General features: G+C 67.6%; 38 protein-coding genes. 26 read left to right on the plus strand and 12 right to left on the minus strand.

The window, feature by feature from the left end:
- The coding region (locus ACWF82_RS10445) for a GMC family oxidoreductase (RefSeq protein WP_452499973.1) at nt 1-1,657 on the minus strand (1,657 nt) is incomplete at its 3' end.
- A gap of 153 nt (nt 1,658-1,810) precedes the next feature.
- On the minus strand, nt 1,811-3,301 hold the full coding sequence (locus ACWF82_RS10450; protein ID WP_452499975.1) for an FAD-dependent oxidoreductase: 1,491 nt from the start codon (nt 3,299-3,301) through the stop codon (nt 1,811-1,813).
- A gap of 161 nt (nt 3,302-3,462) precedes the next feature.
- On the opposite strand from ACWF82_RS10450, the gene ACWF82_RS10455 reads away from it, so the two are divergent.
- A complete protein-coding gene (locus tag ACWF82_RS10455) occupies nt 3,463-3,957 on the plus strand; it encodes a glutathione peroxidase (RefSeq protein ID WP_452499977.1) in 495 nt (164 codons plus the stop codon).
- A gap of 1 nt (nt 3,958) precedes the next feature.
- Here the strand turns inward: ACWF82_RS10455 and ACWF82_RS10460 are convergent, their stop codons facing one another.
- From ACWF82_RS10460 to ACWF82_RS10470, 3 genes are all read right to left on the minus strand, one after another.
- On the minus strand, nt 3,959-5,149 hold the full coding sequence (locus ACWF82_RS10460; protein ID WP_452499979.1) for a DUF7373 family lipoprotein: 1,191 nt from the start codon (nt 5,147-5,149) through the stop codon (nt 3,959-3,961).
- A gap of 569 nt (nt 5,150-5,718) precedes the next feature.
- Nucleotides 5,719-6,036 (minus strand): hypothetical protein, encoded by a 318-nt coding sequence (locus ACWF82_RS10465; protein ID WP_452499980.1) that lies wholly within the window; start codon nt 6,034-6,036, stop codon nt 5,719-5,721.
- Nucleotides 6,037-6,094: 58 nt separating this feature from the next.
- Complete coding sequence (locus ACWF82_RS10470; protein ID WP_452499982.1) at nt 6,095-7,513, minus strand: MFS transporter; 1,419 nt, start codon at nt 7,511-7,513, stop codon at nt 6,095-6,097.
- A gap of 137 nt (nt 7,514-7,650) precedes the next feature.
- Here ACWF82_RS10470 and ACWF82_RS10475 point away from each other — a divergent pair, with 137 nt between their 5' ends.
- Both ACWF82_RS10475 and ACWF82_RS10480 read left to right on the plus strand, forming a co-directional pair.
- The gene (locus ACWF82_RS10475; protein WP_452499983.1) at nt 7,651-8,391 is read left to right on the plus strand and encodes an SDR family oxidoreductase; all 741 of its coding nucleotides are present in this window, start codon (nt 7,651-7,653) and stop codon (nt 8,389-8,391) included.
- Between the two features lie 84 nt (nt 8,392-8,475).
- On the plus strand, nt 8,476-9,306 hold the full coding sequence (locus ACWF82_RS10480; RefSeq protein ID WP_452499985.1) for an SAM-dependent methyltransferase: 831 nt from the start codon (nt 8,476-8,478) through the stop codon (nt 9,304-9,306).
- A gap of 20 nt (nt 9,307-9,326) precedes the next feature.
- Here ACWF82_RS10480 and ACWF82_RS10485 read toward each other — a convergent pair whose 3' ends face one another.
- Nucleotides 9,327-10,061, minus strand: coding sequence for a Crp/Fnr family transcriptional regulator (locus ACWF82_RS10485; RefSeq protein WP_452499987.1), 735 nt, complete (start codon nt 10,059-10,061; stop codon nt 9,327-9,329).
- An 883-nt stretch (nt 10,062-10,944) separates the two neighbouring features.
- On the opposite strand from ACWF82_RS10485, the gene ACWF82_RS10490 reads away from it, so the two are divergent.
- Entirely contained in the window at nt 10,945-11,592 is a 648-nt protein-coding gene (locus ACWF82_RS10490; RefSeq protein ID WP_452499989.1) for a TetR/AcrR family transcriptional regulator, read from the plus strand.
- A 3-nt stretch (nt 11,593-11,595) separates the two neighbouring features.
- On the opposite strand, the gene ACWF82_RS10495 is transcribed toward ACWF82_RS10490, so the two are convergent.
- Nucleotides 11,596-13,449 carry a PHA/PHB synthase family protein gene (locus tag ACWF82_RS10495; protein WP_452499990.1) on the minus strand — a complete coding sequence of 618 codons (1,854 nt, stop codon included), beginning with the start codon at nt 13,447-13,449 and terminating at the stop codon, nt 11,596-11,598.
- Nucleotides 13,450-13,610: 161 nt separating this feature from the next.
- On the opposite strand from ACWF82_RS10495, the gene ACWF82_RS10500 reads away from it, so the two are divergent.
- Together ACWF82_RS10500 and phaZ are read left to right on the plus strand one after the other, a co-directional pair.
- Complete coding sequence (locus ACWF82_RS10500) at nt 13,611-14,822, plus strand: PucR family transcriptional regulator (protein ID WP_452499992.1); 1,212 nt, start codon at nt 13,611-13,613, stop codon at nt 14,820-14,822.
- A gap of 29 nt (nt 14,823-14,851) precedes the next feature.
- A complete protein-coding gene (gene phaZ, locus ACWF82_RS10505; RefSeq protein WP_452499994.1) occupies nt 14,852-15,679 on the plus strand; it encodes a poly(3-hydroxyalkanoate) depolymerase in 828 nt (275 codons plus the stop codon).
- A 74-nt stretch (nt 15,680-15,753) separates the two neighbouring features.
- Here the strand turns inward: phaZ and ACWF82_RS10510 are convergent, their stop codons facing one another.
- Nucleotides 15,754-16,914: a zinc-binding dehydrogenase gene (locus ACWF82_RS10510; RefSeq protein ID WP_452499996.1), complete on the minus strand. Its 1,161-nt coding sequence runs from the start codon at nt 16,912-16,914 to the stop codon at nt 15,754-15,756.
- A 268-nt stretch (nt 16,915-17,182) separates the two neighbouring features.
- Between ACWF82_RS10510 and ACWF82_RS10515 the strand changes: the two genes are divergently transcribed.
- From ACWF82_RS10515 to ACWF82_RS10530, 4 genes are all read left to right on the plus strand, one after another.
- Nucleotides 17,183-20,497 (plus strand): protein kinase domain-containing protein, encoded by a 3,315-nt coding sequence (locus tag ACWF82_RS10515; RefSeq protein ID WP_452499998.1) that lies wholly within the window; start codon nt 17,183-17,185, stop codon nt 20,495-20,497.
- Between the two features lie 442 nt (nt 20,498-20,939).
- Complete coding sequence (locus ACWF82_RS10520) at nt 20,940-22,475, plus strand: class I adenylate-forming enzyme family protein (RefSeq protein WP_452500000.1); 1,536 nt, start codon at nt 20,940-20,942, stop codon at nt 22,473-22,475.
- A 62-nt stretch (nt 22,476-22,537) separates the two neighbouring features.
- The gene (locus ACWF82_RS10525; RefSeq protein ID WP_452500002.1) at nt 22,538-23,314 is read left to right on the plus strand and encodes an SDR family oxidoreductase; all 777 of its coding nucleotides are present in this window, start codon (nt 22,538-22,540) and stop codon (nt 23,312-23,314) included.
- A 417-nt stretch (nt 23,315-23,731) separates the two neighbouring features.
- The gene (locus ACWF82_RS10530) at nt 23,732-24,196 is read left to right on the plus strand and encodes a MaoC family dehydratase (RefSeq protein WP_452500004.1); all 465 of its coding nucleotides are present in this window, start codon (nt 23,732-23,734) and stop codon (nt 24,194-24,196) included.
- 154 nt (nt 24,197-24,350) lie between these two features.
- On the opposite strand, the gene ACWF82_RS10535 is transcribed toward ACWF82_RS10530, so the two are convergent.
- Nucleotides 24,351-25,325 carry an alpha/beta hydrolase gene (locus tag ACWF82_RS10535; RefSeq protein ID WP_452500006.1) on the minus strand — a complete coding sequence of 325 codons (975 nt, stop codon included), beginning with the start codon at nt 25,323-25,325 and terminating at the stop codon, nt 24,351-24,353.
- Nucleotides 25,326-25,480: 155 nt separating this feature from the next.
- On the opposite strand from ACWF82_RS10535, the gene ACWF82_RS10540 reads away from it, so the two are divergent.
- Genes ACWF82_RS10540 through ACWF82_RS10550 form a run of 3 tightly spaced genes read left to right on the plus strand, consistent with a single transcriptional unit; the run spans nt 25,481 to nt 28,252 of the window.
- Nucleotides 25,481-26,143 carry a hypothetical protein gene (locus ACWF82_RS10540; RefSeq protein ID WP_452500008.1) on the plus strand — a complete coding sequence of 221 codons (663 nt, stop codon included), beginning with the start codon at nt 25,481-25,483 and terminating at the stop codon, nt 26,141-26,143.
- On the plus strand, nt 26,136-27,491 hold the full coding sequence (locus ACWF82_RS10545) for a glutamine synthetase family protein (protein WP_452500010.1): 1,356 nt from the start codon (nt 26,136-26,138) through the stop codon (nt 27,489-27,491). The genes ACWF82_RS10540 and ACWF82_RS10545 overlap by 8 nt, the downstream gene beginning before the upstream one ends.
- Nucleotides 27,488-28,252 (plus strand): gamma-glutamyl-gamma-aminobutyrate hydrolase family protein, encoded by a 765-nt coding sequence (locus ACWF82_RS10550; RefSeq protein ID WP_452500012.1) that lies wholly within the window; start codon nt 27,488-27,490, stop codon nt 28,250-28,252. Before ACWF82_RS10545 ends, ACWF82_RS10550 begins: the two co-directional genes overlap by 4 nt.
- Before the next feature lie 67 nt (nt 28,253-28,319).
- Here the strand turns inward: ACWF82_RS10550 and ACWF82_RS10555 are convergent, their stop codons facing one another.
- On the minus strand, nt 28,320-28,997 hold the full coding sequence (locus ACWF82_RS10555; RefSeq protein WP_452500014.1) for a TetR/AcrR family transcriptional regulator: 678 nt from the start codon (nt 28,995-28,997) through the stop codon (nt 28,320-28,322).
- A 320-nt stretch (nt 28,998-29,317) separates the two neighbouring features.
- Here ACWF82_RS10555 and ACWF82_RS10560 point away from each other — a divergent pair, with 320 nt between their 5' ends.
- The 9 genes from ACWF82_RS10560 (at nt 29,318) to ACWF82_RS10600 (ending at nt 40,036) form a co-directional block, all read left to right on the plus strand.
- On the plus strand, nt 29,318-30,925 hold the full coding sequence (locus ACWF82_RS10560) for a class I adenylate-forming enzyme family protein (protein WP_452500016.1): 1,608 nt from the start codon (nt 29,318-29,320) through the stop codon (nt 30,923-30,925).
- A 10-nt stretch (nt 30,926-30,935) separates the two neighbouring features.
- Nucleotides 30,936-31,715 carry an enoyl-CoA hydratase/isomerase family protein gene (locus tag ACWF82_RS10565; RefSeq protein ID WP_452500018.1) on the plus strand — a complete coding sequence of 260 codons (780 nt, stop codon included), beginning with the start codon at nt 30,936-30,938 and terminating at the stop codon, nt 31,713-31,715.
- A 14-nt stretch (nt 31,716-31,729) separates the two neighbouring features.
- Nucleotides 31,730-32,824 (plus strand): Zn-dependent alcohol dehydrogenase, encoded by a 1,095-nt coding sequence (locus ACWF82_RS10570; protein WP_452500020.1) that lies wholly within the window; start codon nt 31,730-31,732, stop codon nt 32,822-32,824.
- 34 nt (nt 32,825-32,858) lie between these two features.
- A complete protein-coding gene (locus ACWF82_RS10575; protein ID WP_452500021.1) occupies nt 32,859-34,316 on the plus strand; it encodes an aldehyde dehydrogenase family protein in 1,458 nt (485 codons plus the stop codon).
- 69 nt (nt 34,317-34,385) lie between these two features.
- Nucleotides 34,386-36,044, plus strand: a complete 1,659-nt coding sequence (locus ACWF82_RS10580; RefSeq protein ID WP_452500023.1) for a flavin-containing monooxygenase — start codon at nt 34,386-34,388, stop codon at nt 36,042-36,044.
- On the plus strand, nt 36,041-36,415 hold the full coding sequence (locus ACWF82_RS10585) for a hotdog domain-containing protein (protein WP_452500025.1): 375 nt from the start codon (nt 36,041-36,043) through the stop codon (nt 36,413-36,415). The genes ACWF82_RS10580 and ACWF82_RS10585 overlap by 4 nt, the downstream gene beginning before the upstream one ends.
- 5 nt (nt 36,416-36,420) lie before the next feature.
- Nucleotides 36,421-37,719, plus strand: a complete 1,299-nt coding sequence (locus ACWF82_RS10590) for an NAD(P)/FAD-dependent oxidoreductase (RefSeq protein WP_452500026.1) — start codon at nt 36,421-36,423, stop codon at nt 37,717-37,719.
- A 219-nt stretch (nt 37,720-37,938) separates the two neighbouring features.
- On the plus strand, nt 37,939-38,634 hold the full coding sequence (locus ACWF82_RS10595; protein WP_452500028.1) for a transporter: 696 nt from the start codon (nt 37,939-37,941) through the stop codon (nt 38,632-38,634).
- A gap of 43 nt (nt 38,635-38,677) precedes the next feature.
- Nucleotides 38,678-40,036 (plus strand): flavin monoamine oxidase family protein, encoded by a 1,359-nt coding sequence (locus ACWF82_RS10600; protein ID WP_452500030.1) that lies wholly within the window; start codon nt 38,678-38,680, stop codon nt 40,034-40,036.
- Between the two features lie 27 nt (nt 40,037-40,063).
- On the opposite strand, the gene ACWF82_RS10605 is transcribed toward ACWF82_RS10600, so the two are convergent.
- Nucleotides 40,064-40,840, minus strand: coding sequence for a GTP-binding protein (locus tag ACWF82_RS10605; RefSeq protein WP_452500032.1), 777 nt, complete (start codon nt 40,838-40,840; stop codon nt 40,064-40,066).
- A gap of 154 nt (nt 40,841-40,994) precedes the next feature.
- Between ACWF82_RS10605 and ACWF82_RS10610 the strand changes: the two genes are divergently transcribed.
- From ACWF82_RS10610 to ACWF82_RS10625, 4 genes are all read left to right on the plus strand, one after another.
- Nucleotides 40,995-41,426, plus strand: coding sequence for a Zn-ribbon domain-containing OB-fold protein (locus tag ACWF82_RS10610; RefSeq protein ID WP_379311189.1), 432 nt, complete (start codon nt 40,995-40,997; stop codon nt 41,424-41,426).
- Nucleotides 41,410-42,612, plus strand: coding sequence for a lipid-transfer protein (locus ACWF82_RS10615; RefSeq protein WP_452500033.1), 1,203 nt, complete (start codon nt 41,410-41,412; stop codon nt 42,610-42,612). Before ACWF82_RS10610 ends, ACWF82_RS10615 begins: the two co-directional genes overlap by 17 nt.
- Nucleotides 42,613-42,797: 185 nt before the next feature.
- On the plus strand, nt 42,798-44,069 hold the full coding sequence (locus ACWF82_RS10620; RefSeq protein ID WP_452500035.1) for an MFS transporter: 1,272 nt from the start codon (nt 42,798-42,800) through the stop codon (nt 44,067-44,069).
- Between the two features lie 197 nt (nt 44,070-44,266).
- A complete protein-coding gene (locus ACWF82_RS10625; RefSeq protein WP_452500037.1) occupies nt 44,267-45,208 on the plus strand; it encodes an acyl-ACP desaturase in 942 nt (313 codons plus the stop codon).
- A gap of 75 nt (nt 45,209-45,283) precedes the next feature.
- Here ACWF82_RS10625 and ACWF82_RS10630 read toward each other — a convergent pair whose 3' ends face one another.
- Nucleotides 45,284-46,189, minus strand: a complete 906-nt coding sequence (locus ACWF82_RS10630; protein WP_452500039.1) for a hypothetical protein — start codon at nt 46,187-46,189, stop codon at nt 45,284-45,286.
- Nucleotides 46,190-46,856: the final 667 nt, after the last annotated feature.

Below are 46,856 nucleotides of genomic sequence, written 5' to 3' on the forward strand. Positions count from 1 at the left end.
GGTTCATGCCCTGGCGGGCGAGCTCGACGATGCGACGGTCGCGCTCCGCGGTCGGGTCCTCGCCGAGCGACGCGTCGTCCGCCTCGATCGCCGCGGCCTGCTCGCCGATGAAGATCGCCGGGGCATTGGTGTGCCCGCGGATGATCAACGGCATCACCGAGGCGTCGGCGACGCGCAGGCCCTCGACACCGCGCACCTTCAGATCCGGGGTGACGACGCTGGCGGCGTCGGTGCCCATCCGGCAGGTGCCGACCGGGTGGTACAGGGTGTGCGAGAACTTCTCGATGGTCAGCGCCATGGTCTCCTCGAGATCCGCGGGCGCCGCCGGCGGGTAGATCAGCTCACCCAGCGCGCTCTTGAGCGCGGGCTGCCCGACCAGCCCGGCGCACACCCGCAGGCCCGCCATCAGCGCGGCGCGGTCGGCGCCGTCGGCATCGGACAGGTACTGCGGATCGATGACCGGCTTGGCCGTCGGATCGGCCGAAGCCAGGCCGATCCGGCCACGGCTGCGCGGGCGAAGCAGGATGGCGCCGACGACGACGCCGTGTTCGGTCGCCTCGACCAGCCCCTCGTGATAGAACGGCGCCGGCGCGTAGATCAGCTCCAGATCGGGGTGCTCGAGGTCGGGCTCGCTGCGCACGAACCCGTACGCCTCACCGACATTGGAGGTGAGCATGCCGCGATGCCGGATGAAGTAGTTGAGCAGCTCGAGCGGCTTCTCCGCCGTGAACAGCGAATCCGACTCGACGCTGTAGCCGAGCGCGGCGATCAGGTGGTCCTGCAGATTCGCGCCGACCTCAGGGGAGTGGGCGACGACCTCGATGCCGTGCCCCTTCAGCTCCTCCTCGTCACCGATGCCCGAAAGCTGCAGCAGCTGCGGGCTGTTCACCGCGCCACCACACAGGATGACCTCGCGGTTCGCGGTCACGGTGTGGGTCTGCCCATCGTGCAGGTACTCCACGCCGGTGGCCAAGGTGTCGTCGAACAGCACCCGGGTGGCCAGCGATTCGGCCCGCACGGTCAGGTTCGCGCGCTTCATCGCGGGCCGAAGGTAGGCATCGGCGGTGCTCCAGCGCCTGCCGTCGCGCTGGGTGACCATCGTCTGCGCGAAGCCCTTGGGCGCGGGCCGGTTCGGCGACTCGAGCTCGAGGCCAGCCTGGCGCACCGCCTCGAGGAAGGCGTGCGTCGACGCGCGCGGGCTGCGCTGGCGCTGCACGTGCAGCGGACCTTTCGAGCCCTCGTCGGGGAACTGCGCGTCCTGCACGTTCTCGATCTTGCGGAACTGCTCGACGGCGGCCGCGAAGTTCCACTGCTCACCCGCGAGGAGCCCCCACTCCTCGTAGTCGGCGCGGAAGCCGCGCACCCACATCATCGCGTTCATCGACGACGAGCCGCCGAAGGTCTTGCCGCGCGGCCAGTAGATCTGGCGGTCGCCGAGGCCGGGCTGGGGTTCGGTCAGATAATCCCAGTCACGTTCGGTGCGGAACAGCTTCGAGAACGCCGCCGGAATATGGGCGTACTTGTCGTCGTCGGCCGGACCGGCCTCCAACAGGACAACCGTGGTGCCCGGGTCGGCGCTGAGCCGATTCGCGAGCACCGCCCCCGCTGACCCGGAGCCGACGATCACGTAATCCGCGGACGTCCCACCTGCTTGCACTGTCCAACTCCGATCCTGCGCTGCATCTGTCGTAGCCAACTGGTCGCGCCCGCACGCGGACTGAAAAGCCCGCGAGCGCAGCCGGACTCATCGTCCGGCCGCCGCGCTGCATGCAGCGTACTGACAGTGAGGCTTCGGTGGGTGCCGCGCGCGTCAGTCGGTGCGGGCCGCCGCGGCCGCCTTGCCCGCCCGGCGGCCGTAGAAGCTGCCGTCGCCGAGCGAGGCGCCGCTGACGTACCCGTACGCGCACAGCCCTGACGTGCAACGACCCGCCGCGTACAGGCCCTCGATCGGCTCACCGCTGACGTGCAGCACCCGCGAGTCCAGGTCGGTGCGCAGCCCGCCGAGGGTGAATCCGGCGGTGAGGCCGCGCAGGTCGAAGCCCGCCAGCGGCGGCGTGACCGGGCGAACCCACTCCGGCTTCTTGCCCAGCAGCGGGTCGCTGCCGTTCTCGGCGTGCCGGTTGTAGGTGGCGATGGTGGTCTGCAGTGTCTGTTCGGGCAGTCCCATCTCGGACTCGAGCTCGGCCACGGTTTCGGCGACCCATTTCGGCGGGATACGGAAGAACGGGGTGGAGCTCTCGGTCGCGAGGGCTTCCTCCAGCGAGGCCTCGTCGATGACGAGGAAGGCCTGGTTGTCGTTCTGCAGCAGCGTCGCCTGACCGATCCGGCCCGGGTAGGTGTCCTCGGTGACATACCGCTGACCACGTCCGTTGACGAGGATGCCGCGCGCCATCAGCTGGGGATCGCCGAAGATGGCGACCTCGCTGGCGTCCATGTGCGCCAGCTCGGCGCCGAGCGCGTGCGCCACCCGGATGCCGATGCCGTCGTGTTCCTCGATGGCCGCGCCGGGCCTGCCGCTCAGGCGCGGGGTGTAGCGGTCGATCATCTCGGTGTCGTAGGCGAAGCTGCCGGTCGCCAGGACGACACCGCGCGCGGCCCGTACGGCGACGGGCTTGCCGTAGTTGGTCGCCAAGACGCCGACCACGCGGTCCTCGTCGTCGACGATGAGCCTGCGGATACGGGTGTCGTACTCGACGGCGACGCCGAGTTCGGCGACGGTGTCGGCCAGGGGCTTCATCAGCATGTAGCCGCCGCCACGTTCACCGGTCTTCTTGTCCGCCATCTGCGGGACGTGTCCGCGGGGCGCTGGCTTCGCGATATCGAGGAACGGCGCGGCGTTCTCGCCGCCGGAGTACATCAGACCCTCGTCGTGCGGCGGCTCCCAGCCGGGCTCACCCCAGAACGACTCCTTGAACGGCACGCCGCACTCGACGAGCCAGTTGTAGTGCTCGACGCTGCCCTCGCAGTAGTCCTCGATCTTGGCCTCGTCGACGCCGGGCCCGAGCGCGGCGGTGAGGAACGCGGCCATGTTGTCCGGGGTGTCGTCGAACCCGAGCGCCTGCTGCAGCGGGGTGCCGCCACCGAGGTAGACGAACCCGCCCGCCAGCGCGGCGGCGCCGCCCCAGCCGCCGGTCCGTTCCAGGATGAGCACCTTCGCGCCCGCCCTGGCGGCCTCGATCGCGGCGCACACGCCGGCGATGCCGTAACCGGCCACCACCACGTCGGCCTCGAAATCCCAGTGCGTCACGGCGTTCGCGCGCAACGGTCGGACGGTGTCGATCCGGTGGGGCTGTTCGGTCACGTGTTCCTCCGCTGCTCGGGTACGTACCCGAAATGGTGCCGCTTACCGCGCGACAAAACAAGAACGTGTTATAGAAGTTCCCGCCCAGCGGGACACTTGCGCCCCGGTCGGGCTCCGGTACGGTGGCCATCGAACCGACATAGACGAGATCTGGTGGTGTTGTGGTGAGCGCGAACATTCGAGACATTGCGGTGCAGACCCTGAGCGGGGCCGACACCACGCTGGGCGAGCTGGCGGGTGACCGGGCGGTGCTGCTGGTCAACGTGGCCTCCAAGTGCGGGCTGACCCCGCAGTACACCGGCCTGGTCGAGCTGCAGAAGACCTACGGCGAGCGTGGCTTCACGGTGGTCGGTGTCCCCTGCAACCAGTTCATGGGACAGGAGCCCGGCACCGCCGAGGAGATCCAGGAATTCTGCGCGGTCACCTACGGCGTCGACTTCCCGCTGCTGGCAAAAGTCGACGTCAACGGCGACGACCGCCACCCGCTCTACACCAGCCTGGTCGAGACCCCCGCCGCCGACGGCAGCGCGGGCGATGTGCAGTGGAACTTCGAGAAGTTCCTGATCGGCCGCGACGGCACGGTCGCGGGCCGCTTCCGCCCGACCGTCACCCCGGACGCGAGCGAGATCGTCACCGCGATCGAAGCCCAGCTCTGAACTACTGCGCGTTCGCCAGCAGCGCGTACTGCGCGGCGGCCTGCTGCCGCACATCTCCGGGTGCGGGCCCACTGACGAACGCGCCGTACCCGCGGTAGCTGACGTAGCAGCGCACCACCGCGGGTGCGCTGCCCGCTCGGCGTTCCGCGCAGCGTGCGCCGGGGACCCGGTCGGGCCCGGCGACCGGATGCGCGGCCGCGCTGAGCGTGTCCTGCCAGGTGGCGCCGAACGCCGCAGCGGCGCTGTCGTCGCGGAACCGGAACAGCGTGGTGGTGGAGGAATTCGCCACGCTGTCGACACCGCCGCGATCCCAGGCCGCGGCGAGTTCGGCGGGCTCGGTGGGCCGGTAGTGCAGGCTCGCGCGTCCGGTCCACGCGGCGAATTCGCGCGAGGAGATGGCGATCTGCTGATCGGCCGGGATCAAGGTGCGGCGCAGCAGTCCGTCGGGATCGCGCGGTAGCTCGGCGATCCGATCGGGTGCGGTCGGAACGAAGGTGTCCAGCAACGGTTTCTGCGCGTCCAGGACCGCGGCGACGCGCCGGGCGAGCGCGTCGACATCGGGTGTCGGATGCTGCAGGAACAGGCTCACCACGAGTTCGCCGTCGGCGAAGGTCGCGCCGATCGTCTTGACGCCCGGCCGCCAATGCGCGTGCGCGGCAGGGTATCCGGGGATCGCCACCGGTTGATTGTCCGGGCTGACGCCGAAATCGGTGGCTTCGAGATCGCGGGCCGCCGTCGCGGCGGTCTCGGCGCCGGGGAAGCGCAGCAGCACGATCCGGGTGACCCGCGCGTCGGTGTCGATCGCGGGGGTCGCTGTGTCGAAGACCCGGCTGCCCTCGGCGACATCGAACGCGACGATCATCCGATGCCGTTCCAGGACAGGAATATTCACAGTGGAGATGGCCGACGTGTCCGCGGCCCGGCGGGGTGTGTCGAGCACATCGGTACCCCAGTTGTGGGTGAGCGCCGCATCGACCTCGTGCGGCAGGACCACCGCGCCCGCCATCCGCAGCCCCTCCAGGACCGGGCCGTCCGTCGGCTTGCGGGTGGCCTCCAGATCGGCGGGCACGGTCGTGTAGCTGCCCACCTCGAGGGTGCGCACATCGATCTCTCCCGCGGTGGCGGCGCCGTCGACGGAGGCGCAGCCGGCGAGGACGACGGCCAGCGCGCCCAGCCCGAGGCGCGTGGTCACAGGGGAGCGGTGGTGAGCCATGCGTCGATCATCTCCTGATGGGTGTGGCCCTTCCAGTACACCTGGAGCAGCACGGTCGAATACGGTGCGGCATCGAACTGCACCAGCAGCCACGGGCCTCCGAGCCGAGGAAACTGCGCACTGTCAACGGTCGGCCATACCGTGATCGCGGGTGTTGCGTGGTGCCGACCGGCAAGGTCGCGACGAACCGGCCGACCGTGTCCGCGTCGGCATGGCTGAGCGCCTGGAGGTGCAAGCCCTCCCGATCGGTGCAGTCGAAGCCGGTGTGCCACACCGCATCCGGGTTCTTCGTCGCGAAGCTGCACCGGGAGCCCCGATAGCCCTCGCTGTCCGGGCTCGTCGGCAGCAGATCGAGGAACAGCGCGATCGTCGGCCGAGCCGCCGCCCACGCGCCGACGGTGGTGGTCGGTGCGGCGGCGGCGCTGTACGGCAGAACGCCAGGTACGGCCGCGCCGTCAGTGTCCTGGCGTGCCGCAGAGGCGACGCCGGTGTGCGGCTGCGCCGGTCCGGCACCGGGGGTCGCCGCCGTGGTGGCTGCGGCGACCATCTCACCGCAGCTCGCGAACCGGTGCGCGGGATCCTTGGCCATCGCCCGCGTGCGCGTGGTCGAGCGCGTCGGCCGTGGACCGGGCGATGTGCAGCCCCCGCTGGGGCGGCAGCGGCCCGCCGCGCAGAGCCGGCTCGACATCGGTGCCCGCCACGTACTGCATCGCGATCCACAGCCGCCCGTCCTCGCTGCCGCGGTCGTGGATGGCGACGATATTCGGATGATCGAGCCGTCCCGCGAGCTCGGCCTCCCGCCCGACCCGAGCACCCGCTAGATGCGGATAGCCGGCGAAGATCACTCCGGCCTGGAGCTCGTGCATGCCAGTCACGCCGGCGCAGGACCGCTGACCTCGCGATCAGCGGCCGGAACCCGGTGAATCAGGGTCGCGTGCGGTGCACGGCGATGGCGGCCAGCGCTGCCGCCGCCAGGGAGGTGCCCGCACCCATCAGATGGACGACCACCAACGCGCCGCTCGCCGACGTTGCGGCGAGAGCGAAGAACACCGAGCCGAATGTCGCGATCCCCACGACGGTACCCATCTGCACACTCGTCACGAGGATGCCGCTGGCGTCGGCGGCGAGCGCCATCGGAACCGTCGACAGCGCCCTGGTCATCAACGGGCTGAACGCCAGCCCGCTGCCGAGACCGAGCACAGCGAAGGCGAACAGCGCCGCCGGACCGAGGCCCGCGCCGTCACGCAACAGCACGGCCAGCCAGCCGAGCGCCGCCGCACCGAGCACCAGGCCGAGCGGAATCATCGTGGCGTGCCACTGTTTCGGGATGCGCTCCCAGTACAGCCCGGCCGCGGCGAACATGATGCCCATCGGCAGGAACTGCACCCCGGCGTGCAGCGCGCTGTAGCCCAGCTCGCCCTGCAGATGGATCGCCATCGCGAACAACCAGCCGGCGAAACTCGCCATGATCATCAGCAGGGTCGCCGCGGTCACCAGGAGGCCGGGTACGGCGAGTACCCGAGGCGAGAACAGCGGCTCGCCACCGCCCGCCGCGACCCGGTGCTCGATGCAGGCGAACACCACCAATCCGAGGACCCCGGCACCGAGGCACACCCAAGACCACGCGGGAAAGCCCAGTTCTCGGCCGAGGACCAGCGGAACGACCAGCAACAACACGGTGACCGTCAGCGTCGCCAGACCGGGAACATCCAGCCCACGGTCGGTCCGCGCTGCGGTAACCGGAAGAACCCCCGGCGCGGCAACCAGCAGGGCAAGGCCGAGTGGCACATTCACCAGGAACACCCCACGCCAGCTGCTGCCCGCCAGGTCGGCATCGACGATCAGCCCGCCCAGGATCTGACCGGCCACCACGCCGCCGGAGATGATCGCCGCGTAGATGCTCAACGCCCTGGCTCGCGCCGGACCGGTGAAGGTGCGCTGGATCAGCGTCATCACCTGCGGCACCATCGCCGCCGCTCCCGCACCCTGGGCGAACCGGAACACGATGAGCGACAACTCGTCCCAGGCCAGCCCGCACGCCAGCGACGCGACGGTGAACACCGCGAGCCCCGCGACGAAGGTACGTCGCTGAGTGAAGCGATCGCCCAGGCGGGCGCCGCTGATCAGCAAGACCGCGTACGCGATGACATACCCCGCCACGATCAGTTGCAGCGCCGCACCACCGGTACCGAGGCTCGCGCGGATCGACGGGATGGCGACATTGACGATGGACGCGTCGAGCACCGCCATGAACTGCCCGGTGAGGAGAACGACGAGCACGGCCGCCGATCGCCTGCCGGCCGGTACTGGGTGCGCCGGTGTGGGCGCGATGGTCTGTGACATGCCACCGATCGTGTGCCGCCACGCCGGTGGTGACCAGGAGTCCGCTGACACGGGTACCGTCACTACCTGCCTGATGTCACACTCCGCCCGCGTTTTTCGTCGTTCCGTCGAACAGCACACCGTCGAAGGAGATATGAATGCGGATCGCAGTGATCGGGGCGAGCGGACGGATCGGCCGCGAGGTGGTCGACGTCCTGAAGAACAACGGCGACGACATTGTCGAGATCACCCGCACGGCAGGCATCGACGTGCTGACCGGCCACGGTCTGGCCGCCGCGCTCACCGACGTCGAGCTGGTGGTGGACGCGGTGAACGCCGAAACCACCGACACCGCGGCGGTGACCGAGTTCTTCCGCACGATCGCCCGCAACGTCGGGCAGGCCGCGGCGGCGGCAGGCGTGCGGCGCATCGCGGTGGTCTCGATCATCGGCATCGACGCTTTCACCGCGGGCCACTACGCGGGCAAACTCGCCCACGAGCGCGCCTACCAGGAGGGACCGGTTCCCGTGCGCATTCTGCGTGCGGCCCAGTTCCACGAATTCACCGAGATGATGCTCGACTGGACCACAGTCGGTGACCGGGCCGAAATACCCGCGTACCGAGCGCAATTGGTGGCCGCTCGCACGGTCGCCGAGCACCTGGCCGACCTCGTCCGCACCGACGGGCCCGCCGTGGTCGAGATCGCGGGCCCGCAGCAGTGGCGGCTCGTCGACGCGGTGGCACGGGTCGCCGCCCGGCGCGGCGCCCCGGCCCAGGTTGTCGAAGTGCTCGATCCAACCGACCCGGATCACCACCTGCAGGCCGAGGGCGCGTTGCTGCCAGGACCCGGCGCCGTCATCGCGGGCCCGACCTTCGAGGAGTGGCTCGAACGACGGTAGGCGGAGCCGGGTTAGCCTCTGTGCCAACGGAATAGATGCTCTACGCTGAATTCGTACAGTCGGTCCGAAGCCCGGAGGCGCCCGATGTCGCAATCCTCTGCCGCCTACCCCAGCGCCGTTCCGGTCGGGGTGGACACCACGCGCGCGAGCATCGCGCGCGTCTACGATGCCGCGCTCAACGGCAAAGACAACTACGAGGTGGATCGCGAGGTGCTGGCCCAGGTCCGCACCGTCGCGCCGCAGGTCAACGACCTGGCCTGGGCCAACCGCGATTTCCTCATCCGCGCGTGCCGGTTCCTGGCGAAGTCGGGGATCGACCAGTTCCTCGATCTCGGCTCCGGCCTGCCCACCGCGGAGAACACCCACCAGGTGGTCCAGCGGGTGAACCCGCGGTCGCGGGTGGTCTACGTCGACAACGATCCGTCGGTGCTCGTGCACGCGCGGGCCCTGCTGGCAGGCAACAGCCGCACCCGGATCGCCGAGGCCGACATCTTCCGCCCGCTCGACGTGCTCGGCAACGAGACGGTCCGCACCGAACTCGACTTCACCCGCCCGCTGGCGCTGTTCCACGTCGGCACCCTGCACCACTACCTGGGTGCGGACGGCCCAGCGTTGATGCAGACCTACATCGACGCACTGCCGTCGGGTTCGTTCGTGGCGATCGCCCACTTCCACGACCCGCAGACGCCCGAATACAGCGAACTGGCCCGCAAGATGGAAGAGAAGTTCATCCACAGCCCGATGGGCAGCGGCCGCTTCCGGACCAGAGACGAGATCCAGGCCATGTTCGGCGATCTGGAGATGGTCGAACCCGGCCTGGTCCGCTGCGACGACTGGTGGCCCGACGGCCCGCACCTCACCCCGCTCTCCGACGTCCGCCACTGCATCGTCGGCGGGGTAGGCCGCAAGCGCTAGCGCCGAAACGGTGTCGGCATTCAGTGTGCCGACTCGAGCCGGCGCAGTCGTTCGGCATCGATGATGCTGATGGCCTCGTCGTCGATGCTGATCAGGTCGCGGCGTTCGAACTCTTTGAGGGCCTTGGTCAACGACGGGCGGTGCACGCCGAGCATGGCGGCGAGGGTGCGCTGGGCGAGCTGGACCGAACCGTCGACGGCTTCGTCGAGCAGCAGTTGGGCGACCTGGGTGGGCAGCGGGCGGCCGAGCATGTTGATCAATCGTCCCTGACCGGCCGAAACCCGCTGGGTGACACTGGAAAACCAGCGACGGGCCGTCGCGGGATCGTTGGCGAGCAGCGCCTCGAAGGCGGAAGCGGGCAGGAACAGGCAGTTCGCGTCGGTGCGTGTGCGCGCGGTGTAGGCCAGTGGCATTCCCAGCAGCAGTGCGATGTCACCGTCGACGTCGCCGGGGCCGAGCACATCGACGACCGCACGTTCCCGCCCGGAACCCACCGACAATTCGACCTGGCCTTGCTTCACCATCCACACCCCGTCGGCGGGTGCGCCCGCGGAGAACACCAGCGACCCGGCCGCGAGTGGTCCGACCTCGACCCGGCCGACGAGCTCGGTGAACTCGCCGGGACTCAGTGGTGCGGTCGGCCCGCGGCCGACGCACCGGGCGATCCATGCCGCATGACGCAACTGGTCGTCGCCGAACGACTCCTCACCCATCGCGTGGACCAGGTGGGAGAACGCCCGGTGGCTGTGAATCATCGCTGACTCCTGGTCGTGGACGAACCTGTCATCCCCTGACAATTATCCGCGCGAAGACGGCGCAATGCGATGCCTCAGAGGTCCTCGGCCAGGTCGTCCTCGTCCACCCCTGATGCCCACCTCCTCGGGGTACCAGAACGCGACCTCGGCCCGGTCGAGACGGTCGACGAGGGCGAGCACCCGCGCGAGCCCACCGGGTCGAAGGCGGGTGACGGGGGCTTTGATGCAGAATGTGGAGGTGATCGATAGACCGAAGCCGAAGTGCGAGGCACTCGCCGTTGTGGGAACGACGGGTGTCGCGACGCCTGTCAGCGGCTAGTTCGATGTCGGACCAGGAAGCCGGGACAGGTTCGCGAAGCGACCTGGCGGAAGTCGATTCGATGCGCTGGAGCGGCTGCGGCGGAAGTGAGAAGAGATGAAGGCCTCCGAAGGCGGTTCTGGCGAGGCCGAGGGCCGGGCGTCGAATGTTGTCCGGCTGCCGAGGCGGCCGCGGCGAGGTCGAGAGGATGTCGGCGAAGCCCGGCGTCGACCGTGGCCTCCGGATGCTGTCTACGATCCGGCACCTACCCGTCCGGTAACCCGCGCGGAGTTACAGAACGCATCTGGTACATGGCCGGTCGACGCGGTGGCGCAGGCGGGCGAGAACGCCGAGCATGAACACAATGTCATCGACCTCGGCGCCTCGCGCCGGAGACGGGCTGGTACGGATGATGCGCCCAGGGGTGCGCGGCCGAGGGTGATGCCGCGCAGAATCGGGTCAAGCGAGCGTGAACAGGGCGGCGACGCCGATGCCTCACCGCCGGACAGACCTGGAAGGTAGCCGCTTCAACACTCGAAACCTCCGCACGGGTTCCTGTGGTTTTCGTTGATACGATCTGGAATCGTGTTCGACAATTCCGTGGTTCCGAAGACCTCCGCGCGTCCGGCGCCGGTGCAACGCCGCGGAGTCGAGCGTGTGCAGGCGGTACTGGAAGCGGCGGAGGCACTACTCCGTGAGCAAGGCTACGAAGCTGCGACGTTGAAGGCGATCGGCGAACGGACGGGTATCCCGCTGGCATCGATCTACCACTACTTCGCTGATCGCAACCATGTCGACGTGGAGTTGGCTCGCCGTCACTCGGAGGAATTGAACATCCGTATCACCACTGCGTTCGAGCAGCGGGTCTCGAAGAACCTGGGCCAGGCCATCGACACGATCGTCGACCTGCTGCTCGCGTACTACCGGGAGTTCCCGAGCTTCGTCGAACTCTGGTATATCGGGCGTTCCCCGGCGATCAGCGAGGTCGCCCAGGCCTTCGACGAAGCGCAAGCCGGGCGATTCCGGCGCTATCTGATCAACCGGGGCTTCCTCGCAGATGACACCCCTCAGCTCGCCGTCGACCTCGCGTTCGAAGCCGGTAACCGGCTGTTCGATGTGGCATTTCGGCGGTCGGAGTCCGGCGACGAGCCCACCATCTCCGAATTGAAGCGCCTCGTCACCGCCTACCTCGCAACGTACTCGCCGCAGATCGAGAGCCGCGGCCGCGCCTGACGCTCAGTCGGCCATGACGTAACTGCCCGGGGCGACACCGAGCGGGCGGAAGCCGGCGTTACCCAGCGTGGCCGCCGCGGGCTTCGTGTGTCCAGAGCGGTCGCCGAGCCACGCGGCGTAGTCAGGCCACCACGACCCCTGCACAGTTGCCGCGGCGCTGCGCCAGTCTGCGGGATCGAGTGCATTGCTCTCCGACACTTGGTAACTGGACTTGCGATTACCGGGCGGGTTGACGAGCGCGGCGATGTGGCCGTTGGTCGACAGGACGAAACGCACCTTGCCGCCGAGCAGTTGCGCGCTGCGGTAGCAGTTGGTCCAGGGGCAGATGTGGTCGGCCGAGCCGGCAACGACATAGGAGTCGACCGTGATCTCGCCCAGGTCGATGGGTGTGCCGAGCACGGTGACCGCACCGGCGGTGGCGAGCTTGTTGTGCAGGGCGATGTCGATGAAGTCGCGGTGCAGCGCGGCGGGCATCCGGGTGGTGTCGGCGTTCCAGAACAGAATGTCGAACTTGGGTGGGGTCTTGCCCTGCAGATAGTTGTTGACCCAGTAGTTCCAGACCAGATCGGCGGGGCGCAGCCAGGCGAACACTTCCGCGAGAGTGCGCCCGTCCAGGTATCCCTTGCTCTGCGATCGGGCGATCGCGGCACGCGCGATACCTTCGTCGATGAGCGAGCTGGCGACGCCTGCCCGGTTCTGGTCGATCATGGTGACGAGCAGATTGAGGCTGGCCAGTTCGGCGATGTTTCCGGTCTGCGCGTGGTGTGCCGCCGCCATGCAAGCGATGAGGCCACCCGAGCAGGCGGCCATGGTGTGCACGGCGCCGACGCCGGTGATCCGGTCGACCACGCTGAACGCGTCGATGACGGCTTCGGCGTAGGCATCGGTGCCCCAGTCACGGTGGCGTTCGTCGGGATTGCGCCAGGAGATCATGAACACCTGCTGGCCTTGCCGGACCAAGTACTCGACGAGGCTGCGGCCAGGAGCCAGGTCGAGGACGTAGTACTTGTTGATGGTCGGCGGAACGATCAGGAGCGGTACCGCGCGCACGGTCTCGGTCTGCGGCAGGTACTGGATCAGCTCGAACATCTCTGTCCGGTACACGACAGCTCCGGGCGTGATCCCGAGGTCGACGCCCACCTTGAAGGCGTCGGGCTCGACCATCGCCGGGATCCGCGGCGAGCTGGCGAAGTCGCGCAGCAGGTTGCGTGGGCCCGAGACGGTATTGGAGCCGTTGCTGGCGAAGAACGTCTTCCAGGCGACGGGGCTGATCAGCGGATTATTGCTCGGGGCGGCGGCTTCGAGGATGTTCGACAGGACGAACCTCATCCGCTCGGCGTCGCGCCACTCCATCGCCGCGTCCTCGACGAGACCTTCGGCCAGCTCGTTCGCGGCCAGATAGGCCTGCACGATGCGCTTCAACAGCGGGTTGTTCGACCATTCCGGGTCGGTGAAGCGCCGGTCCTTCGGTGGCGGTGCGAGCTGGGAGGTGCCGGTGACGATGCGGCCGAGTTCGTCGACGAGCTTGCCGACCCGTGCCTTGACCCGGTCGGGGCGTTTGGCGAGAGCGTCGAAGAAGCGAACTCCCGCATTGCCGGGCAGCCACCGGTGGACGGGTCCCAGCGCGGCGTCGATCAGCAGGTGGTCGAAGGGAACCACGAACTCGAGGTTGTCGCTGGTCGTGCGGGGATTGATGACGGCGTCTCCACTCTTGTCGGCCGCGCGGGCACAGTCCGCGCGGCGTGCGCTGGTCGGTCCGCGTCGATCTGGTAGCCAGATCTCGTCGGCGCGGTGGCCGGCGACCGAGTGGTGGGTCTGCTGCTCGCAATCCGGTGGCGAACGCACGATGACCCGCATCTCAGTGCGGCCACCGTGCCGAACGCGTACTAGAACAGTCGCGCATCGCGCCGGTTCAGCCAATGTCGGCGCCGACAACGCATCACCGGAGAACGTGTCGGCACCCACACTCTGTTCGCTCGAGGCGGCATCGGCCGCTACCTCGTGGATAACCTGTCGAGGTGCCCACTTCACGTCTCGCTCCGCCGGTGGCGCAACTGGCCACTGACCTGCTCGGGCAGATCGATCAACTGGCCGACCAGCTGCTCGCCCGGATCGCCGGGCAGATCGAGATCTACCGCATGGAGAGCATTGTCGGCCGCGGCGAGTTGCGAACATCGCTGATAGTCAACATGAATCAGATCCTGACCCGGTTGAGCGGCGAACTGGAGGCCGATCTTTCGGCGCCCCGCCATATCGGACGCACCCGGGCGGTGCAGGATATGCCGCTGCCGGAGTTACTGCGCGCCTATCGCCTCGGCTTCGCGTTCGTGTGGGAGCGGTTGCTCGCCGCGGCCCGTGACTCGGGCCAGAAGTCGGTGGACGCGCTCCTCGATACCGCGACGACGATCTGGGAACTGGCCGACGACTTCTCCCTCGCCCTGACCGAGTCCTACCGGGAGGCGATGAGTGAACGGATGATCGCCGCCGACCGCAGGCGATCCGGCATCATCTCGGCGATCCTGGACGGCCCCGCTTCCGGTTCGCTGAGCGCGTGGGAGGTCGCGAAGCTGCTCGACCTGCCCTACGACGGCACCTTCCTGGTGCTCGTCGCGGAGGTGACAGGTTCGAACTCCTCGGCATTGCCGCGACTCGAAGACCGCCTCCGGCAGCTCGACGTCGGTTCGGCATGGCGCTCCCAACCGCAGCACGAGATCGGGGTGCTCTCTCTGGGACAACGCCGTGACCCGGCGGAGGTGCTCGCCTCGGTCGCGCAGGTGGCGCTAGGACGCGTCGGCGTGAGCCCGCTGTTCCACCGACTCGACGGTGCGGCCAGGGCATTGCGGCTGGCCCAGGTCGCCCTGGAGACCTCGGCGCCCGGCACGAAGGGCATCCGAAGCCTCGACGACGACCCGCCTATCGATCTCCTTGTGCGCGACCGGGATACCACCCGCCGGTTCGTGGTCCGCGTGTTGCACGGCGTGCTCGCCCTGCCCGACCACGAACGGACGACGCTGCTCGCCACCGCGACGGCATGGATCGACTCGCGCGGCTCGGCCGCCGAGGCGGGCAGGTTGCTCTACTGCCATGAGAACACCGTCCGGCACCGCATCCGGCGCATCGAAGAACATCTGGGTGGCTCCCTCGACGACCCGCGGGTGCTGAGCGACCTCACCATCGCCCTGCAGGCCATCCGCGCGTTCCCGGAGCTCGGCAATCGACTCGGCACCTGAGCGTCGTCCCCCAACCTGAAGGAGGCCACGTGGCCGAGGTCGAAACCGTTCGGGAAGTGTGGATCAGCGGACGGCGCCTGCGCGTGGCGGTGCGCGCGGGTCAGGGACGCCCGCTGCTGATGTGCAACGGGATCGGCGCGAGACTCGAGCTGCTGGCGCCCTTCCTCGACCGGCTCGACCCGGCGATCCCGGTGATCCGGTTCGATGTGCCCGGCATCGGCGGTTCCGAATTGCCGCGCGCACCTTACAATTTCGCGACTCTGGCCTGCCTGCTCGGAGAACTCCTCGACGAACTGGGGTACGGGGAGACGGACGTGCTCGGCATCTCGTGGGGCGGCGGCCTCGCCCAGCAGTTCGCCCTGCAGCATCCCCGGCGGTGCCGTCGCCTGGTGCTCGTCGCCACCGCGACCGGCTCGCTGATGATCCCGGCGCATCCCCGGGTGCTGAGCAAGATGATCACGGCGCGCCGCTACCACGATCCCTCCTACGCCGCAGCGATCGCTCCGACGATCTACGGAGGCCGCCTGCGCGCGGAACCGCGGCTCGCCGAGGAGATCCTGTACAGCCACGCGGGCCGCGCCCCCGGCCTCGGCTACGCGCTGCAGCTGCTCGCGGGTACGGGCTGGTCCAGCCTGCCGTTCCTGCCCCTGATCAGGCAGCCCACACTGATCCTCGCCGGCGATGACGACCCGATCGTGCCGGTGATCAACGCGAAGATCATGCACCGGCTGCTACCCCGGTCGACCCTGCACATCTACCCGGACGGTCACCTCGGCCTCGTCACTCGTGCCGAGGAGCTGGGACCGCGCGTTGTCGAGTTCCTCCGTCCGGTGCCAGTGGCAGATGTCCCACAGTGAGTGATCGCGGCCAGGATCCGATGTCGCGCGTGCTGACGGATCAGCTGACGTGCAGTTGCCCCATGGCCCTGGTCTCAGGGCGCAACGTTGTCGCTGCGCGGATCGATCAGGATCTTGGCGTGGTGGTCCGGGGACCCCAGGGCGGCGAAGGCCGCTTCGACGCCGTCGAGCCCGACCGTGCCGGTGATCAGCGGGCTGGGATCGACGGTGCCGTCGGCGATCATATGGAGGGTGTCGCGGAATTCGCCGGGGTCGTAGCCGAGGACGAACCGCAGCTCGATCTCCTTGTTGATGGCGTTGGCGGGGTGGAATGTGTCCTGCTGCATGCACACTCCCACGACCACGACGCGGGTCGACGGCGGTGCGGCGGTGAGGATCTGGTCGATGATGCCGGGTACGCCGACGCATTCGAAGACGACGGGACCGGCCGGGCCGCGGTCGAGGGTGTGCGCCGCGCGGAACAGATACCACCACGGGACTTTCGGAACACGGCGTACGCGTTCCATGACGTCGAAGGCCAGGTTAAGCATGTCCGCGGCGCCGGTGATGCGTGGCGGCTTGGGCGCCGCTTCCCAGGCAGATTCGGTGGTCGGGTCGACCACGACATCGGCGCCGCAGGTGCTGGCCAGTTCCCGGCGGCGCGGCGAGAAGTCGCTGGCGATCACGGTGCGCACGCCCGCGGCCTTCAGCATGGTGATGACGGCCAGCCCGATGGGCCCGCACCCGATGACGAACGCGGTCTGTCCCTTGGTGATCCGGCTCTTGCGGACGGCGTGCCAGCCCACCGCCATCGGCTCGGTGAGTGCGGCGTGATCGGGTGAGAGTCCGTTGGGGACCGCGAAAGTCACCGACTCCTGCGTCAGCACCTGTTCGGCGTACCCGCCGGGGGCGTTGGCGGACAGCCCGGTGAGCTCCGGTTCGCGATCTCTGCGCAGAATGGGCATCGCGACCACCGGTGTGCCCGGTTTCCAGCGGCGGTGGGTGCGTGGGCCGTAGTCGGCGATCTCGCCGGTGAATTCGTGCCCGAGGACGATCCGCTGGTCCGAACGCATGAAGCCGCTGTAGCCGGTGGCGGCGGCCAGGTCGGCGAGTTCGTCGCAGTGCACCCGAGCGTGCAGGTCCGAGCCGCAGATGCCGCAGCGGGTCACCGAGATGAGCACCTGGCCCGGCCCGGGTTCCGGGGCGGGCAGGTCCTCGACCCGGAATTCGCCCTTGCTGACCACCGTCGCACGCATGAATGCCTCCTAGGCGAGTGCCGGGTCATCACCGGGGGCCGCCCGTGCGCATTCCCTCGGCATGTGTCGAGTCGCCGGTCGATCGTCATCGTAGCCCTGCGACGTCAGCCAGGGCACGCGATCGCTCCGGCTGACCTCGAACGCCCGAACTGTCACCGAGCGCGCGGTCGAAAAGCACATCGGCAGCGGCGATATCCTGGGGTTAATCGTCGAGAGGTGAGAAATGGTGCCCGTGTCATCGTCGGGGTCGGACGTATCGGTGTAGTCGATGACCGGTAGCGATCCCCACGCGACGCAACGCGACACATCCGGTTCGGTCGTGGCGGAGCTGGCAGCGGCCGGGTTCGACGACGCGGTGGAGATCGGTCGAGGCGGGTTCGGCACCGTCTTCCGATGCGCGCAACCGTCGCTTGATCGGATGGTGGCGGTGAAGGTGCTGATCGCCGATCTCGATGAGGAGAATCGCGCGCGATTCTTCCGCGAGCAACGCGCTGCGGGCAGGTTGACCGGACATCCCAATATCGTGAGTGTCCTGCATGCGGGCACCACCGGGCAAGACAGGCCGTACCTGGTCATGCCGTACTACGCGCACGGCTCCCTCGACGCTCGTCTCCGCGGCAGCGGTCCGCTTGACCTGCAGCAAGCCCTGCGGCTCGGGGTGAAACTGGCGGGTGCGCTCGAGACGGCGCATCGCGCGGGGGTTCTCCATCGTGATGTCAAGCCCGCGAACATCCTGTTCACCGTGTACGGCGAGCCGGCACTGGCGGATTTCGGGATAGCCCACATCGCGGGCGGGTTCCACACCGCTACCGGCGTCGTGACCGGTACGCCGGCTTTCACCGCACCGGAGGTGATCGCCGGCGAGCCACCTGGCCCCGCCGCGGATGTGTACGGCCTGGGAGCGACGTTGTTCGCCGCGATCACCGGGCATGCCGCTTTCGAACGCCGCAGCAGCGAGCAGTTGGTGGCGCAGTTCGTCAGGATCGCGTCCGAGCCGATTCCGGATCTGCGTGACTACAGCATTCCCGAGGATGTCGGCTCGGTCGTCGAACGTGCCATGGGCGCTGACGCCGGTGGCCGCCCGTCCGCGGCAGAGCTGGGTGCGCAACTTCAAGCGTCGCAGCGCAGGCATGGGTTTCCCGTCGACGAGATGGCGGTGCATACGTCGCATGCCGATGATGCCGGTTCGCTCGAAAGCAAGGAGCCTTTCCCAGCCGTACCGCACGGAGGTGGCGCCTCGAGGACCCCGGCGGGTGGCGATCGTCGCGGTACGGTTCCCGCGGAATTGACCAGTTTCGTCGATCGGCGTACCGAGCTGACCGAAGCGACGAACGCCTTGTCGAGCTCGCGGTTGGTGACATTGACCGGCACCGGCGGGGTAGGCAAGACACGACTGGCGGTGCGGGTCACCGCGGGTGCGAAGGCCCGGTTCGCCGACGGTGTGGCCTTCGTGGAGCTGGGCGAGGTCCGCGACGAGTCGCTCGTCGTGGGGATCGTGGCGGGCGCGCTGGGATTGCCGGACCGATCGGTGCGACCGCTGCGCGAGATACTGGTGGAATTCCTGTCCGATCGGGAGCTCCTGATTGTTCTGGACAATTGCGAGCAAGTGGTGTCCGCGGTCGCTGAGCTCGCCGGGTCTCTCCTCCGTGCCTGTTCCGGCTTGCGGATTCTGGCGACGAGTCGTGAGCCGATCGGTGTCGACGGGGAGTTGCTGTTGCCGATTCGTCCGCTCGCTGTACCTGATCCCGATCGGCTACCGAGGAGTTTGTCGCAGCATGACGCCGTGAAGTTGTTCGCCGACCGGGCCGGCACAGCCGTCGCGGGATTCGGGATCACCGATGACAACCTGATCACCATCGCGCAGATCTGCCGACAGCTCGACGGTTTGCCCCTCCCGATCGAGCTGGCGGCGGCACGATTGCGGGCGATGTCGCCCGATCAGATTCTGCAGCGGCTGACCGATCGGTTCGCACTACTGATCCGCGGCACCAGGAGCGCCCCGCCACGGCAACAGACGTTGCGGATGTGCATCGACTGGAGCCACGATCTGTGCACTCCGGCCGAGCAACAGGTGTGGGCTCAGCTGTCGGTGTTCGCCGGCGGTTTCGACTTCGACGCCGCGCGATTCGTCTGTGGCGACGGCCCCGAAGCCGCGGATCTCCTGGATACGCTGGCCTCCCTGGTCGACAAGTCGATACTGGTCCGAGAAGAATCCGGCGCCTCGGTACGGTTCCGAATGCTGGGCACTGTGCGTGAGTACGGTCGCGAGAAGGCGCGCACTGCCGGTGACTACCTCGAGCTGTGCCGCCGTCACCGCGACTGGTGCGAACGCGAGGCACAGGACGCGTATGCCGGCTGGGCTGGTGCTCAGGTGCTCGAGTGGATCACCAGGTTGCGTCGGGACCGATCGAACCTGCGGCAAGCGCTGGAATTCTGCGTTTCCGACAGCCCAGCGGTCGGCCTCCGGATCGCCGCAGCCATCTGGCCGTTCTGGTTCTGCCAGGGTGCCCTCAGTGAGGGCCGTCGCTGGCTGGACCGCCTCTTGGCATGCCGCACCGGACCACTCACCGTCGACGAAGCTGCTGCGAGGTATGGCGCCTGCCTGATGGCCGGGGTGCAGGGCGACCTTCCGGCAGCGGCTGTTGTCGTGCGCGAAGGGCGAACGCTTGCCGAACAGACGACGGACCCATTGATACGAGCGCACATCGATTTCGCCGACGGTGTCTTCGCTCTGTTCGACCGGAATCCTGATTCGGCCCGACGCTACTTCGAGCAGGCGATCGGGGTGTATGCCCAGCGCGGCGACGTGCTCTTTCAGATCGACGCTGGGACCAACCTCGGGCTCACCTACCAGCTGCGTCATGACATCGACCGGGCGATCGAGTGCTACGAGCACGCGCTCGCGCTCGCGGACGAGAGTGGAGAAGCGATCTACCGCTCGTACCTGCTGTGCTCGCTGGCCGTAGCGCTGTGGCGGCAGGGAAACCCGGCGCGCGCGACCAAGCTCCTCGGGAGTGCGTTGCAGATCAGCCGTATAGTCAACGACCGCACGAACTCGAGCGCGTGCCTGCAGGTTCTGGCGTGGATAGCTGGCGAGCAACGCGATGCCGAGCGCGCAGTCGTGTTGACCGCGGCCGCTGAGCAGATCGGCCGGTCCGTGGGCACCGGACCCGTGTTGATTCCGGATATGGCTGTCTACCAGGAAGAGTGTGTGCGCTTCACCCGACAGGCGATGACCGAGAAGACCTATTCCGCCGCTCGACGGGAGGGCGCCGCGTTGAGTGTCGATGCCGCGATCGCCTATGCGTTACGCGAGTCGCCCACATCGAACGATCCTGTCGGCCGCAAGTTGACCAAGCGGGAGCGGGAAGTCGCTTTCCTGGTTGCCGAAGGGCTCACCAACCGGGAAATCGCCACTCGCCTTGTCATCTCACCACGTACCGCCCAGGGGCATGTAGAGCACCTGCTGACCAAGCTGGGGTTCACCTCCAGGGCGCAGATTGCGGCATGGATAGCGGCATCGCAGCATGCCACGCCTGGGTCAGGGAAACCCGCAGCTGCCGTTTCAGGCCGCGAACCGTGACAGTGTCGGTCGGCAGCGGGCACAGCGCGGCCTCCACCTTCTGAAGAAATCGCCTGCGGGTGACGCCGAAAACCACCAGCAACTCGCGTGCACCCGCGCCGCCGAACGGCGCCCACCGAATGGCGAAGGCGATCGCGGATCGGCCTATATCCATACCTATCTCGAAGCCGCCGACGACCTGCTCCGCAAGTAGAGCCAACCAGGTCGGTTGTTGACAGCCCCATTGTCGACTCTTAAACTCAAACTCGATTCGAAATCGAAAACACCCTTGGATTGCGGTCGCACCCGGGTTTCGCAGTCGGCTGCGTAGCCCGGTGCCGCTGGAGCGGACAGGGGCGAAGGGATCAGATCGGAGTTCGCCCACATCGCTGCCGACTGTCGAAGAGGAGCAGAAAGCCAACATGCGCACCCACAAGCCGTTCGGCCGATCAGAGGTCGGCGAATGACAACTGCGGTCATCGAGATCACGCGCTCGCGCAACCCCTTTCCGCAGTCGGACGTGTCTCGGGATCGCAGGGGAACACCGCGATACACCGCGGTTCCCGAGACACTGCTCGACGTTCTGCGCGCGCGTGTCGAGTCACGGCCGGACGCCGAAGCGGTCGTCGAAATCGGTGGCGACCGGCTGACCTACACGCAGCTCTGGGAGCGGGCGGCACGGGTCGCCGGTGGGCTGCGCGCCGCGGGAGTGCGGCGCGGGGATCGAGTGGCCCTGCGCTATCCGGCGGGTGCGACCTGGGTGCTCGCCTTCTGGGGGACGGTGATGGCCGGTGGCATCGCGGTGGCGGTGAATACCCGCTCGACGCAACCCGATGTGGAATTCGTGCTCTGCGACGCCGATGTGAAAGTCGACCTGGCGTCGGACACCCCTCTGCCCGACGGTGATCCGTACATCGCGGAGGGGCTCGGCGCCGCCGATATGGCGGCCTTGCTCTATACCTCGGGCACCACCGGTCGCCCGAAAGGCGTGCCGACTACCCACGGGGCGTTCGTCACCAACGCCGAGAACATCGTCCGTAGCTTCGGACTGCCCCGCGATGTGGGGTCGGACCTACGCACGCTGATCACGGTGCCGTTGTTCCATGTGACGGCCTGCAATTCCCAGGTTCTGGTTGCCGCCTACGTCGGCGGAACCGCGGTGATCCTGCCTGCACTCGATCTCACGGCGCTGATCGACGCGTTCGCGGCGGAACGGATCTCCTTCGTGGTGGCGGCACCGGCGGTGTACTCGCTGCTGTTGCGGCATCCGAGCTTCGACGGCGCCGATGTGTCCAGTGTGCGCATGGTCGGCTACGGCGGTGCACCGATCGCGGCGTCGCTGGTCCGTGAGCTGCTGGCAGCGTTTCCGCGGGCGACGGTAGGCAACTGCTACGGCATCACCGAGACAGCGTCCGTGATCACTGTCCTGCCCGACCAGGAAGCAGTCGAGCACGCGGATTCTGTCGGGTACGCGGTGCCGTCCGTGGACATCGGGATCGTGCCGCTCGGCGATGTCCCGAACGTCGGCGAGTTGGTGGTCCGGGGTGCCAATGTCACCACGGGATATTGGCACCGCCCACAGACCACCGCCGAGACCATTGTCGGCGGCTGGCTTCGCACCGGGGACGTCGTACGTATCGACGACTCCGGACGCGTCCACATCATCGACCGGATCAACGACGTCATCAACCGAGGCGGTGAGAATATCGCCAGTGCCGAGGTCGAGGCGGTCTTGTTGTCGGCTCCCGGCGTTCTCGACGCCGCTGTTCTCGGGGTCCCCGACGAGGTGATGGGGGAGAAGGTCGGCGCTGTCCTCTACTCGGGCAGCGCGACGCTCGACCTCGAGGTCTTGCTCGAGCACTGCCGAATTCATCTCGCGGACTACAAAATTCCGCAATACACCGCCGTCGTCACCGAGCCGCTGCCTCGCACCGCCGAGGGCAAGCTCCGCAAGAACGACCTACGCCGTCACGTGCAGTGGGGTGCTCCGCTGCGCTAGCCGGCGCTCGACACACGGGCGAGATCGCCCACCCGACAACGTAGTTGATCTCAGGAGTATCGGTGAACCCACTCGATTTGACCGGACGCACGGCGATTGTCACCGCGGGCGCGCAAGGGATCGGTCTCGCTGCGGCGCAAGCTATCGCGGCCGCGGGCGGCAACGTCGTTCTCACCTCGCGCCGCCAGGATTCCGCCGACGCCGCCGCGGCGCAAGTGTGTGGCGACGCGCTCGGCATCGCCGCCCATGTCGTCAACGAGGCCGCGGCTCAACGCTGTGTGGACGCGGCGATCGACCGTTTCGGGGGCATCGACATCCTGGTCAACAACGCAGGCACCAACCCGGCCTACGGGCCGGTCCTCGACCAGGACTACATGCGATTCACCAAGGCCTTCGGGGTGAACGTGTGGGCGCCGATCCTGTGGACGTCCTTGGCGAGGCGCGCATGGATGGGCGAGCACGGCGGCGTCGTGATCAATACCGCGGCGATCGGCGGCATGATCGGAGAGCCGGGCTTGGGGCTGTACAACGCATCGAAGGCCGCGCTGATCCACCTCACCGAACAGTTGGCGGTGGAACTGTCGCCGAAGATACGGGTCAACGCGATCGCGCAGGGCTTCGCTCGCACGAAACCCGCTGAGGCGCTGCGCAAGGACCGCGAGAACAAGGTGAACTCGGCCACCGCGTCGGCCCGCGTCCGCGAGCCCGATGACATCGGCGAAGCCATCGCCCTCCTCGCTTCCGACACGGTGACCTGGGTGACGGGCGAGACCTTTGTCATCGGCGGAGGTCACAGCCTCGGCGGCGCAGAGGAGGTTTCCGATGCCGCGGACATCTAGACGAGCGCTGCGCAGGTCCTCGAACCGGCTGTCACCGCCTACACCCGAATCCGTCGACGGCTGGACAGTGAGTCCTGTCGAGATCGGCATTCTGGAATTCGCGAGCGTATGGGCGCCCTACGGCGGCAACGATGCCGAGGCTTTCGTGCAGTTCGGCCTCACCTCCGAAGAGTTCCACCGGCGACTGATTCGATTGCTCGGCTCACCGGCTGCACGCATGCTCACCAATTCGACCGTCGCTACGTTGCGCCGTCAGTGCTATAGGCGGTTGTACCCACTGGCTGACGGCAGCACGCATCCGGGATCTCGCACTCGACGGTGACTTCGCGGATGAATATGCTGCGGAACACTGATCGGGCCGATTGGTTGTCGCCGCCGATCTTGGCCCGCCACTGTCCACGCCCGACGATTGTCGGCGTGAGAATCACTACCACCTCCATCGCGGGACTCGAGTCCTTCGTGGGACAACACCTCGGCACTAGTGAGTGGCTCGAGGTCACCCAATCGCGGGTCGACACTTTCGCGGATGCGACCGACGACTTCCAGTGGATCCATGTCGATCCCGAACGTGCCGCTCGGGAAAGCCCTTTCGGTGGGCCTGTCGCGCACGGCTATCTCACGTTGTCGTTGCTGCCCTATCTCTGGCCGCAGATTCTCGCTGTCACCGATGCGATGGTGGCGGTGAACTACGGCCTCGACAAGGTTCGTTTTCCGAGTCCGGTTCCGATCGGCGCGAAGGTCCGCCTCAGCGCGACCCTGCGGTCGGTCGATCGGGTCCGTGGCGGAGTCCAGGCGACTTTCACCGCGGTCGTCGAGATCAGCGGCGCGGCAAAGCCCGCGTGTGTCGCCGAGCCGGTCTACCGGTACTTGCAGCAGATCTGACCGGGCCCCCACGATCGGTGGCGCGGGTTCGATAGTGCGCCGGGTCCGGACTGGATACAGTGCGGACCCGGCACAACGGCGCATGAGGAACACCTTCCGGGGCTTCGGGAAGCCTCCCTACAGCCGCCAGCCGCGCTCCGTCTTGATCACATGACTATGTTCGATGTGTCCGCGCGATCTCGCGCAGGTGCAGGCACACCTCATCGATCGCTTGCTTTGTTTGCGCGAACACGCCGATCTCGGTGAAGAACCCATGGAAGACGCCGGGATATCTGATCAGCGACGCCGGGACGCCGTCGCCCTGCAGGCGTGCCGCGTACGCCTCGGCGTCGTCGCGGATGGGGTCCACTTCCGCGGTCAGGATCAGGGCGGGTGGCAGGCCGTGCAGCGACTCGGCGCGCATGGGTGCCGCGAGATGGTCGTCCGCCCGATGCTCCGGGCCGACGTACTGTTCCCAGAACCAGCGCGCGTCAGCGGCGCTCAGCAGCGGTGCGTCGGCGAATTCCGTCCATGACGGAGCGTCGAATGTCGCGCCGACCGCGGGGTAGGCGAGTACTTGCGAGACGGGAAGGTCACGGCCGTCGTCGCGTCGGTGCAGGCAGAGGGCTGCGGCGAGATTGCCTCCCGCGGAGTCGCCGCCGATCGCGATCCGGTCCGGATCGATACCCAGCGCAGGTGCTGTCCGGGTCAGCCACGCGTAGGCGTCGATGCAGTCTTCCAGTGCCGCCGGGTACGGATTCTCGGGAGCCAGGCGGTAGTCCAGGGACACGACCGTCCACCCGGATCCGGCGGCGATCGCGCGGCACAACTCGTCGGCGCCGTCCAGGGTTCCCAGGACGAAACCGCCGCCGTGCAGGTAGACCAGGGCGGGCGCGGCGCTCTCGGGGGGCGTACCGTCCGCGCGGTACAGGCGCGCTGCGATCGCGCCGGCACGCGTCGGCACGGTCAATTGTCCGACATGGTCCAGCGGCGTGATCGGCTCGGCGGACGGGGCCGAGTTCACCAGCGCGCGGGCCTGCTCCGGCCCCAGCTCGTGCAGGGGTTTCTGCAGGACCTGGTTGATCATCCGGGCCACGGCAGCGGCCTGGTCGTCGAGCAGATCCCACCAGGCGGGAGTGCGGTCGTTCATGAGAAAACCTCGCTAGTCGTTGACAAGCAGTGATCTGTGCCTCACCATCATAGTCACGTGACCCAGACATTTGACTATAAGTTCACGTTCCATTTGGGATCCGCTGTCGACGGTGTACCGCGCACACGATCTCGTCGAATCGAAAGGACAACATGATGACCGAAACGACGATCGGTCCCGCGACACGCGGGGCCGACGCGGTCGGCGGGGTCGACATCCGGATCGAGGGCGACGCCAGTCCGATCGTCCGGCTGATCGCCCGGACCATCACCGATTCCCTCCGCGCCGACAGCGCTCTCCTGCCCGCCGGGCTGGAGGGCGCGATCGCGATCCGTTCCCATGACACCCCGCAGGCCGCCACGATCAGCATCGCCGACGGCGCCATCGCGGTGTCGGGTGGCGTGTTCGTCGAGCCCGACCTCGACGTGACTGTCGACCTGAACCAGTTCTTCGCCCCGGTCGGTGAGCCCGTCGGCTCGCCCGAGTTCGTGGCCGTGGCCATCGCTCTGCTGTCGCCGCCGCTGCCGGACTGGAAGACCGCCGCGGCGACCTTCTGGGCCGCGGCCCGGTCGATCCCCGGCATTCCCGACATGCTGATCGCCGTCACGGAGGGCCCCGAAGGCCTGGATCAGGTCGTCGCGGGCGAGGGGGAGACCTACTACGTCATCGCGGGCCCGCCGGAACTGCTGGCCGCCATCTTCACCGGCGCGGTCGATCTGCTCGCCGCCCTGTCCACCGGTCTCGTCGGCGTCCGCGGCACGCTCGCGCAGCTGTCCGTGCTGGTCGCCGCATCCTGGAAGGTTCGTTTCGATGTCTGAAATCGCCACCACCGCAACGGCTCTCGAGCCCGATGTGCACACGGTCCGGATCGAGTCGACCAACCACGACGGTTCCTTCCACGGCAAGAATGTCGCGCCCAAGAAGTTCGCCGCGAGCGCGGAGTCGGGTTTCGCGGTGGCCGATCTGCTGTTCGGCCTCGACCTCGGCAATGCGCCGACCATGGGCTTCGCCTACCCCTCCTGGCGTGGTCACCTCGCCGACCTGCAGTTCCGGCCGGACATGTCGACGTTGGTGCAGTGGGAGCCCGGTCTGCAGTCCGTGATCGGTGACTACTGGCAGGCCGACGGCACCCCGATCGGCATCTGTCCGCGTAACCTGGCGCGCAAGCTGGTCGATCGGCTCGCCACCCGCGGTTTCACCGCAACCATCGCGGTCGAGATCGAGGCCACCGTGTTCCAGGAGTCCGTCCACGAGGCCAGGGCGAAGGGCTACCGCGATCTCACCCCGCTCGGCGGATCCGCCGGCACCGCCTACAACCTCGCGAAGTCGAAGGACTGGGTCGACTACATGTCGGCGGTCGTGCGGCGCCTCGAGCAGATCGGCATCGAGTGGGAGGCGTGGAGCGACGAGGACGCGGCCGGTCAGGTCGAACTCAATCTGATTCCCGGCGACCCGATCTCGGTGTGCGACAACTGGGCTCGCGCCCGGCAGGTGATGCGCGAGGTGGCCTTCGAGCTCGGTCACACCGTGACCTTCATGGCCAAGCCGACCGCAGGCTACGGCCAGGCCTCGCACGTCAACCTGTCGCTGCGGCGCGACGGGGCAAACGTGTTCTACGCGCCCGACGGGCCGTCGGACATGATGCGGCACGCGGTCGCCGGGCTGCTGGCGACGATGCGTGGCGCGGCCTCGGTCATGCTTCCGCAGATCACCTCCTTCCGGCGCCTGGTCGACCTGAGCGGACCGCCGACGACGGTGACCTGGGGCATCGCCAACAAGAGCACCGCGGTGCGTGCGGTGGTCGGGCACCCGGCCTACTCCCGCCTCGAGTACCGCGTTCCCGGCGCCGACGCCAACCTGTATCTCGCGGTCGCGACGATCCTCGCCGGTGTGATCGCCGGGATCGACGGCGAGCTCGAACCGGCGGATCCGGTGAGCGATCTGGCGTGGTGCGTGCCCGACCTCGAACGGCTGCCCGAGACCATCACGAAGGCGGCCGACGCACTCGAGGCGGATCTGATCCTGCGCGAGCAGCTCGGCGACGAGTTCGTCGACTACTGGGTCGGTACGCGGCGCTGGGAGTGGATGCAGTTCCACACCGCGGGCGGCGACCCGTTCGCCGAGCTGTCGGAGTGGGAGTCCAAGCGCTACTTCGAGTTCCCGTGACCGCGGGCTCGACCCGGGTGAAACCGCTGATCGGCCTGACCGGACGACGGTTCAGGATGGAGCTGGTCAAGGGCTCACACCCGGGGTACGGCCAACGCCTCACCGACAGCTTCATCTCCGATTTCGCGGAACGGATCGCGCGCGCGGGCGGCGTGCCGGTGATGCTGCCCTACGACGCCGATCCGGCGGCGCTGGGTGACTGGCTGTCCGGTGTGCTGATCACCGGTGGTCAGGATGTGCATCCGAGCTGCTGGGGTGGGGACGAGTCGGTGGTCAGTGGGATCGACCCGCTCGCCGACCCCTCGGTCCACGATCCCAGCCGCGACGAGTTCGAGATCGCGTTGACCCAGGTCGCCTTGGAGCGGCAGATCCCGCTGCTCGGCGTCTGCCGCGGCATGCAGGTGCTCAATGTGACCCTCGGCGGCACGCTGATTCCCGACCTGCCGGTCGGGCCGATACGGCACCTCATGTCAGCGGGCCCGCTGTCGGACGGCGACCCCGAGCACGTCGTCACCTTCGATGCGGGGACGATCGCCCAGAAGGTGTTCGGCGATCGGCTGGTGACCAACTCGTGGCACCACCAGGCGATAGATGTCTGCGGAAACGGGCTGGTGGTCACCGGTCGCACCGATGACGGCGTCGTCGAGGCCGTCGAGCTCCCCGGAGCCGCCGTGCTCGGGGTGCAGTGGCATCCCGAGTGGATGGCCACCGACGACGGCGCGCTGCGCTGGCTCGTCGACGCGGCCGCTGAGCGGCGCTGAGCGAAGCGGAAACGACTGTGGCCGCCACCTTTCCGGTGGCGGCCACAGTGCTGTGGTGCCGGCGCGGTCAATCCACGCGGACCCAGGACACCAGCGACCGCATGTCCGGCTCGGGCGCGACGTCCGCCTGCCGGACCGCGGGTGCGGCGGCATCGCCGAGGTTGGCCGCCATCCACGCGTCGAGCACGCCGACGGTGAGCTCCATCTGCGCCCTCGCCGCGGCGGCGTCGGTGAACACCAGCCAGTTGAGCGCGAAGCCGTCGGACAGTGCGGACACCACGTAGATCAGCTGGTCGATCGTGTCCGGGCCGACCGGGCGGCCCGCGGCGGTCGTGGTGCCCTCGAGGATCGTGCGCATGGTCGCGAAGGCCTCGGTGTACACGACCGCGGCCTGCTCGCCCTCACGCTGACCCCAGCTGATCAGCTCGAGGATGGTCGCGCCGAAGTCCCGATTCTCCAGATACCACGTCAACACGCCGCGTAACAGCCCCCGTGCGGTGTTCTGCGTATCGCTGTGGATATCGCTGCGGTTCAGCACATCTCGATACTCGCCGGCTAGGTATTCGAAGACCGCCGCAAACAGCACCTCTTTGGTGGCGAAGCAGTAGTGCAGCGTGGCCAGGGGAGCGTTCGCCTCTTCCGCGATGCGGCGCGTGGTGGCTCCGTCCACCCCGCGGGTGGCGATCACGCGCACGGCCGCGGCCACCAGTTCGGCGCGACGTTCGGCGGCGGGAATGCGAGCCATGCGGTACTCCTTCGAATCAGAGCTGAACGATTGATCAAGTCAACATCGACATTACCATCCTGAACTGCGCATGACGGGACTACTCGGCAAGGTGCGTCCTAAAATAGTTAGTCATACGCCTTGATCAATTGACCCACTGCCGCTACCGTTATGGCAGGCCTCACATTTCCACCCCCCTGGTGGTCGCACTCCTGCTCTGCGGCGTGGCGATCCGGGCCCATCGAGAACCACCCATGACGGCGTGCGTACCGCGCCGGCCGCAGCCCGGCGACTGCAGGTCGATCGACGACCTACCACCTGCTACCCGCGAAGAGGACGACATGACCCAAGTCGAATCGGTCCACCCCGAACGCGCGATCGCGCTCGATCGCTTGGCCGTCGACCCACCGATCGACACCCTCGTCGGTCTCCTGGCCGACCAGGCCGTCCGCTCTCCCGACCGTGAGTTCCTCCGGTTCGTGGACGGGTCCTGGACCTTCGCCGAGATCGACGACTGGACCTCGCGTCTGGCCCAGCGACTGGTCACCGAGGACGGTGTCCGCCCGGGTGACCGGGTCGCCATCATGCTGCCCAACGTGGTGCAGTGGCCGATCGCCTGGCTGGCGATCCTGAAGGCGGGCGCGGTGACGGTTCCGGTGAACTCGTCGTATCAGCGGGCTGATCTGGAATTCGTCCTCCAGGATTCCGGCGCCCGGGTGTTGTTCACCGACGCCGAGCACACCCCGCTGGTCGACGAGGTGCGCGCCGCGAACTGCGAGCTGGCCGACGTCCGGATCATCGAAGCCTCCTCACCCGGCGAGCTCGCGGGATACCCGGCGGACCGCCCCGCGGTCGCCGTCACCGGCGAGACCCTCGCGAATCTCCAATACACCTCGGGGACAACCGGATTCCCCAAGGCCTGCATGCTGACCCACGACTACTGGACCCGGCTGGGCTGGGTGTGCGCGAACGCCACCGGTCTCGGCGCGGACGACGTGGCACTCACCTCGCAGCCGTTCTCCTATATGGACCCGCAGTGGAACACCTCGCTGTGCTTGACGATCGGCGTGCCGCTGGTGGTGCTTCCCCGGTTCTCCGCCTCCGGTTTCATGGCCGATGTCCGCAAGCACCGGGCCACGTTCTGCTACGTGCTCGGGTCGATGCCGACGCTGCTGTTCAAACAGCCGCCCACCCCACAGGACCGCGACAACGACCTGCGTATCGTGTCGTGCTCGGCTATCCCCGTCGCGCTGCACGCGGAGCTCGAGCAGCGGTGGGGCGCGCCGTGGCGGGAAATCTTCGGGATGACCGAGAGCGGCGTCGACCTGGTCAGCCTGCCCGAGAGCACCGGTGATGTCGGCAGCGGACGGCTGGGCCGGCCGGTTCCCACCAAACAGGTCCGCGTCGTCGACCCGCAGGGGCGCGAGGTCGCCGAGGGTGAATCCGGCGAACTGATCACCTCGGGCAAGCCGATGATGCTCGGTTACTGGAATCGGCCCGAGGACACTGCGCAGGTCCTGCGCGACGGCTGGCTGCACACCGGCGACGTCGCCGTCCGTGAAGTGGGCAGCTACCGCCTCGTCGGCCGGATCAAGGACATGGTCCGCCGCGGCGGGGAGAACATCGCCAGCGCCGAAGTCGAACGCGTCCTGGAACGCGACGACACCGTCGTCGCGGCGGCCGTCGTCGGGGTGCCCGACGAGCTGTTCGGCGAGGAGGTCAAGGCCTTCGTGCAGCTGGCCCCCGGCGTCGAGGAGAGCCGCGAGACCGCGCAGCACATCCTCGACAACGCGCGAAATCAGCTGGCGCGCTTCAAGCTTCCGCGCTACCTGGAGTTCGTCGCCGACTTCCCGCGCACCCCGTCCGAACGGGTGTCCAAGCCCGCGCTGAAAGCGCGCGCGGCCGAGCATCCCGGCACCACCTACAACCTGCAACCCCCGCGCGACTGAGGAGCCGGACATGACCGACAACTATCTGGACACCCGCATCGACGACGACGTCGCGGTGCTCACCCTGAACCGCCCGGCGAAGCTGAACGTGCTCGACGTGGCCACCCGGGTGCAGCTCGCGCAGACCATCCGCCACTTCGGCACGGGTGATCTCGTCCGCGGCATCGTCCTCACCGGCACGGGCCGGGCCTTCTCCGCCGGGGAAGACCTGCAGTCGGTGCCCAGCACCTACGACGAGATCCGCGAGGCCTTCGCGACCTTCCACGACATCACCCGCGCGATCCTCGAGACGAAGATCCCGGTGATCGCGGCCGTGAACGGCATCGCTGTCGGCGGCGCCTCGGAGATCACGCTGTGCTGCGACTCGCGCATCGGCAGCCCCGCCGCCGAGTATTACCAGCCGGAAAACCACCGCGGGATCATCATCTCGAACGCCTCGAGCCTCCTGATGGGTCGTCTGATCCGCAACCACGCGATGCGAATCATCCTGGGCTCCCAGCGGATCGGCGCGGATGAGGCACTGCGGATCGGACTGCTCGACGAGATCGTGGCCGCGGAGGTGCTGGTGGACCGCGCGGTCGAGGTGGTCAGGCAGTGGAACTCCGATCCCCGGACTACCGCGCTACACCTGGGTCTGCTGCGGCCGCGCCCCGAAGAGATCGAGGCCGCATTCCTCCGCGAAGACGACGCCGCTCGCCAGTCCTGGGAGTCCGGCACCTTCACCGAGGGAATCGCCGGCTTCTGGGCATCGAAGAACGCGGCGCAGTCGGCGCCCGCGCAGAGTAATTGAGATCGGAGACGATGATGATCACCACCGAAGCAGCAGTTCTCACCGCGGTGAACGAACCGCTGGAATTCACCGAGATCCAGGTCGACGATCCGGAGCCCAACGAGGTACGCCTGGCGGTCTCCAATGTCGGTCTGTGTCATAGCGATTTGCACTACATGACCGGAACCGTCAGCGCGGACCTGCCCGTGGTGGTCGGGCACGAGGTGGCGGGCGTGGTCGAGTCGGTCGGCTCCGCGGTCACCTCGTTGCGCCCGGGCGACCGTGTCGTCGGTGCGCTCACTCCCTCATGCGGGTTGTGCCGCAACTGCCAGGTCGGGCACTCGACCCAGTGTCAGCGCATCACGCAGATCCGGCAGCGACCCCGGCCCGCCTTCCAGTTGCCCAGCGGTCAGGTCGTCCACCGGCTCGGCGATGTCGGTGCGTTCTCCCGCCACACCCTGATGCGGGAAAACGCGCTGGTGAAGGTGTCCGACGAGGTCGGACTGCACGTGGGCTGCCTGCTCTCGTGCTGTGTCATCACCGGCATCGGCGCCGTGTTCCGCGCCGCACAGGTACGCCCCGGCGCCACCGTCGCCGTCATCGGTTGCGGCGGTGTGGGTTCGGCCATCATCCAGGGCGCGCGCCTGGCGGGTGCCTCGGCGATCGTCGCCGTGGATCTCGACGACGCCCGGCTCGCGGCGGCCCGCACCTACGGCGCCACCCACGTCGTGAACGGCGCCGCCGACGTGCCCGCCGAGATCCAGAACCTGCTCGGCGACGGCGTGGACTACTCGTTCGAGGCCGTCGGCAGCGCGCGGACCGCGGCCACCGCGCTGGCGGTCCTGCGCGCCACGGGCACCGCGTGCATGGTCGGTATCGCCCCCGACGGGACCGACCTGACACTGCCCGCCTGGAACTTCTTCTTCAGCGAGAAGCGCCTCATCGGTTCCTACATGGGTTCTGGCCAGGCGCAGGACGACATCGCCCAGTTCGCCCGGCTGTACCTGCAGGGCCGTCTGCTGCTCGACGAGATGGTCAGCGACGTCATCGGCTTCCACGACATCGACAAGGGCTTCGAGGCGATGAAGTCCGGCGAGGTCACCCGCATCGTCGCCGACCTCACCGTGTGAGCCCCTCCCCATTCGAGCACCGAAGGAGACCCTGATGTCGAATCCACAACTGCCCCAACCGATCAACTACATCGCCGACGACTGGTCCGAGTGCGCGACGATCCCCGACGCCTGGAACCTCGACCCCAACACCGGCCTGCCCGTGCATCGCGCGGTCACCACCACCCCCGAAGACGTGGAACGCGCCCTGCGCCACGCCGAGCAGTCCTACGGTTTCGAACGCTGGGACGACGCGGCGAGCGAGGAACGCGCCGCTGTCATCGAGCGTGCGGCCGACATCGTCGAGTCCCGGATCGAGGACATCGCCCGCACCGACGCCCTCACCAGCGGTGTCCCGATCGCCAAGGCCCGGATGGTCGCACAGTTCCTGCCACACCGGATCCGTTCCGCGGCAGCGGAACTGCGCGCCATCCCGCGTCGAACGGCGCTCGACGCCGGTGGCCGCGACGTGCGGCTGTACAAGGTCCCGTGGGGTCCCGCCGCCATCCTCACCCCGTGGAACGGCCCCAGTTTCATCCCCGCCGCGAAGATGGTGAGCGCGCTGGCCGCCGGCTGCCCGGTCATCCTCAAGCCGTCGGAGCACGCCCCGAGCAGTGCCCAGATCATCGTCGAGAGCTTCGTCAAGGCGGGGCTGCCCACCGGTGCGCTGCAGCTTCTGCACGGTGCGGGCGACGTGGGCGCCGCTGTCACCGGCGACCCGCGCGTCAAGATCGTCTCCTTCACCGGCGGACCGAACGCGGGCCGGGCCATCGCCCGCGCCGCCGCGGAGGACTTCAAGGTGCTCCAGCTCGAGCTCGGCGGCAACAACCCGGCCCTGGTGCTGGACGACGCCGACATCGACGTGGCCGCCGACGGCATCCTCGACGGGATGACCAAGCTCAACGGGCAGTGGTGCGAGGGCCCCGGCAAGGTGCTGGCGCACAAGAGTCTGGTCGAACCGCTGCTCGAGGCGCTGCTCGATCGCATCGCCCGCATCGACATCGGGAACTCGCTCGACGAGAGCACCGAACTCGGCCCCATCTCCAATGCTCCGCACTTCGCGACGCTCCAGAGCCGCATCGAAGGGCTGCGGGCTAACGGTGCGACCATCCATCAGCCCGCGAAACTGCCCGGTCTCGACGGATTCTTCCTGTCGCCCACCGTCGCTACAGGTGTCGACGCGTCGCTGGCGACCGCCGAACTGTTCGGTCCGCTCATCAGCCTGCACGCCGTGGAGTCCGACGAGGACGCCCTGCGCGTGGCCAATGCCAACCCCTCGGGTCTGGACGCCTACGTGTTCGGCGGCGACCTGGACCGCGCCATCGAGGTCGGCTCGCGGGTGCTGTCGGGCGAGGTGCGCGTGAACGGCGCGAAGGTCGCCGACCTGGCCGACGGCTCGGCCCAAAGCTTCTGGGGCGCTTCGGGAATCGGCGGTCACGCCCCCGGTGAGTCCGTCCGGGTGTTCTGCGGCGACCGCGTGGTCGGCGTCGATTCGCCCGACCTGCCGATGTAGCGATCGCGGAACTACTTCCGCCTCACCCCTTGACTGTGACCGGTACCACTAAGGAAAGCGGCTTTTGCCATGAACTCCACCCACACCCCCGAGATCGTCGACGTCATCGGTGTCGGCGCCGGCTTCACCGGCATCTACCTCTCGCACCGGCTGACGACAGCAGGCTGGACCTTCGCGGGCTTCGAGGCCGGACCCAGCGTCGGCGGTACCTGGTTCTGGAACACCTACCCGGGCGCCCGCTGTGACGTCGAGAGCATCTACTACTCGTACGCGTTCGACGAGACGCTCCAGCAGGAGTGGACGTGGAGCCAGCGGTTCGCCCCGCAGGCCGAGATCCTCAGCTACATCGAACACGTCGCCGACCGCTTCGACCTGCGCAAGCACTTCACCTTCAACACCCGCGTGGTCGGCTCGACCTGGAACGCGGCCGACCGCCTGTGGGAGGTGCAGCTCGACAACGGGGAGCTCCGGCGCAGCCGCTACCTGATCTCGGGTGCGGGCGGCCTGTCCACCCCGAAGGACTTCGATGTGCCAGGTCTGTCGAACTTCGCCGGCCTGAAGGTGTCGACGAGCCGGTGGAACATCTCCCTCGACGATCTCGCGGGCAAGCGCGTCGCCGTGATCGGCACCGGATCCTCCGGTGTGCAGGCCATTCCGCTGATCGCCGAGGTCGCCGAGCACCTCACGGTGTTCCAGCGCACCCCGAATTACGTGATGCCAGCGCGCAACGCCGAACTCTCCCCGGAGCAGGTCGCCGCCGTCAAGGACGACTACGTGGCGATCCGCGAGGAGTGCAGGCACTCACCCGGTGGCATCCCTGATCGCCCCGTCACCGACCGGGCTTTCGACGTCTCCGACGAGGAGCGCAAGCGGCGTTACGAGGAGGCCTACGAGCGCAGCGGCTTCCAGGGTGTCGGTGGCGAGTTCGTCGACCTGCTCTTCGATGTCGAGGCGAACCGGACCGCGTCGGAGTTCATCCACGACAAGATCCGCGAGATCGTCGCGGATCCGGCCACCGCGGAACTGCTCGTGCCCAAGTACCACCCGCTGGGTGCCAAGCGCAGCGTGTTCGGCACCGATTACTACGAGACCTACAACCGGCCGAACGTGTCGCTGGTGTCGCTGCGTGACGAGCCGATCGAGACGATGACCGAGAACGCGATCGTCACCCCGAAGGGCACCTACGAGGTGGACGCGGTGGTGCTCGCGATCGGGTTCGACGCCTTCACCGGCCCGCTGTACGGGCTCAATCTCACCGGCGCGTCCGGCGAGAAGCTGCAGGAGGCCTGGAGCGACGGCATCCGTTCCTACCTCGGGTTCATGGCTGCCGACTTCCCCAACTTCTTCATGGTCGGCGGACCGCTGAGTCCCGCGCTGGCCAGCAATGTGGTGGTCACGATCGAGCAGGCCGTCGACTGGATCGCCGACCTCATCGAGCACGCCCGCGACTCCGGCGCCGCGCTGATCGAGGCCACCCCCGAGGCCCAGCAGGAGTGGGTCGACATCACCGAGTGGACCGTGGCCCAGACGCTGTACGCCACCACCGACTCGTGGTACCGGGGCTCCAATATCGAAGGTAAGCCCAACACCTTCATGGGTTACCTGGGCGGTGTCGGCAAGTACCGCCGCATGTGCACCGAGATCGCCAAGCGGGGTTACCCCGGCGTCGCGATCGACGGCGAAGCGCAGTCGCGCGCACTCGGCCCGATTCACGAGGAGATCGCATGAGCAAGGCAGTCCACCGGCGGTATGTCGCCTTCTCCGACGCCCACTACGCCGGTAACCTCGTCGACGGTGCCTACGCCCTCAAGCTCTTCGGCGACGTCGGCACCAATCTGGCGATCGAAATGGACGGGTACGAGAGCCTGTTCGCCGGCTACTCGTCGGTGGAATTCCTCGCCCCGGTCCGGGGCGGCGATGTCGTCGAGGCCGAGGCGACCCTGGTGAAGAAGGGAAACCGCAGCCGCACAGTCGATTTCGAGCTCCGTGTGATCTGTCGTGGCTCCGATGACACCGGCCGGGCGCAGGTCCTGGAGACACCTCTCCTCGCGGTGCGCGCACGCGGCACCGCGGTCATCCCCGCCGGCGGAACGGAGTAGACGCCATGGAATTGATCCATGACACCGGTTGGGCAGGACAACCCACCACGGTCGAACCGTCGCTGACCGGTGACATCGACTGCGATGTCGTGGTGATCGGCGGCGGTGGCGGCGGCATGTCGGCCGCCCTTCGCCTCGCCGAGAAGGGTGTCGACGTGGTGCTGCTCGAGGCGAAGACTCTCGGGTGGGGCGCCACCTCCCGCAATGCCGGATACATCACGAACTCGGTCGCCGCGGATCCGGAGATGCTGGGTTTTCTGCTGAAGCGCGAGCGGTTGCGCGAGCTGTACCGCTATGCCGAGAACGCGGTGCATTTTGCCGAGGACGCGATCAAGCACCACGCGATCGACTGCGAATACCGGCAGGAGGGCATCGTGATGGCCGCGGTGTCGAAGGGGCAATTGCGGCACGCGCGCCGCAACGCGAAAGTCCTGGCTGAGGCCGGATCGTCGGGCGAATTCGTCGAGGGCCCCGAGGCGGGTCTGCCGGAGGGTTTCCTCGGTGGCATCCGCGAGGGCGTCGGCGGCACGGTCAATCCGGGCAAGTTCGCTCTCGGTTTGCGCGACGCGACGATCGCCGCGGGAGTGCGCGTCTATGAGTGCACCCCCGCACGTGACGTCGCCGACGTCGGAAACCGGGTCATCGTCGAAACGCCGAACGGAAAAGTCAAGGCCCGCAAGGCGCTGCTGACCACCAACGCCGCGAGCAGCAGCCTGTCCATCGCGCCCAAGCACCTCGCCACCCCGGTGTGGACCTCCCTGATCGAAACCGAACCCATCCCACCCGAGCGGCTCGACGACATCGGCTGGACCAGCCGGGCCCCGATGGTCACCCTGCACATGATCCTGGAGAGCTACCGCGTCACCCCGCGCGGAACCATCGCGTTCGGCACGCGCCGGGTGCAGGCGGGCCGCAACCCGCTGCCGGATCGCACCCCCGCGCCGCACGTCGCCGACGACCTCGTCCGCGGCTTCCACGACCGCTTCCCCGGCCTGCGCGACATCAAGCCGGTGAAGGCCTGGGGTGGCTGGATCGGTATGAGCTCCACATGGCTTCCCGTCGCGGGCGAGGCCTCCGGCAACGTGCTCTACTCGGCGGCCTGCAACGGCCACGGCTTCGCCCAGGCGCAGTACGTGGGCCACCTGCTGGCCGACCACGTCACCGGTGCCTCGATGCACGAGGACCTGGCGGCGATCTGGCACGACCGCAAGCGGTTCTGGCCCAGCTTCGTCAGCAACCCCGCGCTGTATCTGGGCTGGCTCGCCGACCGTGCCGCCGACCGATGGGCCGCGATCGGAAATTGACCGCCGTGAGTGGGTCAAATGCCTTGATCATATGACCCACTCACGGTACGGTTATGACTGGCGTCACATTCCGACCCCGGCGGGCGACCCGCTCGGCGGCAGATGTCGGACCCATGGATTGCCGGAGCAAGACGACTCTCGGTCCTCTCTCGCTCGGCAGCGCTGACGAATCGACCCATTGCCGCTCGCCGGCGGGTGTCACCTTTCAAGGAGAAGATCATGTCCATCAAGGAACTGCTTTTCGCGGTCGCGGACATCTGGATGATCGTCGTGGGATTCACCTACGGGATCAAGTTCATCCGGAACTACAAGAACTACCTGCTCGGCATCGAGTGGATCATTGTCGCGACATCGGGTACGAACTTCCTGATCTACGGAATCCTGAAGGCCGGCCACGACAGCCCGATGTACTTCGCGGCGTCCTTCCTTGATGCCTTTTCCCGGTCCGTCGGTATCACGCTGATCCTGGTTCTCGGGCTGATGGCGGTCACCCACCGGTACAAGCCGTCCGTGGCGGTGGACGTCGGTGCTTTCGCTCTCGCTGCGGTGGTGGGTTTCGCTCTCGTCGGGTACACCGAGACGTTCGGTACCCCCGCCAAGATCTTCTTCGTCGTGGTCACCGTGCTCACCACGATCTTCCTGCTCTACTTCGTCAAGCGGCTGTGGGAGATCGACGAGCGCGGGCACGCTGTGTGGGCCGCCATCTCCACCGCCTGCTCCTTCGTCATCGCCGCGATCTACGACTTCGTCCGCATCCCGGGCGACGATGCTGAGCACACGATCTTCTACATCCTCGCGCTGTCCACGTGGGGCCTGCAGATGTTCGTGTTCTACCGCGCCTACCGGGCGTTCGACGACTACAACAAGCGCGTCGACGCCCAGGCAGTGGCCGGTGACGTCTCGGTCACGGCGTAAATCGCAGGTCTTCCCTTCATACGATCCAGAGGCAGGAGCCGAAATGGCAACGCAAGATATGCAGGAAGAAACCACCGAGGTCGTCGTCATCGGCGCCGGAATGGCAGGGCTGACGGCGGCGACAACCCTCGCGCCCCAGGCCCAGGTCGTGGTCCTCGAATCCACCGACCGCACGGGCGGACGCGTCGACACCGTCCGGCAGGGCGACTACTGGATCAACGTCGGCACCCAGTTCACCGAGGGCACCGGCACGCTGATCGACGCCCTCGACCGGCACGGCATCGAAATGGGCTCCCTCGCGGGCAAGAGCGCCGCGCTGCACCTGAACGGTTCGACGGTCGACACCTCGAATCCCTTCGCGCTCATGTTCCGCACGCGCATGACCATGATGGATCGGCTAGGCCTTGCCATCGTCGGTGCGCGCATCCTCGCGGCCACGCCGTTCCTCGAGTCGCAGAGCCGTTTCGCGCAGCGGGTGCGTGCCCGGCTCGACACGAAACTCGCGTCGTATCTGCTCAACGGCGTCCGCTCGGAGCTGGCCGCCACCATTGTCCGGTCGTGGTCGGCGCAGTGGATGGGATGTGACCCGGACGAGACGGCGGCCACCCAGTTCGTCACCTCGGTCGGCATCGCGCTGACCGACCCGGAGAAGGTCCCGAACTTCTCGCTGCCCGCGGGCGGCAACCAGACGCTGACCGACGTGCTGACCGAGGATCTCGGCGCCCGCATCCGCCTGAACTCGATGGTGCAATCGGTGCGCCGCGACGGCGACGGCGTGGTCGTCGACTATCTCGACGGGGACCGCCCCCAGCGGTTGCGGGCGAAGCGCGCGATCGTCACCGCGCCCGCCGACATCACCGAGCGGATCATCCCGGACCTCCCGCAGCAGTACCGGAACGCGTTCAACGACATTACCTACGGCCGCTATGTGGTGGTCGGCTTCTTCACCGACGAAGCCGGGCCGCAACGCTGGGACAAGTACTTAGCCATCTCCGCGCCGCAGCTGTCGTTTCAGGCGGTGTTCAACCACGCCGCGGCGCTGCGCACCGGCAGCGACCGGAAGCCGGGCGGGGCCCTTGCCTGTTTCGCCGGTGGTGGCAAGGCCGACGCGTTGCTCGACCTGCCCGACGAGGAGATCGTGTCGCGCTTTACGAACGACCTGCTCAGCGTGTTGCCCGAGCTGGAAGGAAAGCTGGGGGAGGGCATCCTGCGCAGGCATCGCCGGGTCGTGCCGTTCTGGGCGCCCGGCCGCCGCAAGACGCTCCCCACATTGCGCGACCCGCTCGGAAACATCTATCTCGCGGGCGACTACCAGCTCGATATGCCATCGCTGGCCGACGCCGCAGCCTCAGGTGAGCGTTCAGCGCTGGCGGTACTGGCGAGTCTGGGCCGGTCACGATAGGCCGGCGGTCGGCGCAGTCAGCCTTCGTCAATAGTCGAGGGCGTGCTCCGGTTGACAGACATGCAGGGGAGACGGCAGATATCGGATGATGGCGTCCAGGAACGGGCCGATATCACTCCACGGGGCCGAATCACACAGGACGGGTGCGGCGTCGCCGATGTGGGTGAGGTAGCGGACGCGGTCATACAACTGTTCGGGTGGAGTCTCTCGCGGGCCGAGATCGCCGTCCTGTTGTTCCATCACCGTGTTCACGAGGCTGCGATACCACTGTTCGGCGACTTGCCAATGACTGCCATAGAATTCGGCACCCATCGGTTCGAGCGCCCCCATCGGGACCAGATCGACCACGCCTTCGAACCCGGTACCGATGCCGTGCGGGATCTGCACCGTCAACGGCACCGCCCCGTGCGTGTCGGCGATCGTGCGGACGCAGCGGTCGAAGTCCGCGGCGGGACGATCGAGTCCGGTCACCAGGCACAATCGTGCGACCTGATGGTCGTCGGCAACCCGCAGTATCGTCTCGATCCGGGGCGCGCGCGGCACCGCGGCGTTCATAACCGCGACCACCCCGTCGGCTACCCGGATGGACCGCTCCAGCGTCGCGATGGGCGCGAAGCTCGACAGCTCGGTGAGACGAATCGTGTGATCGACGCGGTCTGTTGTCCACTGGACCGTGGCCGCCGTGCCGGACCTGGTCCCGGCGAAACGGCGGGTCAGCCGGTGGACAACCCGTGTCGTCTCATCAGGGTCCCCGACGATCGTGACGTTGCGGATCGACTGCGGTTCAATGACTTCGGTGCCCATCGTCGTGGTACTCCAGCTCGACTCGAGGATGTCGTCGCATCCTCAATCCGGTCTCACCGTACCCCCGCCCCTGTGCCCGTGAAGCGGATTCCCGCCCCAAAGTAGAACGTGTTCCTATACCGTCGGGCTCGTGCAGAAAGAACAACGCCCTGCCGTGGCCGACTGGTTCACCGCGGACGATGGCACGGTGCGTCTGCAGGGAAGTCGCTGTACTGCCTGCGGCACACCGTATTTCCCGCGCAACGCGCTGGCCTGCCGGAACCCGCAGTGCACAGGTCCCAAGGACGGCTCCGAGCTCGTCGAGTACCTGTTTTCCACCCGTGGCCGGATCTGGTCGTACGCGGACGCCCGCTACAAGCCACCCCCGCCCTATGTCTCGCCAGATCCGTTCGAGCCGTATGTCGTCGCGGCCGTGGAGCTCGAGGTCGAGCAGATGGTGATTCTCGGGCAGGTGGTCCGTGGCCTGACGGTGGATGACCTGGCCGTCGGCATGCCGGTCGAACTGACCCTCGGCGTGCTGTACGAGGACGAGGAAGCGGAACACACGGTGTGGATGTGGAGGCCGGTCGATGACCGAGACCAGTGATCGCGATATCGCAGTCCTCGGTGCGGGCATGCACCAATGGGGCAAGTGGGGGCGCAATTTCGTCGAATACGGGCTGGTCGCGGCGCGCGCGGCACTGGCCGATGCCGGGGTGGACCACCGCGACGTCGGCTACATCGCCGGCGCGGACACGATCCGCAACGGATACCCCGGATTCGTCTCGGGCGCGACATTCGCCCAGGCGCTCGGCTGGACCGGTGCGCGGATCTCGAGCAGCTACGCCGCCTGCGCCTCCGGTGCCCAGGCCATCGCCAACGCGCGCGCCCAGATTCTGGCCGGGTTGTGTGACGTGGCGCTGGTGGTCGGCGCCGATACCACCCCGAAGGGCTTCTTCCAGCCCGTCGGCGGCGAACGCCGCGACGATCCGGACTGGTTGCGTTTCCACCTGCTCGGCGCGACGAACCCCATCTATTTCGCGCTGTATGCCCGTCGGCGCATGGCGTTGCACGGCGCCACGCTCGACGATTTCGCCGCGGTCAAGGTGAAGAATGCCCGCCACGGCCTGAACAACCCGCATGCCCGCTATCGCAAGGAGGTCTCGGCCGAGGAGGTCGCCGCCTCGGCGATCGTCTCTGATCCGCTGCGCCTGCTCGACATCTGCGCCACCAGCGACGGCGGTGCCGCACTGGTGCTGACATCGATGGAGTACGCGAGGCGGCACGGCATCACCGACCCGGTCCGCATCAGGGCGCTGTCGACGGTCACCCCGACGTTTCCGAAAACAGTCCTTGATCTGCCGGATTTCGCGACCGACTCCGCCGTGGCCGTCGAGGTTCCGCCGCGCGAATTCCGTTCCGCCGTCGCGTATGCCGCCTACGAAGAGGCAGGGCTCGGGCCCACCGACCTGTCCTTCGCCGAGGTCTATGACCTGTCCACCGCGCTGGAGCTGGACTGGTACGAAGACATCGGGCTCTGCGAGAAGGGCGGCGCCGAGAAACTGTTGCGCAGTGGCGCAACGACATTGGGCGGACATGTCCCGGTGAACCCCAGTGGCGGCCTTGCCTGTTTCGGTGAGGCGATCCCCGCGCAGGCGATCGCCCAGGTCTGCGAGCTGACATGGCAGCTACGCGGCCAGGCCGAGGGCCGCCAGGTCGACGACGCGCGTGCTGGTATCGCGGTGAACCAAGGCCTCTTCGGCCACGGCTCGGCAATCATCGCCACCCGTTGACCCGGTATCACTCCGTGTTCGGTCCTGTGAGGTGCGGCTGGTAGATCGCGACGGTCGGTGCGGCGCCGAAGATCTCACACCGCCGAGTTCGTCACTTCGATCACCGCAAAAGATCTGGCAGCACCGAGGGGTTGCCGCGATGATCATGTGGTGTTCCACGACGGCGACTACGCGAGAAGATCGTGATGGCGGCTCGGGGTCCGTTGCGGAGCAGGGCGTTTCGGTGGGTGTGGGGCGGGGAGACCGTCTCGATGGTTGGCGACGCCAGTTACGAGGTCGTGCTCGCGTTGCTGGTGCTCTCGGTGACCGGGTCGCCCGCGGCGCTGGGCGCGGTGATGCTCGCCGTCACCGTCCCGCACGGGGCCCTGCTGCTGATCGGCGGTGCGATCACCGATCGGTTCTCGCCCCGGACCATCATGCTGATCAGCCACCTCGTGCGTGGCACAGTGCTGGCCGTGCTGGCAGTCCTGGCAGCCGCCGGCGCCGTGGCCCTGTGGCATCTGCTCGTGATCGGCATCGTGATCGGCATCGCCGAGGCGTTCTTCCATCCGGCCGCCGCCGGCATCCTGCCCAGCCTGGTGAGCAGGGAGGACCTGCCGAGAGCGAACGCGCTGCTCGGAGCCGGTGAACAGGCTGCCAGACTGGCAGGCCCGCTGCTCGGTGGTCTGCTCGTGGCGCTGGCCGGTGCGCCCATCGCGATCGCGTTCAACGCGTTGACCTTCCTGGTCGGCGCGGTGACCGTCCTGGCCGCGCCGCGCCGGAAGGTCGAACCGGTCGAGCGGTTCTCCGCGAAGGCGGTGCTGCGGGAGATAACCTCCGGGTTCGCCTACGCCCGCCGCAGCGTGGAGGTCCGCATCATCCTGCTGCTGGTCGGCGCCGCGACGCTGAGTTACAGCGGATTGTTCGGCGTCGGTCTGCCCACGCTGTCGCAGGACTTCGCCGACAGCTCCGTCGTGCTCGGCGCCATGCTGTCCGCGTGGGGGCTCGGCCAGCTGGCCGGCGCCTTGTCCGCCGCGGCGTTCGGTCTCCCGCGGCGATGGGGCGTGCTCATCGTCGCCATGACGATCGCCGAGGGCTGTTCGTTCGCGGTGCTCGGATTCGTCCCGCACTACCTGATCGCGCTCGTGCTACTTGCCCTGCTCGGTTTCGGTGTCGCCTACTCGACCGACGTCGCACTGCCGACCTTCGTGCAGACCACCGCCCCGGAGACGATGCTCGGCCGGGTGAACAGCCTGATCGACCTACCCAGGGCGGTCCTGTCGCCACTGTCGCTGGCAGCCTTCGGTTTCCTCGCCGCAGCCGGCGTCCGCTGGGCCTTCCTCGCCGCCGCCGTCCCGATGCTGCTGGCCGGGATCGGCTTGGTGTTGAGCGGGCACGCCACCACACTGACAAGTGGTTCGGGTGCGGACGCGGATCTGGACGGCACAGCCGACCAGTCGGTCCCCCAAACGACCTGACCCTCGTATCAAGCACCAACCTTGACAGCCGATCACCGTTATCGGCCTGTCGTAGTTGGCGATTCCGGCAAGAGTCCCCATCAGGCCCTCCGGTTTCGCCAACCGCCTAAGGTGTGGGTGCGGCGTGGCCGCACAGTCAGATATGCGTGAACAGCGACATTTCCGTGGGTATTTTCCATCGAATCGAAAGGCGCTGCATGGCTATGGATTTGACACAACTCGAACTACTGACCGAGCTGGAGCCGGTAGTGGCGGTCAACATCGACCGGCACGTGGCCACGGCCAAGGACTGGTGTCCGCACGACTACGTTCCCTGGGACGAGGGCCGCAACTTCGCCGCGATGGGTGGCGAAGATTGGGAGCCCGGGCAGTCACGGTTCTCCGAGGTCGCCAAAGTCGCGATGATCACGAACCTGCTGACCGAGGACAACTTGCCTTCCTACCACCGCGTGATCGCTGAGAACTTCTCTCGCGACGGTGCGTGGGGTACCTGGGTCGGCCGCTGGACCGCCGAGGAAAACCGCCACGCTATCGCCATGCGTGACTACCTCGTCTGTACCCGCGCTGTCGATCCCGTCGCCTTGGAGAACGACCGTATGGTGCATTTGACCCGCGGTGTACACGCGCCGGAGGGCTTCGGTGGGGTGCTCGACCAGGTCGCGTATGTGACATTCCAGGAGTTGGCTACCAGGGTCAGTCATCGCAGCACAGCACGGGTCTGCGACGATCCGATCGCCGAACGGATGCTGCAGCGCATCGCGGCCGACGAGAATCTCCATATGATGTTCTATCGCAACGTCACCGGTGCCGCCTTCGACGTCGCTCCCGATCAGACGATGGAGTCCGTGACCAGGATCGTGAAGACGTTCGCCATGCCGGGCACCGGCATGCCGAACTGGCGCCGCAACGGCGTGCTGATGGTCAAGCACGGAATCTACGACCTGCGCCAGCACCTCGACGAGGTCGTGTTGCCGGTCCTGCGAATCTGGAACGTCTTCCAGCGCACCGACCTCACCGCACGCGGCGAGCGCAGCCGCGAAGAACTCGCCGAGTACGTCGAAAAACTCACTCGTGACGTCATCCGCTTCGAAGAACAACGCGCGCGCATCCTCGCTCGCGACGCGGCACGGACCGGATAGGGCACCTGGATGTCGCAGTCGGGCGAACATCGCGCGACTGCGACATCCTGCGCCGTGGGCACCGAGGCTACGCCGCTACCCGAAGTAGCCCGTGTAGTCGCTGAAAGGCACCTGGCCGTTGGGGCTCGCTTTGATGGCGTCGGCGATCGGCGGGGGTATGGGTGCCCAGTACGCGGGCATCCCGGCCGCCAGGGCCGGATTCAAGATGTAGATCAGGGCGAAGTTCACGATCCACAGCGGCGGAGCCATCGACATGCCGACCTCGGAGCTCACGCCCGCCTTGGTGTTGGTCACCAGCTGGGCTGTACCCGAAATCTGTTGTGCTGCAAAGCCATACGCGGCTTGCACCGTGTAAGCCGACCGGTAGAGCGCGATCAGGCTCCGAACCGCATCGTTGTCCCGCAACCAGTTGCCGACATAACCGCCGGGCGCGATCAAGGTGTTGACCTGTCTGGTCGGCGCATCCGCGTTGGCCGGGCTCTGCAGTAGCCCACCGGGGTTCACGTACAGCCCGTAGCTGGCCAGCACCGAGGGCGTGCTCTGCCCGTCGACCTCGGAATAGAGGGGGCGGCCGACCGTATTGGTGAGGATCTGGACGCAGGCGACGATCACTTCCGCCGCCTCGCGGCTTCCCCCGACGCCGCCACCGGTGCTGAGATCGTGATACTGCTGCTCGGTCAGGGCGTCAGCTCGGCTCAGGCCCACCTGACCGGCGATCGCGTCGGCCAGTGCCTGACCGAGCGGCTGGTTGAGCTGATCCGGACTCGTTATCTGCGTCGGTGCCAGGTGTTCGTAGGCGGGCGCACCGGCGAAGGGGATCGCGAACCCGGTGTCCGCGGTGTTGGTTATGGGTTGCGCAGAAGTCGTCTGGGTGGCCGCCAAGGACAGCACACACGCACCGATCAGTGCCAGTACCGAGATGGTCCCGTGTCGGGCTGATCCGCGCCGACGCCCCGAGCTCGCTAACCACATGTTGCGCATAGTCGACCTCTCAGAGCACTGTCGGACGAGGTGAACATCAGCTTCGAAGTCAGTCAAAGTCGTGACCTGCGCTGTGTCAAGTCCCGCGCCTATTCGCTCTCACGTGTCCCGGTTGGGTCGACGAGCCGCGTCATCGGGAGCAGTCGAGGCCACCGACCCGGACCATCGCCCGCAAGCCGACGGCGCGCTGCCGCCCGGCCCGGCGCCGTCATCGCGGGCCTGACTTTCGACGAATGTTCGAGCGACGAAAACGCCAGCGCTGAAACGGGTATCAGTACCACGTGGATGATCGAGTTCGGCGACGCGCGTCTGACCGGGGGCGTTGCGGATCGGCAGATGTAGTCGGTTTTGGTAACAGTGGCGGTGTTGCCGAGGTGGCGCGCAGCGTTTTCTGGACTGCCGGTGGCGTTGTCGACTGCGGTGAATGCGGTTCGAGCCGATGCCCGATCGGCGATACAGGGTCGCGCCGGCTTCGGTAATACTCGGAACTGGCGTCGGTCGACCGGGGTCGCTCGGCAACCGACGGGTAGCCACGTCAAATCTCCGGGGACAAGAAAACCCCTCCGACCGAGGCTTGGGTTCTAGGGATCGTCGCAACACCCCAGTTCAGGGGAGATTGCGATGGACTTCCAGATCCGGGCGGATCGGAAACCTCAGGGCCGTAAGA

Source organism: Nocardia sp. NPDC055053 (assembly GCF_053608285.1).

Excerpts from the sequence above, each read along its gene's own strand:
- ACWF82_RS10465 (WP_452499980.1), bottom strand. The coding sequence starts at position 6,036 with ATGCACGAGCTCCAGGCCGGAGTGATCTTCGCCGGCTATCCGCATCTA.
- ACWF82_RS10470 (WP_452499982.1), bottom strand. The coding sequence starts at position 7,513 with ATGTCACAGACCATCGCGCCCACACCGGCGCACCCAGTACCGGCCGGC.
- ACWF82_RS10475 (WP_452499983.1), top strand. The coding sequence starts at position 7,651 with ATGCGGATCGCAGTGATCGGGGCGAGCGGACGGATCGGCCGCGAGGTG.
- ACWF82_RS10480 (WP_452499985.1), top strand. The coding sequence starts at position 8,476 with ATGTCGCAATCCTCTGCCGCCTACCCCAGCGCCGTTCCGGTCGGGGTG.
- ACWF82_RS10485 (WP_452499987.1), bottom strand. The coding sequence starts at position 10,061 with ATGATTCACAGCCACCGGGCGTTCTCCCACCTGGTCCACGCGATGGGT.
- ACWF82_RS10495 (WP_452499990.1), bottom strand. The coding sequence starts at position 13,449 with ATGCGGGTCATCGTGCGTTCGCCACCGGATTGCGAGCAGCAGACCCAC.
- ACWF82_RS10510 (WP_452499996.1), bottom strand. The coding sequence starts at position 16,914 with ATGCGTGCGACGGTGGTCAGCAAGGGCGAATTCCGGGTCGAGGACCTG.
- ACWF82_RS10515 (WP_452499998.1), top strand. The coding sequence starts at position 17,183 with ATGACCGGTAGCGATCCCCACGCGACGCAACGCGACACATCCGGTTCG.
- ACWF82_RS10520 (WP_452500000.1), top strand. The coding sequence starts at position 20,940 with ATGACAACTGCGGTCATCGAGATCACGCGCTCGCGCAACCCCTTTCCG.
- ACWF82_RS10535 (WP_452500006.1), bottom strand. The coding sequence starts at position 25,325 with ATGAACGACCGCACTCCCGCCTGGTGGGATCTGCTCGACGACCAGGCC.
- ACWF82_RS10540 (WP_452500008.1), top strand. The coding sequence starts at position 25,481 with ATGACCGAAACGACGATCGGTCCCGCGACACGCGGGGCCGACGCGGTC.
- ACWF82_RS10545 (WP_452500010.1), top strand. The coding sequence starts at position 26,136 with ATGTCTGAAATCGCCACCACCGCAACGGCTCTCGAGCCCGATGTGCAC.
- ACWF82_RS10555 (WP_452500014.1), bottom strand. The coding sequence starts at position 28,997 with ATGGCTCGCATTCCCGCCGCCGAACGTCGCGCCGAACTGGTGGCCGCG.
- ACWF82_RS10560 (WP_452500016.1), top strand. The coding sequence starts at position 29,318 with ATGACCCAAGTCGAATCGGTCCACCCCGAACGCGCGATCGCGCTCGAT.
- ACWF82_RS10565 (WP_452500018.1), top strand. The coding sequence starts at position 30,936 with ATGACCGACAACTATCTGGACACCCGCATCGACGACGACGTCGCGGTG.
- ACWF82_RS10570 (WP_452500020.1), top strand. The coding sequence starts at position 31,730 with ATGATCACCACCGAAGCAGCAGTTCTCACCGCGGTGAACGAACCGCTG.
- ACWF82_RS10575 (WP_452500021.1), top strand. The coding sequence starts at position 32,859 with ATGTCGAATCCACAACTGCCCCAACCGATCAACTACATCGCCGACGAC.
- ACWF82_RS10580 (WP_452500023.1), top strand. The coding sequence starts at position 34,386 with ATGAACTCCACCCACACCCCCGAGATCGTCGACGTCATCGGTGTCGGC.
- ACWF82_RS10585 (WP_452500025.1), top strand. The coding sequence starts at position 36,041 with ATGAGCAAGGCAGTCCACCGGCGGTATGTCGCCTTCTCCGACGCCCAC.
- ACWF82_RS10590 (WP_452500026.1), top strand. The coding sequence starts at position 36,421 with ATGGAATTGATCCATGACACCGGTTGGGCAGGACAACCCACCACGGTC.
- ACWF82_RS10595 (WP_452500028.1), top strand. The coding sequence starts at position 37,939 with ATGTCCATCAAGGAACTGCTTTTCGCGGTCGCGGACATCTGGATGATC.
- ACWF82_RS10600 (WP_452500030.1), top strand. The coding sequence starts at position 38,678 with ATGGCAACGCAAGATATGCAGGAAGAAACCACCGAGGTCGTCGTCATC.
- ACWF82_RS10605 (WP_452500032.1), bottom strand. The coding sequence starts at position 40,840 with ATGGGCACCGAAGTCATTGAACCGCAGTCGATCCGCAACGTCACGATC.
- ACWF82_RS10615 (WP_452500033.1), top strand. The coding sequence starts at position 41,410 with ATGACCGAGACCAGTGATCGCGATATCGCAGTCCTCGGTGCGGGCATG.
- ACWF82_RS10620 (WP_452500035.1), top strand. The coding sequence starts at position 42,798 with ATGGCGGCTCGGGGTCCGTTGCGGAGCAGGGCGTTTCGGTGGGTGTGG.
- ACWF82_RS10625 (WP_452500037.1), top strand. The coding sequence starts at position 44,267 with ATGGCTATGGATTTGACACAACTCGAACTACTGACCGAGCTGGAGCCG.
- ACWF82_RS10630 (WP_452500039.1), bottom strand. The coding sequence starts at position 46,189 with ATGCGCAACATGTGGTTAGCGAGCTCGGGGCGTCGGCGCGGATCAGCC.